At 42.6% G+C, this 57,253-nt stretch carries 59 protein-coding genes, 1 pseudogene and 1 riboswitch (2 of these 61 cut by a window edge); of the genes and pseudogenes, 38 read left to right on the forward strand and 22 right to left on the reverse strand.

Features of this window, described 5'->3' with window-relative positions; all coding sequences use genetic code 11:
- Positions 1-455, forward strand: partial view of a hypothetical protein gene (locus NST24_RS01275; protein WP_024719143.1) — the 3' portion only. 1 nt of this gene lie to the left of the window's left edge; the window shows 455 of its 456 coding nt (coding positions 2-456); the start codon is cut by the window's left edge — 2 of its three bases fall inside, at positions 1-2; its stop codon occupies positions 453-455.
- A 348-nt stretch (positions 456-803) separates the two neighbouring features.
- On the opposite strand, the gene fabF is transcribed toward NST24_RS01275, so the two are convergent.
- The gene (gene fabF / locus NST24_RS01280; protein WP_256688955.1) at positions 804-2,036 is read right to left on the reverse strand and encodes a beta-ketoacyl-ACP synthase II; all 1,233 of its coding nucleotides are present in this window, start codon (positions 2,034-2,036) and stop codon (positions 804-806) included.
- 103 nt (positions 2,037-2,139) lie between these two features.
- Here fabF and NST24_RS01285 point away from each other — a divergent pair, with 103 nt between their 5' ends.
- Positions 2,140-2,976, forward strand: coding sequence for a helix-turn-helix transcriptional regulator (locus tag NST24_RS01285; RefSeq protein ID WP_039169343.1), 837 nt, complete (start codon positions 2,140-2,142; stop codon positions 2,974-2,976).
- Positions 2,977-3,139: 163 nt separating this feature from the next.
- On the opposite strand, the gene NST24_RS01290 is transcribed toward NST24_RS01285, so the two are convergent.
- The gene (locus NST24_RS01290) at positions 3,140-3,280 is read right to left on the reverse strand and encodes a hypothetical protein (RefSeq protein ID WP_342462643.1); all 141 of its coding nucleotides are present in this window, start codon (positions 3,278-3,280) and stop codon (positions 3,140-3,142) included.
- A gap of 118 nt (positions 3,281-3,398) precedes the next feature.
- On the opposite strand from NST24_RS01290, the gene NST24_RS01295 reads away from it, so the two are divergent.
- From NST24_RS01295 to NST24_RS01340, 10 genes and pseudogenes are all read left to right on the forward strand, one after another.
- Positions 3,399-3,713: a metalloregulator ArsR/SmtB family transcription factor gene (locus NST24_RS01295; protein WP_008343888.1), complete on the forward strand. Its 315-nt coding sequence runs from the start codon at positions 3,399-3,401 to the stop codon at positions 3,711-3,713.
- Positions 3,714-3,796: 83 nt separating this feature from the next.
- Positions 3,797-4,225: a DMT family transporter gene (locus NST24_RS01300; RefSeq protein ID WP_096880923.1), complete on the forward strand. Its 429-nt coding sequence runs from the start codon at positions 3,797-3,799 to the stop codon at positions 4,223-4,225.
- 13 nt (positions 4,226-4,238) lie between these two features.
- Positions 4,239-4,703 (forward strand): DMT family transporter, encoded by a 465-nt coding sequence (locus NST24_RS01305; RefSeq protein WP_342462199.1) that lies wholly within the window; start codon positions 4,239-4,241, stop codon positions 4,701-4,703.
- A gap of 122 nt (positions 4,704-4,825) precedes the next feature.
- A complete protein-coding gene (locus NST24_RS01310; RefSeq protein WP_003217059.1) occupies positions 4,826-5,086 on the forward strand; it encodes a metal-sensitive transcriptional regulator in 261 nt (86 codons plus the stop codon).
- 125 nt (positions 5,087-5,211) lie between these two features.
- Entirely contained in the window at positions 5,212-5,694 is a 483-nt protein-coding gene (locus NST24_RS01315; protein WP_008343885.1) for a DsrE/DsrF/DrsH-like family protein, read from the forward strand.
- Between the two features lie 14 nt (positions 5,695-5,708).
- Positions 5,709-6,064, forward strand: a pseudogene (locus NST24_RS01320) (rhodanese-like domain-containing protein).
- A gap of 52 nt (positions 6,065-6,116) precedes the next feature.
- Positions 6,117-6,677 carry a sulfurtransferase TusA family protein gene (locus NST24_RS01325; RefSeq protein WP_327872066.1) on the forward strand — a complete coding sequence of 187 codons (561 nt, stop codon included), beginning with the start codon at positions 6,117-6,119 and terminating at the stop codon, positions 6,675-6,677.
- 15 nt (positions 6,678-6,692) lie between these two features.
- Positions 6,693-7,820 (forward strand): MBL fold metallo-hydrolase, encoded by a 1,128-nt coding sequence (locus tag NST24_RS01330; protein ID WP_024719147.1) that lies wholly within the window; start codon positions 6,693-6,695, stop codon positions 7,818-7,820.
- A 34-nt stretch (positions 7,821-7,854) separates the two neighbouring features.
- Complete coding sequence (locus NST24_RS01335; RefSeq protein ID WP_008343881.1) at positions 7,855-8,085, forward strand: sulfurtransferase TusA family protein; 231 nt, start codon at positions 7,855-7,857, stop codon at positions 8,083-8,085.
- A 58-nt stretch (positions 8,086-8,143) separates the two neighbouring features.
- On the forward strand, positions 8,144-8,920 hold the full coding sequence (locus tag NST24_RS01340) for a sulfite exporter TauE/SafE family protein (protein ID WP_041508161.1): 777 nt from the start codon (positions 8,144-8,146) through the stop codon (positions 8,918-8,920).
- Between the two features lie 52 nt (positions 8,921-8,972).
- Here NST24_RS01340 and NST24_RS01345 read toward each other — a convergent pair whose 3' ends face one another.
- The gene (locus NST24_RS01345) at positions 8,973-9,149 is read right to left on the reverse strand and encodes a hypothetical protein (RefSeq protein WP_164071373.1); all 177 of its coding nucleotides are present in this window, start codon (positions 9,147-9,149) and stop codon (positions 8,973-8,975) included.
- A 291-nt stretch (positions 9,150-9,440) separates the two neighbouring features.
- Entirely contained in the window at positions 9,441-10,874 is a 1,434-nt protein-coding gene (proS, locus tag NST24_RS01350; RefSeq protein ID WP_041091701.1) for a proline--tRNA ligase, read from the reverse strand.
- A gap of 400 nt (positions 10,875-11,274) precedes the next feature.
- Positions 11,275-11,374, forward strand: a riboswitch (purine riboswitch).
- A 77-nt stretch (positions 11,375-11,451) separates the two neighbouring features.
- Here proS and NST24_RS01355 point away from each other — a divergent pair.
- Complete coding sequence (locus NST24_RS01355; protein WP_045034654.1) at positions 11,452-12,624, forward strand: MFS transporter; 1,173 nt, start codon at positions 11,452-11,454, stop codon at positions 12,622-12,624.
- A 53-nt stretch (positions 12,625-12,677) separates the two neighbouring features.
- On the opposite strand, the gene NST24_RS01360 is transcribed toward NST24_RS01355, so the two are convergent.
- Positions 12,678-13,055 carry an enoyl-CoA hydratase gene (locus NST24_RS01360; RefSeq protein ID WP_342462200.1) on the reverse strand — a complete coding sequence of 126 codons (378 nt, stop codon included), beginning with the start codon at positions 13,053-13,055 and terminating at the stop codon, positions 12,678-12,680.
- A 152-nt stretch (positions 13,056-13,207) separates the two neighbouring features.
- Between NST24_RS01360 and NST24_RS01365 the strand changes: the two genes are divergently transcribed.
- Both NST24_RS01365 and NST24_RS01370 read left to right on the forward strand, forming a co-directional pair.
- Positions 13,208-14,572 carry a PepSY domain-containing protein gene (locus NST24_RS01365; protein WP_173407708.1) on the forward strand — a complete coding sequence of 455 codons (1,365 nt, stop codon included), beginning with the start codon at positions 13,208-13,210 and terminating at the stop codon, positions 14,570-14,572.
- An 18-nt stretch (positions 14,573-14,590) separates the two neighbouring features.
- Positions 14,591-15,046 (forward strand): FixH family protein, encoded by a 456-nt coding sequence (locus NST24_RS01370; RefSeq protein WP_173407709.1) that lies wholly within the window; start codon positions 14,591-14,593, stop codon positions 15,044-15,046.
- Between the two features lie 39 nt (positions 15,047-15,085).
- On the opposite strand, the gene NST24_RS01375 is transcribed toward NST24_RS01370, so the two are convergent.
- Positions 15,086-15,853: a GNAT family N-acetyltransferase gene (locus NST24_RS01375; RefSeq protein ID WP_342462201.1), complete on the reverse strand. Its 768-nt coding sequence runs from the start codon at positions 15,851-15,853 to the stop codon at positions 15,086-15,088.
- A gap of 207 nt (positions 15,854-16,060) precedes the next feature.
- Between NST24_RS01375 and NST24_RS01380 the strand changes: the two genes are divergently transcribed.
- The 4 genes from NST24_RS01380 to NST24_RS01395 all read left to right on the forward strand — a co-directional run bounded on the left by NST24_RS01380 (position 16,061) and on the right by NST24_RS01395 (position 18,899).
- Positions 16,061-16,519 (forward strand): MarR family transcriptional regulator, encoded by a 459-nt coding sequence (locus NST24_RS01380; RefSeq protein ID WP_024719151.1) that lies wholly within the window; start codon positions 16,061-16,063, stop codon positions 16,517-16,519.
- Positions 16,520-16,867: 348 nt separating this feature from the next.
- The gene (locus NST24_RS01385) at positions 16,868-17,329 is read left to right on the forward strand and encodes a DUF523 domain-containing protein (RefSeq protein ID WP_342462202.1); all 462 of its coding nucleotides are present in this window, start codon (positions 16,868-16,870) and stop codon (positions 17,327-17,329) included.
- A 29-nt stretch (positions 17,330-17,358) separates the two neighbouring features.
- Positions 17,359-17,775 carry a DUF5301 domain-containing protein gene (locus NST24_RS01390; protein WP_007498466.1) on the forward strand — a complete coding sequence of 139 codons (417 nt, stop codon included), beginning with the start codon at positions 17,359-17,361 and terminating at the stop codon, positions 17,773-17,775.
- A 296-nt stretch (positions 17,776-18,071) separates the two neighbouring features.
- The gene (locus tag NST24_RS01395) at positions 18,072-18,899 is read left to right on the forward strand and encodes an aldo/keto reductase (protein WP_008343867.1); all 828 of its coding nucleotides are present in this window, start codon (positions 18,072-18,074) and stop codon (positions 18,897-18,899) included.
- A gap of 51 nt (positions 18,900-18,950) precedes the next feature.
- Here NST24_RS01395 and NST24_RS01400 read toward each other — a convergent pair whose 3' ends face one another.
- Complete coding sequence (locus NST24_RS01400; protein ID WP_342462203.1) at positions 18,951-20,033, reverse strand: iron-containing alcohol dehydrogenase family protein; 1,083 nt, start codon at positions 20,031-20,033, stop codon at positions 18,951-18,953.
- A gap of 199 nt (positions 20,034-20,232) precedes the next feature.
- Here NST24_RS01400 and NST24_RS01405 point away from each other — a divergent pair, with 199 nt between their 5' ends.
- Together NST24_RS01405 and NST24_RS01410 are read left to right on the forward strand one after the other, a co-directional pair.
- Positions 20,233-21,201 (forward strand): rhodanese-related sulfurtransferase, encoded by a 969-nt coding sequence (locus tag NST24_RS01405; protein WP_007498459.1) that lies wholly within the window; start codon positions 20,233-20,235, stop codon positions 21,199-21,201.
- A gap of 343 nt (positions 21,202-21,544) precedes the next feature.
- Entirely contained in the window at positions 21,545-23,164 is a 1,620-nt protein-coding gene (locus NST24_RS01410; protein WP_024719047.1) for an APC family permease, read from the forward strand.
- Positions 23,165-23,198: 34 nt separating this feature from the next.
- Here NST24_RS01410 and NST24_RS01415 read toward each other — a convergent pair whose 3' ends face one another.
- Positions 23,199-23,399, reverse strand: a complete 201-nt coding sequence (locus tag NST24_RS01415) for a hypothetical protein (protein ID WP_046526618.1) — start codon at positions 23,397-23,399, stop codon at positions 23,199-23,201.
- A 185-nt stretch (positions 23,400-23,584) separates the two neighbouring features.
- Between NST24_RS01415 and NST24_RS01420 the strand changes: the two genes are divergently transcribed.
- The 3 genes from NST24_RS01420 (at position 23,585) to NST24_RS01430 (ending at position 27,957) form a co-directional block, all read left to right on the forward strand.
- Positions 23,585-24,421, forward strand: coding sequence for a PRD domain-containing protein (locus tag NST24_RS01420; RefSeq protein ID WP_008343858.1), 837 nt, complete (start codon positions 23,585-23,587; stop codon positions 24,419-24,421).
- Positions 24,422-24,657: 236 nt separating this feature from the next.
- Positions 24,658-26,517 carry a beta-glucoside-specific PTS transporter subunit IIABC gene (locus tag NST24_RS01425; RefSeq protein WP_008343857.1) on the forward strand — a complete coding sequence of 620 codons (1,860 nt, stop codon included), beginning with the start codon at positions 24,658-24,660 and terminating at the stop codon, positions 26,515-26,517.
- An 18-nt stretch (positions 26,518-26,535) separates the two neighbouring features.
- Complete coding sequence (locus NST24_RS01430) at positions 26,536-27,957, forward strand: glycoside hydrolase family 1 protein (RefSeq protein ID WP_216943106.1); 1,422 nt, start codon at positions 26,536-26,538, stop codon at positions 27,955-27,957.
- A 21-nt stretch (positions 27,958-27,978) separates the two neighbouring features.
- Here NST24_RS01430 and NST24_RS01435 read toward each other — a convergent pair whose 3' ends face one another.
- Positions 27,979-28,245, reverse strand: coding sequence for a hypothetical protein (locus tag NST24_RS01435; protein ID WP_342462204.1), 267 nt, complete (start codon positions 28,243-28,245; stop codon positions 27,979-27,981).
- A gap of 344 nt (positions 28,246-28,589) precedes the next feature.
- Here NST24_RS01435 and arr point away from each other — a divergent pair, with 344 nt between their 5' ends.
- A complete protein-coding gene (gene arr / locus NST24_RS01440; protein WP_342462205.1) occupies positions 28,590-29,006 on the forward strand; it encodes an NAD(+)--rifampin ADP-ribosyltransferase in 417 nt (138 codons plus the stop codon).
- A 61-nt stretch (positions 29,007-29,067) separates the two neighbouring features.
- Here the strand turns inward: arr and NST24_RS01445 are convergent, their stop codons facing one another.
- Genes NST24_RS01445 through NST24_RS01470 form a run of 6 tightly spaced genes read right to left on the reverse strand, consistent with a single transcriptional unit; the run spans position 29,068 to position 36,557 of the window.
- Positions 29,068-30,987, reverse strand: coding sequence for a BglG family transcription antiterminator (locus tag NST24_RS01445; protein ID WP_041091186.1), 1,920 nt, complete (start codon positions 30,985-30,987; stop codon positions 29,068-29,070).
- Complete coding sequence (locus tag NST24_RS01450) at positions 30,984-31,868, reverse strand: ROK family protein (RefSeq protein WP_073415799.1); 885 nt, start codon at positions 31,866-31,868, stop codon at positions 30,984-30,986. Before NST24_RS01450 ends, NST24_RS01445 begins: the two co-directional genes overlap by 4 nt.
- A 57-nt stretch (positions 31,869-31,925) precedes the next feature.
- The gene (mngB, locus tag NST24_RS01455) at positions 31,926-34,589 is read right to left on the reverse strand and encodes a mannosylglycerate hydrolase (RefSeq protein WP_342462206.1); all 2,664 of its coding nucleotides are present in this window, start codon (positions 34,587-34,589) and stop codon (positions 31,926-31,928) included.
- 28 nt (positions 34,590-34,617) lie between these two features.
- Complete coding sequence (locus tag NST24_RS01460; protein ID WP_342462207.1) at positions 34,618-35,736, reverse strand: PTS fructose transporter subunit IIC; 1,119 nt, start codon at positions 35,734-35,736, stop codon at positions 34,618-34,620.
- Between the two features lie 36 nt (positions 35,737-35,772).
- Complete coding sequence (locus NST24_RS01465; protein WP_007498438.1) at positions 35,773-36,102, reverse strand: fructose PTS transporter subunit IIB; 330 nt, start codon at positions 36,100-36,102, stop codon at positions 35,773-35,775.
- Positions 36,099-36,557, reverse strand: a complete 459-nt coding sequence (locus NST24_RS01470) for a PTS sugar transporter subunit IIA (protein ID WP_024719036.1) — start codon at positions 36,555-36,557, stop codon at positions 36,099-36,101. The genes NST24_RS01465 and NST24_RS01470 overlap by 4 nt, the downstream gene beginning before the upstream one ends.
- 242 nt (positions 36,558-36,799) lie before the next feature.
- On the opposite strand from NST24_RS01470, the gene NST24_RS01475 reads away from it, so the two are divergent.
- Both NST24_RS01475 and NST24_RS01480 read left to right on the forward strand, forming a co-directional pair.
- On the forward strand, positions 36,800-39,466 hold the full coding sequence (locus NST24_RS01475; RefSeq protein WP_342462208.1) for a S8 family serine peptidase: 2,667 nt from the start codon (positions 36,800-36,802) through the stop codon (positions 39,464-39,466).
- Positions 39,467-39,574: 108 nt separating this feature from the next.
- Positions 39,575-40,057 (forward strand): hypothetical protein, encoded by a 483-nt coding sequence (locus tag NST24_RS01480; protein ID WP_007498435.1) that lies wholly within the window; start codon positions 39,575-39,577, stop codon positions 40,055-40,057.
- Positions 40,058-40,403: 346 nt separating this feature from the next.
- On the opposite strand, the gene NST24_RS01485 is transcribed toward NST24_RS01480, so the two are convergent.
- From NST24_RS01485 to mmuM, 3 genes are all read right to left on the reverse strand, one after another.
- Entirely contained in the window at positions 40,404-41,024 is a 621-nt protein-coding gene (locus NST24_RS01485; protein WP_017360397.1) for a hypothetical protein, read from the reverse strand.
- Positions 41,025-41,136: 112 nt separating this feature from the next.
- A complete protein-coding gene (mmuP, locus tag NST24_RS01490; protein ID WP_045034642.1) occupies positions 41,137-42,540 on the reverse strand; it encodes an S-methylmethionine permease in 1,404 nt (467 codons plus the stop codon).
- A 46-nt stretch (positions 42,541-42,586) separates the two neighbouring features.
- Entirely contained in the window at positions 42,587-43,525 is a 939-nt protein-coding gene (gene mmuM / locus NST24_RS01495; protein ID WP_046526612.1) for a homocysteine S-methyltransferase, read from the reverse strand.
- Positions 43,526-43,861: 336 nt separating this feature from the next.
- Here mmuM and NST24_RS01500 point away from each other — a divergent pair, with 336 nt between their 5' ends.
- From NST24_RS01500 to NST24_RS01515, 4 genes are all read left to right on the forward strand, one after another.
- Positions 43,862-44,692 (forward strand): YitT family protein, encoded by an 831-nt coding sequence (locus NST24_RS01500; RefSeq protein WP_025206673.1) that lies wholly within the window; start codon positions 43,862-43,864, stop codon positions 44,690-44,692.
- A gap of 691 nt (positions 44,693-45,383) precedes the next feature.
- A complete protein-coding gene (locus NST24_RS01505) occupies positions 45,384-45,701 on the forward strand; it encodes a PadR family transcriptional regulator (protein WP_035703044.1) in 318 nt (105 codons plus the stop codon).
- Positions 45,694-46,281: a DUF1700 domain-containing protein gene (locus NST24_RS01510; protein ID WP_041091193.1), complete on the forward strand. Its 588-nt coding sequence runs from the start codon at positions 45,694-45,696 to the stop codon at positions 46,279-46,281. The genes NST24_RS01505 and NST24_RS01510 overlap by 8 nt, the downstream gene beginning before the upstream one ends.
- A complete protein-coding gene (locus NST24_RS01515) occupies positions 46,278-46,448 on the forward strand; it encodes a hypothetical protein (RefSeq protein ID WP_162835678.1) in 171 nt (56 codons plus the stop codon). Before NST24_RS01510 ends, NST24_RS01515 begins: the two co-directional genes overlap by 4 nt.
- 13 nt (positions 46,449-46,461) lie before the next feature.
- Here the strand turns inward: NST24_RS01515 and NST24_RS01520 are convergent, their stop codons facing one another.
- Entirely contained in the window at positions 46,462-47,679 is a 1,218-nt protein-coding gene (locus NST24_RS01520; protein ID WP_024719029.1) for a multidrug effflux MFS transporter, read from the reverse strand.
- A 211-nt stretch (positions 47,680-47,890) separates the two neighbouring features.
- On the opposite strand from NST24_RS01520, the gene NST24_RS01525 reads away from it, so the two are divergent.
- Positions 47,891-48,427, forward strand: a complete 537-nt coding sequence (locus NST24_RS01525) for a GNAT family N-acetyltransferase (protein WP_008342165.1) — start codon at positions 47,891-47,893, stop codon at positions 48,425-48,427.
- Between the two features lie 57 nt (positions 48,428-48,484).
- Here the strand turns inward: NST24_RS01525 and NST24_RS01530 are convergent, their stop codons facing one another.
- The gene (locus NST24_RS01530) at positions 48,485-48,691 is read right to left on the reverse strand and encodes a hypothetical protein (RefSeq protein WP_008342164.1); all 207 of its coding nucleotides are present in this window, start codon (positions 48,689-48,691) and stop codon (positions 48,485-48,487) included.
- A gap of 114 nt (positions 48,692-48,805) precedes the next feature.
- On the opposite strand from NST24_RS01530, the gene NST24_RS01535 reads away from it, so the two are divergent.
- Positions 48,806-49,342, forward strand: a complete 537-nt coding sequence (locus NST24_RS01535) for a DUF402 domain-containing protein (protein WP_242731469.1) — start codon at positions 48,806-48,808, stop codon at positions 49,340-49,342.
- Between the two features lie 37 nt (positions 49,343-49,379).
- On the opposite strand, the gene NST24_RS01540 is transcribed toward NST24_RS01535, so the two are convergent.
- Complete coding sequence (locus NST24_RS01540; protein WP_342462209.1) at positions 49,380-50,993, reverse strand: S8 family serine peptidase; 1,614 nt, start codon at positions 50,991-50,993, stop codon at positions 49,380-49,382.
- 189 nt (positions 50,994-51,182) lie between these two features.
- Between NST24_RS01540 and NST24_RS01545 the strand changes: the two genes are divergently transcribed.
- From NST24_RS01545 to NST24_RS01560, 4 genes are all read left to right on the forward strand, one after another.
- Positions 51,183-52,667: an amidase gene (locus NST24_RS01545; RefSeq protein ID WP_342462210.1), complete on the forward strand. Its 1,485-nt coding sequence runs from the start codon at positions 51,183-51,185 to the stop codon at positions 52,665-52,667.
- A 45-nt stretch (positions 52,668-52,712) separates the two neighbouring features.
- Positions 52,713-53,276 carry a TetR/AcrR family transcriptional regulator gene (locus NST24_RS01550; protein ID WP_024719023.1) on the forward strand — a complete coding sequence of 188 codons (564 nt, stop codon included), beginning with the start codon at positions 52,713-52,715 and terminating at the stop codon, positions 53,274-53,276.
- Positions 53,277-53,356: 80 nt separating this feature from the next.
- On the forward strand, positions 53,357-54,379 hold the full coding sequence (locus NST24_RS01555; protein WP_159145358.1) for a quercetin 2,3-dioxygenase: 1,023 nt from the start codon (positions 53,357-53,359) through the stop codon (positions 54,377-54,379).
- 161 nt (positions 54,380-54,540) lie between these two features.
- Positions 54,541-55,674: a zinc-dependent alcohol dehydrogenase gene (locus tag NST24_RS01560; RefSeq protein WP_035390568.1), complete on the forward strand. Its 1,134-nt coding sequence runs from the start codon at positions 54,541-54,543 to the stop codon at positions 55,672-55,674.
- Between the two features lie 21 nt (positions 55,675-55,695).
- On the opposite strand, the gene NST24_RS01565 is transcribed toward NST24_RS01560, so the two are convergent.
- Positions 55,696-56,133, reverse strand: a complete 438-nt coding sequence (locus tag NST24_RS01565; protein ID WP_342462211.1) for a MarR family transcriptional regulator — start codon at positions 56,131-56,133, stop codon at positions 55,696-55,698.
- 262 nt (positions 56,134-56,395) lie between these two features.
- Between NST24_RS01565 and NST24_RS01570 the strand changes: the two genes are divergently transcribed.
- On the forward strand, positions 56,396-57,253 hold the 5' portion of the coding sequence (locus tag NST24_RS01570; RefSeq protein ID WP_056703083.1) for an AMP-binding protein. It continues 651 nt past the right edge of the window; only the first 858 of its 1,509 coding nucleotides appear in the window; the start codon lies at positions 56,396-56,398; its stop codon lies beyond the right edge, outside the window.

Consider the following 57,253-nt stretch of genomic DNA (forward strand, 5'->3'; position numbering starts at 1 on the left):
TGTTAGTTATTGATCAAAATCCAAAAGGTGAGCAGTACTCCAAATTAATTGATTTGGCTTTCGAAATTTGTGATGAGTTTCATTTAGTTTTAAGAAAAGATATGGGATCTTTAAAATCTTTTGATCCCTTCCTAAAAAAACTTGAAAGTTCATTGAAAGAGATGAAAGAACAATCAGAATGGGCTAGCACAATGCTATTTAACAATACAGCAAAAGTTTATTACTATTATACAGATGAAAATGCGAAGAGTATTCTAAAAGAATTCGCAAATTCTTTATATGAATGGGAGCAACCAAATTTACCAGAAGACTTGTCCTTCTTCAAAAATGGAGAAGAATGGCTGGTTACATCTTCTCATGAAGAAGAAAGTTATATAGATACGGAAAATGATACAGAGATACAAAGGATATTAAGTATACCAGAATTAAAAGTACATATGGAAAAATGGGATTAAGGCTATTTAGTATTCAATAATAGTGTATTGATATAAAAGGAAGGAGGCTAATAAGATAGTTTCCTTTAAAATGTTACGGGCGTTCTCATTTATTTCTTAATTAAGATGTATTGTTTGTGTTCCAATAGAAGATTTGAACTTTAAATGTTTCCCAAATTGTTGAGTCTTGAAATTAATAACTAAATCCAAACTCTCATCCTTATCTTCATCCTCAAAACCGTCTAAACAGGAATATAATTAATATATCAGATAGCTGAGGTCCGTGATCAAGTGTCTGTGAGGTATTCCCATCATGAAAAATCAAGGGCTATAAACCCTTGATCAATTCATTGTATTCTTTTTACTACTTCAATCGTAATGTTTTAACACGATGGCTGAATTATGTCCTCCAAAACCAAAAGAATTGGATAGCCCATATTTCAATGGAAGCTGTCTCGCTTCTAATACAACATCTAAATTGCAATCTGGATCTTGTTTCTCTACATTAATAGTTGGCGGAATCATTCCTCGTCTCAAACTTTCCACTAAAGCAATCGCTTCTACTCCGCCTGCAGCACCAAACATGTGCCCAGTCATTGACTTGTTCGCAGTTGTTGGAATTTCGCCTGAACGATCACCAAATAATTTCTTAATGGCTAGAACTTCTGAACGATCACCTACTTGTGTACTTGTTGCATGAGCACTAATAACATCGATTTCACTTGTTGATATATCTGCACTTCTCAATGCTTTCTTCATGGCTAAGTAGGCACCCCTACCTTCTGGGTGTGAAGCGACCATATGATGTGCATCTGAACTAGCCCCGTATCCCACTACTTCACATAATATCGGCGCATCTCTAAGAATTGCGTTGTCTAATGATTCTAATACTAAGATACCTGCGCCTTCACTCATAACAAAGCCATCTCTATCTGTATCGAATGGACGGCTGGCTCGACTTGGGTCTTGGTTTCTAGTAGATAGTGCATGTGCGTTTCCAAAACTAGCCAAAGATATCTGGTTGACGGCAGCTTCTGCTCCACCGGCAAATATAATATCTGCTTCATCATTTCGGATCGCATTGAAAGCTTCACCAATAGAAGTGTTACCGATAGAACAAGCTGTGACTGGTGACAATGATGGCCCTTGTGCGCCTAATTTAATGCTGATTTGGGCCGCAGCTGCATTTGAAATCATCATGGGGACAAGGCTAGGGCTTACTCTCGATGGACCTCGTTTATCTAATACATTCACCTGATCAACAAGCGATTGTATGCCCCCGATTCCTGAACCAACATATACGCCTAAACGTTCAAGATCTACTTGATCTAACTGTAATTGCGAATGTTCTAATGCTTGTTCGGCTGCTGCTAAGGCAAACTGACTAAAACGATCTAATCGTTTTGCTTCTTTTCTCCCTAATACTTCATCTGCATCGAAATCACGAACGATTCCAGCTATTTTTGTTTTATAATCAGTCGTATCAAAAGAATCAATGAGAGATATTCCCGATTGTCCTTGAACTAGTTGATTCCAAAAGCTATCTATATCATTTCCAAGTGGAGAAATAACTCCCATTCCAGTAATGACAACTCTTTTCATGATCATTCCCTCCTTGTTTTTATTAACTTTAGCCATTGTGTTATCCTATTACAAGTTGTTGTTTATCCTAGTATAATGAATAATATTTTAAAGGGTGATCATATTGAAACCTGAAACAAGACTTCAAGCATTATCAGAATTTCTAAAAAACCAACGTTCAAAAATCACGCCTCAAATGGTTGGTTTACCTGTAGGAACCCGCAGAAGAACACCAGGGCTCAGAAGAGAAGAAGTAGCTCAACTAGCCGGTGTGAGTCTTACTTGGTATACATGGTTAGAGCAAGGCAGAGATATAAAAGTATCTACTTCGGTATTAGATGCGATTTCTAGTGCATTACAATTAAATAACGATGAAAGGAGATATTTGTACGCTTTAGCGTTAGAGGAAGGTGTGAAACAATCCTATATCATTGAGAATGAGAAGGAAATCAGTCCGGCTTTAGTGAAAATTTTGCAGGAACTTCGTTATTGCCCAACGATTGTATCTGATAGAAGAAGTCAGATTGTTGGGTGGAATCAAGCAGCAGCTAATGTATTTTTGGACTTTGAACAAATCATCCCGGCAGAAAGAAATATCATCCGCTTACTATTCGCAAGAAAGGAATTTAAAAGTTTAGCCGTGAATTGGGAGCATTTTGTAAGAGGATATATCGCCATATTTAGAACGTATTATGGACAGTATGTGGCGGATGACTGGTATGAGCAATTTATAGAAGAAATGGAGCAGGCATATCCTGAGTTTCGTAAAATATGGAATGAAAATGAGATCAGTTATGCACCTGAAGTATTAATTGAATTTCGTCATGCTAAGGTAGGGAAAATGTTGTTTAATCTCACTTCATTACAAGTGTATGGGGATACTGATTTAAGATGCAGTGTCTATACTCCAGTTGAGGATACTGAAACGGAGCTTAAGTTAAAACGTTTAATTGAAGGGTAGGTTTCGTTTGGATGAGGTTATTATGGCCATTAAATATAAAAGAGATCCTATGCTGTCAGTGAGAAGTGGGCATAACCGATGCTGATGAGCACCGGTTTAGTTTCACGTTGAGGCTTCTTGCCCCCAAGCCTATATCTTTTCTGGTAAATGGTGTTTATACATCTCAATAGCATCTGTATGTTCTTTTAAAATACTCATTGTTTTTGGCTGAGGTGAGTTCAGAGAATGGTTTATAGGTAGGATTTTGACCAATGGTACCAAGCGGCAGTTCTTTGTTTGATCCAATATAATGCTGTAAAGTCATGGGTTGCCCTCTTTCCTTGAAATATTCCTTATAGCGTTGATTATTTCCTTTTTACCAATTTAGAGGTGAATATGCAATGGCTTGACATATCGGTATTTCTAGATATACAATGTCTGCCATGGAACCTATTGATGTGTTTAAGGCATTATCGAATGAAACAAGGTTGAATATTTTAAAGTGGCTCAAGGAACCAGAGAAGCATTTTCCTAAGCAAGGCGCTCATTTACCGAAGGAGGTTAGTTATAAGGGGGGCGTTTGTGTTGGGGATATTCAAGAAAAGGCGCAAATTTCTCAATCAACGGTCTCTAGCTACTTACATTTGATGCAAAAGGCTGGTCTGCTTGAATCGGTACGGCATGGACAATGGACATACTATAGACGAAATGAAGAATTTATCCAACAGATCGGACAATATATGAAAACAGAGATCTAAAGGATGTGTGATTTCTGTTTTTTTCTATTCTATATATCTGTTTATCTAGATATATAAATATATGAATCAAAGGAGATTTAATGATGCGTTTAATTTTTTATGTGCTTGCACTATTAGCGGGTGCGGCACTTAGTTTTGAAGGAGCCATCTATGCGGAGCTTGGGAAGTCGATCGGACAGTTAGAAACGAGTTTTTATAACTTTTTTGTCGGTTCAATTATTATGGGGCTATTGTGGCTCTTTTTTGGCAAAGGTGACCTTTCCTATACGTTGAAGGCACCAAAATGGTCGCTACTTGGCGGAGCGATGGGGGTTGTGTATTTAACGTCTATTGTGGTGAGTGTTCCATTCGTTGGTGTGGGGGTAACGATGGTCGCTGTCATTATTGGTCAGCTGCTGATGAGTATGGTGATTGAGCATTTTGGCTGGCTTGGGAGTCAGAGAACGAGAGTAAACAAAGAGAAGATATTTGCGGTCATTTCAATGATCATTGCCCTTATTCTTATTCATTAGGAGGAAAGCCGATATGGCATTATTGTTAATTATATTTACTTTAATCGGAGGCATTACGTTAAGTGCGCAATCTTCCATAAACGGTACGTTTAGCAGGAGAGCGGGTACGATTGAAACGACCTTTTTGACCTTTTTAACGGGTACGATGTTTTTGACCATTCTGATTTTATTCTTTGGGAGCGGCCATCTGTTGAATCTCTTGCATGCACCAAATTGGCAGTTGAGTGCGGCTTTTCTTGGAACGGCTTATTTAATTCTGACAGTGATTGCTGTTCCGAAAATCGGTGTCATTGCTGCGAATATTGCGGGGATTGCTGGGCAGCTTGTCATTGGAATGGTCATTGATCATTTTGGCTGGTTCCATAGCTTGGTGATTTCACTTGATCTCAAACGCTTATTGGCATTGTTCTTTATGCTGATCGCTCTTTATTTTATTTACAAAGGAAATAAGCGCTCTCGAGAGGAAGCGAGTGCTTAAAGAGAACGTGCTGCTGCGACATTTGCTCTCAGCAGCTCTTTTATACTGATTCATCATGTTTGACTAAATACCTATCAGGGTATACTATCTGATCATAGGGAAAAGAGAAAGGAGTGTTAAACGTGGAGTATAATCAGCAGATGAAGAATCGTCTTCGCCGGATTGAAGGGCAGATTAAAGGAGTTCTTGCGATGATGGAGCAGGGAAAGGATTGCCGCGAGGTGGTGACGCAGCTGTCTGCATCACGCAATGCCATTGATCGTGCAATGGGTGTGATTGTGAGTACAAATCTTGAGCAATGTGTCCGTGAAAGTCTTGAGCAGGGCAAGGATACAGAGGGGCTTGTCAAAGAAGCGGTTGAGCTCTTGGTGAAAAGCCGGTAAGAAATTCCTCAGCCTTTGGAGGTTGACGAATTTTTTTACTTGTTATAATATACCCTTACTGGTATGAGTATATATTTTTTGATTTTTATATACCCCCACGGGTAATTTGTATTAGGAGGAGCATGATGGAAGAACAAAAGAAACGAACGACGATTGTTTTATTTAGTGGAGATTATGATAAAGCGATGGCCGCTTACATTATTGCAAATGGCGCAGCAGCTTATGATCACGAGGTGACTATTTTTCATACTTTTTGGGGGCTGAATGCCTTGCGTAAGGAAGAGATGGTGCCACTGAAGAAGGGATTTTTAGAAAAAATGTTTGGCAAAATGATGCCGCGCGGCGCTGATCGAATGGGGCTGTCAAAGATGAATTTTGCAGGAATGGGACCGAAGATGATCAAGCATGTGATCAACAAACACAATGCCATGACCCTGCCGCAGCTTATTGATATGGCAAAGGAACAAGAGATCAACCTCGTGGCATGTACGATGACGATGGATCTTTTAGGGCTACAGGAGAATGAATTACTAGCAGACATTCAATATGCCGGTGTGGCAGCGTATTTAGCAGAGGCAGAAATCGGGAATGTGAACTTATTTATCTAGGGGGGTGTCCATACATGATTCAAATGCTTTTGCTCATTATTGTGATCGCTTTGCTTGTGAGCCGTTTTCTTCCCGTACGGGGTGTGAAACAAATGGACGCAGCTCATCTGAAACCTAAATTGCATAGTCGGCATCAACAGCTGATAGACGTGCGATCACCTTTAGAGTTCAAACAAATCATATAAAAGGATTTCAAAATATCCCCTTATTCCAGTTAAAGGAACGAGCGCATGAGCTTGAGAAAGACAAAGAAGTGTATGTGATCTGCCAGAGCGGGATGAGAAGTATGCAGGCGGCTAAATTGTTAAAAAAACAAGGATTTACCCACATTACGAATATCAAGGGTGGCATGAATGCTTGGCGATTATAGGTATAAATAGGCTTTAAAATATACCCCCACCCCTATAAAAGGAGGAAAAACAATGCAGCAACCAACAGCAATTCTAGATGCAAAAGGATTGGCATGCCCAATGCCCATTGTCAAAACGAAAAAACAAATGAATGAGCTCTTGCCAGGAGATGTGCTTGAAGTGCAAGCAACCGATAAAGGGTCTACAGCGGATTTAGCGGCTTGGTCAAAAAGCGCCGGCCATGAATTTTTAGGAACAAAAATAGAAGGACAGGTGCTTCATCATTTGATTCGTAAAGGCGGAGCGAAACAGGAGGAGGAGCAGTCAATGATTTCGGAAATGTCGTTGAACATGTTTCAACAGAAGGTAAAAGAAGATCAGTCATTGTTTATTTTAGATGTACGAGAGCCAGATGAATACGAAGCGGGTCATATTCCAGGAGCTGTTCACATCCCTCTCGGTGAGGTGGAACAACGTGCTGAAGAATTGAACCGAGAGACGCTCATTTACCTCATCTGTCATTCAGGCAGAAGAAGTGAATTAGCCGCACAAAAGTTAAAAGAAAAAGGATTTCATCAATTGATCAATGTAGTGCCAGGCATGAACAGCTGGACAGGAGAGATTGAAAAATAGGAGCTGAATGAACCAATGACTGTAAAAGCAATGACAGCAGAACAGTTAACAAAAAAGATCATCAACAAAGAGCCGATCTTTTTGTTGGATGTACGAAACGAATCAGATGTGCAGGACTGGAAAATTGAAGGGAAAGCCGTTGAATATTTAAATGTGCCTTACTTTGAGCTTCTTGATGGCGTAGAGGATATGGTGGAGAACATACCGGATGACCTAGATGTACTGGTCGTTTGTGCGAAAGAAGGCTCTTCTATTATGGTGGCAGAGATGCTGTCAGAGGCAGGCAGAACGGTCCATTATTTGCAAGGCGGCATGAAGGCATGGAGTGAGCATTTAGAGCCAGTGAAGATCGGTGATTTAACTGGCGGTGGAGAGTTGTACCAATTTGTGCGAATGGGCAAGGGGTGCTTGTCCTATATGATCATGTCGAATGGGGAAGCTGCGATTATTGATGCGGCTAGAATGACGGAGGTCTATACGCAATTTGCTAAAAAACATCAAGTCACGGTGACGCATGTGTTTGATACGCACCTTCATGCGGACCATATATCTGGCGGGAAAAAGCTGTCTGAACAGACTGGTGCTATCTATTGGCTACCGCCAAAAGACGCCGAAGAGGTGACATTTGATTACAATCACCTTGAAGAAGGACAGCGTGTGACGATTGGAGCGACGGAGATTGAGATTCATGCCCTTTATTCACCGGGCCATACGATTGGTTCAACCTCTTTTATCGTAGACGGCCGTTATCTCCTTTCAGGTGATATTTTGTTCATTGATTCGATCGGAAGACCTGACCTAGCCGGTATGGCGGAGGACTGGGTAGGTGATTTGAGAGAAACCCTTTATACACGATATACGGCGCTTTCGGCAGAATTGATTGTGCTGCCTGCACATTTTATGATCGTGGATGAGCTTAATGAAGACGGAAGCGTTTGGAAGGCGCTAGGCGCTTTGTTTGAAGAAAATCACGGGCTGAACATTGAAGATGAAGACGTATTTAGACAAATGGTCACGCAGCATCTACCTGCACAGCCAAACGCTTATCAAGACATTCGGTCTACCAATATGGGGAAGCTGCATCCAGACGAGGAAGCGCAGCGAGACATGGAAATTGGTCCAAACCGTTGTGCGATTCGATAATGTTCAATAAAATAAAGAAGCGAGGGATGATCAGATGACATCAGATCACATTTTAGACGTAACCGGGCTTGCATGCCCAATGCCGATTATTCGGACGAAGAAAAAAATGAACGACTTGGCAGAAGGCCAAGTATTAGAAATACATGCAACAGATAAAGGGGCCAAAGCTGATTTGGCTGCATGGGCTAAGTCAAGCGGACATGAATTGATCACGCAGACGGATGAAGGGCATGTGCTGAAGTTCTGGGTGAGAAAAGGGTCCTAAAGGGGAGAGGGGTATCTATGAGGGAGCCCCTTTTCCTTTTGCAAAGGAGGAGACCAGCGTGGATTTTGCATTTTTCATTACTTTATTTATCATCGGATTTATTGGTTCCTTCTTATCAGGAATGGTCGGAATAGGAGGATCGGTGATCAACTATCCCATGCTGCTTTATATCCCGCCTCTAGTCGGAGTGATGGCATTATCGGCTCACGAGGTTTCAGGGATTGGTGCCATTCAAGTACTATTTTCGACACTCGGCGGTGTGCTGGCGTATCGAAAAAGCGGATTTTTACATCGACCATTGATTTTATATATGGGGAGCAGTATATTGGCAGGGAGTTTATTAGGCAGCTATTTATCACATTTCCTTCCAGAGAAAGGCATCAATGTAGTCTATGGTCTGCTTGCCATTGTCGCAGTCATTTTAATGCTTGTTCCGAAAAAAGGTCAGCAGGCAGAAGCGGATGGAGAGGTGACCTTTCATAAAGGACTGGCGGCTGGTATTGCCTTTGTGATCGGAAGTGTATCGGGTGTATTAGGTGCAGGCGGTGCCTTTATTTTAGTGCCGGTGATGCTATCGATTCTTAAAATCCCTGTGCGGATGACGATTGCGTCGTCTCTGGCGATTACGTTTCTCTCTGCGATCGGCGCATCGGCTGGGAAAGTGCTGACTGGTCAAGTCATGTTCTTGCCTGCTCTTATCTTAATGGTAGCCAGTTTGATGGCCGCGCCAATTGGGGCGAAAATTGGTCAGAAAATCAATGCCGTTTATTTGCAATGGGCGCTTGCCGTGATGATTACAGCCACAGCGATCAAAATCTGGGTAGATTTATTATAAGAAAAAGACCAACAACTGAGAGCAAGGGCTCTTTTCCATGTGTTGGTCTTTTTTATTTTATGTCATCGTGCTCGATATACGTTTCAAGTGCAGGGTGGTACTCTTTTTGATAATGAAGATTGGGGCATGTTTTCACGACTTTGCCTTGCAAGGCATTGGACTTCGAGACATCTAATGCTGTTTTACATTTTGGACAGCGTTCGTTAAAAATTGAGAGCCAACGCTTCATAGATCACCACTCCAGTTAAAGTCTTAAAAACCGATTATATTAATATGAATTATAGGGGATTGTGTGAATGAGGTCAATGGATATTTGGCTCTTTTTAACAAAAAAGAAGCATCGTATAAGATGCTTCAGCGTATAGACAAATCCTCGCATTCTTTGTCAGCCTTGCATGCTGGCGCTCATGATTTTTAATTTCGCTCCGCAAGAGTCCAAAGGCTTTCCGTCACGCTGAAAAGAAGACAAAGGGCTAAAATAAAGTTCATTTCAGCCCTTTGTCAACAATTTGAAGTATGATTAATAGGCTTTCGCCCAGAACACCATATCAGATGCAGGCTTTCCGCAGCAGACACATGTGTCAGAAACGGATTCTTGTTCAAACGGGATACAGCGTGATGTCGCCCCTGTTCTCTCTTTGATGTCGTTTTCACAGTCTTCATCACCGCACCACATGGCTTTGATCAACCTGTTTTCTTCGGCAAGAAGCTGCTCGATGTCTTCGATTGTGTGGGCGTTTGATGTTTTTTCATGTAATCGTTCTTTTGCTTTTTCGTACATCGTCTGTTGAATGTCTTCAAGCGTGGACGTGATGGTTTGTTCAAGTGCATCTAATGTGACGGCTTGCTTTTCACCAGTGTCTCGTCTTGCGAGCATGACCTGGCCTTTTTCCATATCCTTTGGTCCTACTTCTACGCGTAATGGGATGCCCTGCATTTCGCATTCGTTGAATTTCCAGCCAGGCTGTTTATCACTTGCATCGATGTCAGCGCGTGCGATGCGGGCGAGTCGATCCTTTAATTCATAGGCATGATCGAGGACACCTTCTTTATGGGAAGCAATTGGCACAACACGTACTTGGGTTGGCGCAATGTTTGGCGGCAGGACAAGCCCTCTGTCATCGCCATGCACCATGATCATAGCGCCAATGATTCTTGTGGTGAAGCCCCATGATGTTTGCTGGACATGCTCTAATTTTCCTTCTCGATTTAAAAATTCAATGCCAAACGCCTTGGCAAATCCGTTGCCGAAGAAGTGAGAAGTGGCGGTTTGCAGGGCTTTTCCGTCATGCATCAAGCTTTCAACCGTATAGGTGAAGCGAGCGCCAGCGAATTTTTCTTTCTCTGTTTTTCTTCCTTTAATGACAGGGATCGCTAGAAGCTCTTCACAAATAGACGCATAGACATGTAGCATTTTTTCTGTTTCTTCAATCGCTTCTTGCTCAGTCTCGTGACAAGTGTGCCCTTCCTGCCAGAGGAATTCAAGGGTTCTAAGGAATGGACGTGTTGTCTTTTCCCAGCGGACGACATTGGCCCATTGGTTATATAGCTTCGGTAAATCACGATAGGAGTGAATGATGTTTTTATAATGCTCGGCGAACAGCACTTCAGAGGTTGGTCTGACGCAGAGTCTTTCTTGTAATTCCGAATCACCGCCATGTGTCACCCACGCCACTTCAGGAGCAAAGCCTTCGATATGATCTTTTTCCTGCTGGAGAAGGCTTTCTGGGATAAAGAGCGGCATATAGACATTCTCGTGACCCGTTTCTTTGATTTGACGATCAAGTTCGTCGCGAATATTCTCCCAAATTTTAAAACCGTATGGCTGAATAATCATACTGCCTCTAACGCTTGAATAATCGACGAGACGCGCCTTTGTGACAACATCTGTATACCACTGGGCAAAGTCGTCTTCCATGCTTGTAATTTTCTCAACAAATTGTTTCTTTGACATCGTCTTTTTCCTCCTTTTAAAAAAACAAAAAAGCTGTGCTTTAAGTTAGGGACCATTCCTGGTGGTACCACCCTAATTTAAAGCACAGCTTTACACTCGATCATGATAACGGTATGAACCGCTGTATGAAACAGAACTAAATCGGCAGGTTCACTTGAAGATGTCAGTAGGAACTTCTCAGCACCGTTCCCTCTCTGGTAAAGATCGATTCAAGCTACTATTCCAGATCTACGTTGATTCTTGTTCGTTGATTTTTCATCAGTTTACCTGTAAATGGGGGAGAAAGCAAGTTGGTCCGCAAGTTCATTTCATGCCTTTCTGAGGTCGTTTATGTCGAAGAGCCATTGGCAAACATTTTCTGTTTTTGCAGCTTGCACGTTATGGAAGGCTATGCTAATATATTTGAAGAAAAAAATAGACTTGTATAACCTCAATAATATGGTTTGAGGGTTTCTACCAGGATCCGATAAATCCTGATTACAAAAGCGCGCTTTCCTTTTTTGTAATCAGGGTTTTTTTGTTTGTCTGCACCCTGTATCAAAAGTGAAAGCCATGATATAGAGAAGGGATGTTAGACATGAACTGGAGAGTTTATTTATTAGCTGTTTCTACTTTTGCGGTTGGATTAGTTGAGCTTGTGGTCGGGGGCATTTTGCCAAGTTTAGCAGAGGATCTCAATGTGTCTCTTGCGACAGCTGGGCAGCTGATCACGGTATTTGCGATTGTGTATGCTATTTCAGCACCGGTGCTACTGACCGTCACAGCCAAAATCGAACGAAAGCGTCTTTATTTAATCGCATTATTGGTCTTTACATTAGGCAATGTATTCACATATTTTAGTTCCACCTTTGCCCTTGTCATGATCTCTAGGGTCTTGATTGCCATGAGTACAGCGCTTGTTGTGGTGTTATCATTGACGATTACCGCCAAGCTGGTGGAACCGGCGCATCGAGCGAAAGCATTAGGTCTGATTTTTATTGGGATTAGCTCATCACTTGTTCTCGGTGTACCGATCGGTATTTTTATTACAGAGAGCTTTGGCTGGAGAGTGATGTTTTTAGGAATCAGTATTCTGTCAGCTATATCCATGGTACTCATTTATTTTCTATTGGAGAAAATGCCTGTTGAAAAAGTCACACCGCTTAAAGAACAAATTCGTTCTTTAGGGCATCCGAAAATTTTCAGTGCACATTTGATTAGTTTGTTCATGCTTGCTGGTCATTATATGCTGTATTCTTATTTCACGCCATTTCTGATGGAAGTTCTGCATATGACTCCGTTTTGGATTAGTATTTGTTATTTGGTCTTCGGGCTTGCGTCGATTGGTGGGAATGGATTTGGCGGCTGGCTTAGTGACAAGCTTGGTTCAGGGAAAGCCATTTTGCTGGTGACAATCGCGTTTGCCATTGTGATGTTTATCCTTCCTTATACAGCGGGAGTGTTTATGCTCTTTATGGTGATGGTTGTCCTATGGGGTGCTCTTAGCTGGGCACTGACACCTGCTTTGCAGAGCTATTTGATTCAAACAGACCCTGTGACGTCTGATATTCAGCAGAGTTTGAATACATCCGCTTTGCAAATTGGGATTTCCATTGGATCAGCAGTGGGCGGCGTCATGTTTACAATGACTGGTTCATCCGTTGACTTGGCTAAATTCGGCGCTATTTTTGTGCTGATTGCCTTTAGCTGTGCAGTGATTTCATTAAAGAGACCGCCGCTTTATATGGATCGAGGGCATCACGCTGAGTAGAAGTGAATAAGGTCGTTTTCGTGTTAGTTAGCTGCCTGATCATAGGCAGCTTTTTATTTTTTGAAAACCACACCTTTACTTTTACCAGTGATGACTTCTTCTCCATGCTGATTGATATAACGGGAAAAAAGGTGGACACGATGGTATTTTTCAAGGAGTTCTACCTTGGTGACGGCCATCTGACAGGTAATGGTGTCACCTGTATAAACAGGGCATATGAAGGTACATGTCATCTCTTGACCGATAAAATGAAACTGACCGCCAAGCTTCGTGGCTAGACTTGCTGTGAGAAAGCCGTGTACCATGAGCCTGCCTTGATCATCTAGCTCGGTATGATGTTTGCCAAGATCACCTGTCATCTCGCCAAATTGAATCACATCTTCATGCGTATAGGTTTTGCTTGTTTGAAATTGATCGCCTGGTCGAACCATCTGTTTTTTCAGCTCCTTTTTTTAAATGTACCAAAGGAATGAATGAATGTACATTCATTTTTGTTCGTTCTTACTTCACATCTACTCTTTGCAACCAGCTTGTTTGTCGTACGACTGATCAGTAATCTGAAAAGAGAAAGGTGCAAGGAGGAATGGGATTGAAGAAGACGGGAAAGAATCGTTCAAGAGGTACAGCTTCCTTTTATCAAATAGCGTGGAGATGGCATTTTTATGCGGGGTTGATTTTTATGCCTATCTTCGTGTTGCTTGCTGTAACTGGAGCTATTTATTTGTTTAAGCCGCAGATTGAGGAATCGATGTACGATAAGCTTTACCATGTGAAAGCTGAAGGAGAAAAATTGGCTCCTACAAACCAGATTGAGGCGGTTAAGGAAGCTTATCCGAATGCAGAGCTAACGAGATATCAGCCGGGAGAAGGAAAAACGCGTTCAGCTGAAGTCGGTTTTAGACAAGGTGAGGAGACCTATACAGCCTATGTGAATCCCTATACAGGACAAGTGTTAGGGCGTATGAATGATGAAACGAAGTTTATGAACCGTGTGGAGGAAATACACGGGGAACTGATGGCAGGAACAATTGGTGACCGAATCGTTGAGCTGACAGCCTGCTGGGGCATTGTTCTCATCGTGACAGGCATTTATTTGTGGTGGCCACGAATGCCAAAACGTTTCAGTGGTGTGATCATGCCGCGTTTGACAAAAGGAAAAAGGCTGCTCATACGTGACTTACATGTGGTTCCAGCCTTTTGGGTATCGGCAGGCATGTTATTTCTCATCTTAACGGGTCTGCCATGGTCTGGTTTATGGGGAAATGAATTTCAAAAATTTGCAACAAATACAGGTGAAGGATATCCGCCATCTGTTTGGGTGGGCGATAAACCAACATCACAAGTAAAAACAGAGGAAGTAGCTGACGTCCCTTGGGCGGCTGAGAAGATGGATGTCCCTGCTTCTGACCAGTCCTCTTTTTTAAAGCTATCCATGGATGATGTTGTTCGCATTGCAAATGAACAGAAGGTGCATCCTGCTTATCAAGTGTATATTCCGCAAACGGCAGATGGCGTTTATACATTGTCGGTCTTTCCGCCAAAGGCAAAAGATGAAGCGACCGTCCATCTCGACCAATATACAGGAGCGGTTCTAGCAGACTATCGTTATGCTCAGTATGGCTGGATGGGGAAAACCATTGCCCTTGGTATTACATTACATAAAGGAACAGAGTTTGGTCTAGTCAATCAGCTGGCTGGTTTACTCATATGTGTAGGGATTGTGGGGGTTGTTATTAGTGGATTTTTGCTTTGGTTGAATCGAAAACCAAAAGGTTCGCTAGGCGCACCGAAAGCGCCAGCTAAAGGCAGATTAAAGTGGTTCGTCTTGCTTCTTGTTGGGTTAGGAATTATTTTTCCGCTTGTCGGTCTGTCGCTCATTATTGTGCTGCTGATGGACTTATTCATCATACAGCGACTACCGAGACTGAAGCAATTTTTAGGTGCATAGAATAAGGGGGAATAGCATATGAAAAAAAGTTGGATACTGGGTTTCCTCTTAATGTTCCTAACGGCTTGCCAGCTTAATCCGAATACGGAGGAGCTTTACGAAAAACCATCGGTAATTCATGTAAACACCAATATACCAAGTCACATATCGAGTCCAAAAGAGCAAGCATTTCGTTTTGTAATCAAAGAAAATAGTCAGCCAATTCGTGCATCCTCTGATATCAAAATAAGTGTATGGAAATATGGAGATGACCGTCAAACGCCCGTAAAAGCAAAATGGAAAGGGGAAGGTGTGTATACAGCAAACTACATGTTTCCTGAGGATGGTTTGTATGACATACGGTTAGACGTAACAGTGGCAGATCAGCACATCATGCCAACAAAACGAATCACTGTGGGCCAGCTGACAGAAGATGAGAAAAAAGTATTAAAAGACAAGCAGAAAACAGAGAAACAAACCCATTCTCATCATTAAAAGACATCAAGGAGAGGAACATGACACCTCTCCTTTTAATCATTCAAAAACCACCATTTCTCCAATTGGTTGAAATCCAGCACGCTGATAGATATGTTTGCCGTCATTTGAGGCTTGTAACATCACACACTTTTGTTTGTTATCTGTTTGGGTCAGAAGGTAATGAAACATGTCACTGCCAAGTCCTCTTCCGCGGTGTTCTGCCTTTGTGATGACATCATAAATACCGTAGCTGTCTGCTGTTTCAATCAATAAGCCCGTTGTGACCGGTTTGTTGTGTTCATATCCAACGAACATGCGGGTACTCGGGTGTAATCGTTCAATCGAAAAGCGCTGGAAATAGCTGTTTAAAGTGATTGCCTCAGGTGTTCCTTCGAAAAGTTCGATAAATAAATGTTGATAATCGAGAAAGGTTTGATCGTCAGTCACTTCCTTGATCGTAAGCGATTGAGAGGTCCTTTGATCGATGTCGTTTGTATGTTCAAGCATCATGATGGTATTGCGTTCCACTTCTTGAAGCCCATATTTCTGCATGATATTCGACCAATCGGGGTGAAGCAGGCTTTGAGTGATCCATGTGCTGAATGCTAGCTGCTGTTGCTGCATTTGTTCGATGGCAGCTTCCACTTTTTGTTGATCTTGTATGTGCGCTGAAATGGGTAATAACAAATTGAACGTGTCAGTTGATATATGCGTGTTTGATAGAACGAAATCTTCCGTTGATAGGAACGATCCGTTTACAACAGAAGAAAACAAATTTATTTTTTCTTCTAACTGGCGAATGGCCATTTGCTGCTCTGTTTTCATTCTCTCACCTTCTTTTTTTGATTGAGGGTTACCTATCATAAATAATAGCAAAGAAAAAGAAATTGTGCGGTCTCTTGTAATCTAGTAAAAAAGGTCTCTTATTTATAAGGTCTGATGACCCATTCTTTTCCTCATCCCCACATTTCTTTTGACTCCTTTATTGATTATTAGTACCATTTTATTAACCAGTTAAGAGTGGAGGTTCAGATGGAAACAAACGAGCAGATTGTCTTAAAAGCGATTCAAGATTTGATTATGCATAGGGAAAAGAAACGGAACGATCCAACAGATCCACTGATTACCACGACTGATACACTCAAGCAAGATTGGACACTTACACAGCTTCATATTTTATCTATGATTCAAGCAAACCCTAATGAATCCAATAATACATTTCTTTCACAACAACTAAAACTATCAAAACCAGCCATTACAAAGGCTGTGAAAAAGCTCATCGAAAAAGGCATGGTCGACTATTGCCACCGGCAAGGTGACAAGAAATCCGTCTATTATTCACTGACAGAGGAAGGCACACAGCTTGCGGCACTGCATGATGAGCTTCATGAACAGGCAGTCTCCTCCTATTTAGAATTCCTCCATGAATTTAATGAAGACGAGCTACAGGTTATTGAGCGCTTCTTAAAGGCTTGGAAGGAAAAGATATAAATAACGGACCGAAAGCTTTCTATAAACTAGATGCTTTCGGTTTTTTTATGGTAAAATTAACATATATTGACGTTATTCGTGATGATGATTGAGGGAGGGAGCCGTGTTGGTGAAAGAGATGATGGAGAATTTTAAAAAATCTATTTTTATCATGCCGTTCGTCGGATTGTTTGTCAGCTTGCTATTATTTGTTTATTTTTTTGGAGTGACAGGAGTTGAAGGGTCCATTTGGGCGGCTGTTTTGTATTGTGCTCTGCCCTTTCTGATGTACACGATACTCTGTTTGCCTTTATGGATTTATTTTAAAGTCAGCAAAAAACGTTCAATACATAGAAATGAGGAACATACATGATCGTTGTTAGCGCTTGTCTTGCGGGATTAAAGGTCCGTTATAATGGCAGCCATCGATTAGATCAACGTATCGAGGAGCTTGTGCAGGAAGGAAAGGCGGTAACAGTTTGCCCTGAGCTGCTTGGCGGTTTCTCTACACCAAGACCTCCCGCTGAAATTATTGGTGGAGATGGTCATGATGTCTTACGGGGACAGGCTGCTGTTGTTGATGTTCATGGAACAGATGTGACAGAGATGTATGTAAATGGTGCAAAAGACACGCTTAAGCAGGTTCAGACTCTTGGCGCAACATCCGTCGTGTTAAAAGAGTACAGCCCTTCTTGCGGAAGCCGGATGATCTATCGGGGAGAGTTTAACGGGAAGACAAAGGGTGGGGACGGTGTGACGTCTGCCTTGCTGAAACAGCATGGGATTCAAGTATTCTCTGAGGAGGATGATTGGACCTCGCTGTTTGTATAGGGATGGCGTGAATTGAAGGAGGAGTTAGGTTGAAGAAGTGGATCATTGGTTTAGTAGTCGTTATTTTCATCGGAATAGGTCTTTATTTTATGATCAATGCCAAAACATATGCTTTTGATGATGTGGTCTCGATTGATAAAGATAAAGTGACTTCCATTCAAATTGAGCATGATGATGAGCGCGTTGTGGTGGATAAGAAAGAGGATATTCAAAAGCTGCTGAAGAAATTTTCGGGTATTCAATTAAAGAAAATAAACGAAGCTAAAAAAGCCTCAAAAGAATCTTATTGGATCAGAGTGTACGAGAACGAAAAGCAAATGTATGGTCTGACTTTTTATGACCAAAGCTTTTTAGAGACGTATGATGGTTCTAAAACAAAAAACCGAATCAGTGAATACCAAATCGTTGATGCAAATCAAGTCGATATGGGACAATACATCAAATAAGATCATTCAGTCTATGAATGGTTTCAGCGTGTAGACAAACCCTCGCATTCTTTGTCAGTCCTGCGTGCTGGTGCTCACGAATGTCAAATTCGCTCCGCGCCAGTACTCGTCCTTCCTAGACTGCAAAGGTTTTCTATCACGCTGAAAAGAAGACAAAGGGCTAAAATAAAGTTCATTTTAGCCCTTTGTCAACTATCTGAGATCATTCAGTCTATGAATGGTTTATCTTCATGCATGATCTTTCGCACATTCGGGTATAGTGCATGGTAAGCAAAAATGAAGCGGAGGTTTGTTTGATGAGTGGATTAACAGATACAGTCACATTAGCAAACGGAGTGAAAATGCCGAAGCTTGGCTTTGGTGTATGGCAAGTAAAAGATGGGGATGAGGCTGTGAATGCAGTCAAAGACGCACTAGAAGCGGGCTATCGCAGTATAGATACAGCAGCGGCCTATCAAAATGAAGAAGGTGTTGGCAAAGCCATTCAGCAATCAGGCATCTCTCGCGATGATCTGTTCATTACGACAAAAGTGTGGAATAGTGATCAAGGATATGAGTCAACGCTTGAAGCCTTTGAAACGAGTATGAACAAACTTGGTCTGGATGTATTGGATCTTTATTTAATCCATTGGCCGGTTGAAGGCAAATATAAAGAAACGTGGAAGGCGCTAGAAAAGCTGTATAAGGATGGCCGCGTGAAAGCCATTGGCGTGTGTAACTTCCATCAGCACCATTTAGAAGATTTATTAGAAGAGGCAGAAGTGGTACCAATGGTCAATCAAATTGAGCTGCATCCGAAGCTGACGCAGGAGCCTTTACGTGACTACTGCAAGGCAAAAGGCATTCATGTAGAAGCATGGTCGCCATTAGGCAGCGGGAAACTTCTTAACCATCCGGTGCTTCAAGATATTGCGAAAAAACATGAGAAGTCAGTGGCGCAAGTCATTCTTCGCTGGGACTTGCAGCATGGCATTATCACCATTCCGAAATCTGTGACGAAGAGCCGAATCATCGAAAACACAAACGTATTTGATTTCGAGTTGTCCGCCCATGAAATGAGTGTCATTGATCAGCTCAATGAAGATGAGCGCACGGGTCCAGACCCAGACAACTTCGATTTTTAATAGAAAGAAAGCACGGGCGAGATGCCTGTGCTTTTTTATTTGCCCGTATGTTCAGACCGTTTTTTGAGGCTGATAGGTCTCAATGATTTGAATGGCGTCGACAATTTGCTCTTTCGTATAGTTTCCAATCAAACAAAAGGTTTCATCTTTACGTGCAGCATGGTTTGCCACTGTATGTGCTGCTTCCTCTAGCTGAGCTGTGATGCCAAGCTCACGCATCGTTCTAGGTAATCCGAGTGTTTGATAGAGCTCAAGTAATTCTTCTACTTCCGTCATACGGTTTTCTGCGGCAAGCTGAACGAGAATGCCATAGGCCACTTTTTGTCCATGTAACACATGATGTGTTTCATCAATAAATGTTAATCCATTATGAACGGCATGGGCTCCTGCCATTCTGCCATAACGTCCTCCATAGCCGCCGACTGTTCCGGCTAACGTAATGATCGTATCTGTTACATCTGCAAAGGCTTGAGAAAGCTGACCTGTTTTTAAACTGCTAACGGCTTCTTCACTATGAGTCAGAAGAATGTCACGAACGTACACTGCCTGCTTTAATGCAGCATGTACCATGAGCGGCAAAGTGCTTTTTGTGTTACGAATAATGGCTTCCGCTTCATACCATTTTGCCAGCGTATCCCCAATTCCGCTTTGGAGATAGGAAAGAGGAGATGAAAGCAAAAAAGTATGATCAATTAACGTGAGATAGCTGGACCGCTTATGATAGTCGACCCTCATGAAATTCCCCTTGTCATCATAAATGACGCTGAGCGGTGTAGAAGCCGCACATGTCCCAGGAATCGTCGGCACCATGATCACTTCAATTTGGAGAGCGTCGGCAACAGACTTCGCTGTATCTAAAATCGTGCCGCCACCGATCCCGATGATCACGTCTGAACTCTTGAGTTCTTCCGCAATTCGTGTGATCGCATTTGGTGAACTGTAACCTTTATGCTGAACAACAGGCCACTCGGATGGAAGCTTTGTGTACTGTGAAAAGGCTTGATATGAGTCATATCCTGTCACTATAGCTGGTGACTGAAAGGGAGTAACAAGTGACTCGATTTCATGATAAATCCCCTTTTGAGAAATAAACTGGTTAGGACCGCTTCTGACGATCTCTTCTGGTTGGATCATTGACTTATGCTCCTTTACGAAATCATATAGTTCTTAAATCATCTCATTTTACAGAAAGTTCTGTCAAATAATCGGACAATATGAGACCATAGACCCTTCCGTTTTATGGAATTGAACTACTGACATTGCCTTAAGGTATGTATTTCCTGTATGATATAAAATGGTATGTTTTGATTAAATTTAAGAGGTGTTTATATATATGGAAAAACAATATCGTGTATTACTTTACTATCAATATGTCCCCATTGAGGATCCAGAAACGTTTACAGCAGAGCATCTAGCATTCTGTAAGGAACTTGGTTTGTTAGGTCGTATTCTTGTTTCATCTGAAGGCATAAACGGAACCGTTTCTGGTACCATTGAGCAGACGGACAAGTACATGCAAGCATTGAAAGAAGATCCACGCTTTGCGTCCATGCCAATTAAAATTGACGAAGCAGATGGTCATGCGTTTAAGAAAATGCACGTCCGCCACCGAAATGAATTGGTGAATTTAAGTCTTGAAGATGATGTGAATCCGCTAGAATTAACGGGGAAACATCTCAGCCCAGTTGAATTTTACGAGCAAATGCAATCACCTGATACGGTCGTGATTGATGCACGTAATGATTATGAGTTTGATGTCGGTCACTTCAGAGGTGCTGTGCGCCCTGACATTGAGACATTCCGTGAATTGCCTGAGTGGATTCGTGACAATAAAGAGATTCTTGAAGGGAAAAAAATTCTGACGTATTGCACAGGCGGCGTACGCTGTGAGAAATTCTCAGGATGGTTAAAGCGTGAAGGCTTTGAAGATGTATCCCAGCTTGACGGTGGAATTGTCACGTACGGAAAAGACCCAGAAGTTCAAGGAAAGCTATGGGACGGTCAATGTTATGTGTTTGATAACCGCCTAACGGTTCCAGTCAATCAAACAGAGCACGTCGTGGTAGGAAAAGATTTCTTCACTGGCGAACCTTGCGAGCGTTATGTGAACTGTGCGAACCCTGCATGTAACCGCAAAATGATTGCAACAGAAGAAAGCGAGCATAAATATATGCGCAGCTGCAGCCATGAATGCCGCACAAGCGAACGTAACCTTTATGTGAAACAGCACAATTTATCTGAAGAAGAAGTTCAAGAAAGACTAGCTGTCATTGAAAAAGAACAAGCAATCTCACAAGGATAAGAGGGTCTCCCTTTTATCCTTTTTTCTTTGAATGATACGTGTTCAAAGGGAAGAGGAATTCATTTCCTCTTTCTTTTTTGTTTTGTTTTTTTCAAAATAAGGGTAAAGGTAGTTAATCAGTCTAATAGATTGAACAGTTGAAAAAGCGCTTTCTTTTGAAATAAGCATGTTCGACTATTTCAGAAAATGGAGAATTGAGAGATAATATAACAGGCAAAAAAATGAACAAAGATAAAAGTTCAGATCAGAAAATATTTGCCAATGGAATGAATGGTGAGCTGCTATAAAAGAAAGGCGCTTGCTCGACACATGCTCTGTATTTTAATCGAAAGGTGTTATGAACATGAATCATTTGCATCGTAGGATGGGAACTTTCGCTTTAATGATGGTAGGTCTTGGCTCAATCATTGGTTCAGGATGGCTCTTTGGTGCGTGGCGGGCTGCTCAAATCGCCGGCCCTGCTGCTATTTTGTCATGGTTGATCGGGATGGTTGTTATTTTATTTATCGCATTGTCTTATAGTGAACTCGGATCGATGTTTCCAGAGGCAGGCGGAATGGTCAAATATACGCAATATTCACACGGCTCTTTTATTGGATTTATCGCCGCTTGGGCAAACTGGATCGCCATTGTATCAGTGATTCCTGTTGAGGCAGTGGCCTCCGTTCAATACATGAGCTCATGGCCTTGGGAGTGGGCAAAGTGGACAAGCCATTTGGTCACAAAAGGGGTTTTGACGACCGAGGGGCTCATGGTGGCAAGTGTGCTGCTGGTGATTTATTTTCTGCTCAATTATTGGACAGTTGGGTTGTTTTCAAAGGCGAATACATTCATTACGGTTTTTAAAATCGTCATTCCAGGATTAACAATTGGTGCGCTCTTATTCGTAGGTTTTCATAGTGAGAATTTTACTTCTGGAACAAGTATTGCGCCGAACGGCTGGGCGAGTGTGCTGACAGCTGTGGCAACATCAGGGATTGTGTTTGCTTTTAATGGCTTCCAAAGCCCGATTAATATGGCAGGAGAAGCGAAAAATCCAGGGCGTTCGATTCCAATCGCCATTGTTGGATCGATTTTGATTGCAACGGTCATTTATGTGCTGCTGCAAATCGCTTTTATTGGGGCTGTCGATCCATCAATGATAGTGAATGGCTGGGGGCATTTGAATTTCAACTCGCCATTTGCTGACCTTGCCATTGCGCTAGGGATCAACTGGCTTGTCCTTATTTTATATGCAGATGCGTTCGTTTCTCCTTCTGGAACAGGGATTACGTATACGGCGACGACGTCTCGTATGATTTATGGGATGGAAAAAAACAAGTACATGCCGAGTGTACTTGGCCGTCTGCACCCAATTTACGGTGTGCCTCGTCCAGCGATGTTTTTTAACTTAGGCGTATCGTTTATCTTTCTGTTTTTGTTTAGAGGATGGGGGGTTCTCGCTGAAATTATCTCTGTGGCGACCCTGATTTCCTATTTGACAGGACCTGTGACAGTAATGACGCTGAGAAAGACGGGCACAGATTTATATCGTCCACTGCGAATTAAAGGACTCAGCATCATTGCTCCGCTTGGTTTTGTCTTTGCATCATTGACACTGTACTGGGCGAGATGGCCGCTGACGGGTCAGGTGTTGTTCATTATTCTCATCGGTCTGCCAATCTATTTTTACTATCAAGCAAAAGCGAAGTGGAAGGGTTTTGGCCGTCACTTTAAAGCAGGTGCTTGGATGGTTGTGTATTTGCTTGTGATGATGACGATTTCTTGTCTCGGCAGTGATAAATTTGGCGGGTATAACGTCATTCATTATGGCTGGGATATGGCGCTCATTGCAGTTGTGGCGTTGTTATTTTATATGTGGGCACTCAAAAGTGGTTTTGAAACAGAGTTTTTAGAAGATGCGAAAAAAATCAATGATGAACTGCGTGCTTCTCAGAAAGAAGCCGCCTCATCTAAGGAATAACGGAAGGGCTGCCTGAATAATGAGGGCAGCCTTTTTATTTGGATGGATGATGCATGACATGCTGCTTTAGCCAAGTGGTAACGCCGTGTAGAACGGTGGCTGTCACAAGACAGATAAGCGCATATCTCCATAGCTGATCTAAGCCTTGTCCACTAAGCCAAAAAACAATACCTAGAATAAAGAGAGTCAGAATGAACATGAATAAAAAAGATGCTGACCAGAAAAAAGCCTTCATCGAAGGTCACCTCCTCGGGGTATTGTATGCAGGCCGAGGGAGGATCAGACCAGCAAGAAAGAAGTGGAAATATCGTTAAATCTATTTCAAAAGTCAGATAAAAACGCCAAGTGATTTGACAGTTGTGTTAAGATGAGAGCATATTTTGAGTGTAGATGGCTGGTTATAGACGGAGGTGTTTGGAGATGCAGATTCAAAAGGTTCTAAACAATAATGTCATTAGTGTGATAGATGAACAAGGAAAAGAAATCGTCGTCATGGGCAGAGGCATCGCTTTTCAAAGACGTCCCGGCGACCCGGTGGACGAGGCGTTAATTGATAAAGTGTTCCGCTTAGAGGATCATTCCGTACATGAGCGGATGAAAATGTTGCTTCAAGAGGTTCCGTATGATGTCGTCAAGGTGACCGAGGAAATGATCCAATACGCACATACAAAGCTGAACCGAAGATTAAACGAAAGTCTGCATGTATCGCTGGCAGACCATATTCATTACGCCATTGAACGATTAAAGAAAAACCACTTGATTGAGAATTCGCTGATTTGGGAGATTAAACGTTTATACAAAGATGAGTTTCTCGTGGCGAAGGAATGCCTTGAGATGATTGAAGATCGTCTTCATATTGAACTGCCTGAAGATGAAGCGGGCTTTATTGCCATGCATATCATTAATGCAGAGCTCAATGAAGACATGAATACAACGGTCAATATCACGAAAGAAGTGAATGCCATACTGACCATTGTGAAATATCATCTGAACATGGAATTTGATGAAGACTCGCTCAACTTTTATCGCTTTCTCACACATTTACGCTTTTTCGTACAGCGTCTCATCAACGAAACGCTACTCGTCAGTGAAGATCAAGATTTATATCAGCTGATTAAAGTGAAATATCCGAAGGCGTACGAATGCGCAAAGAAAATCGCGGAATATGTGTATCAAACGTATCATCGCGACCTGACATCAGAGGAGATGCTCTATCTATCGATTCATTTGAATCGACTCATCAAACGAGAAAAATAAAGATAGAATTTTAAAAGAAAGCGTTGACATCATAAAAAGTGAGTGGTACTATTTGCTCATAAACATAAAAGAATACGGTTTCACAATGATCGTCTTAGAGGATTGTGACTGTTCGGCAGGCAAAACCTAAACGTTCACTGAAAAAGCGCAATAGCAAGTTGCGACTATTTTTGGTGCCCGTTTAGGTTTTTATTTTGCCTAAAAACGTATTTTTTTGAAAAAAAGGGGGTTTTTGTATGAGTCATCGTCAATTAGCAGAAGACATTATCAAACATATCGGGACAGAGAAAAATGTTCATTCATTGGTTCACTGTGCCACAAGACTTCGCTTCACATTAAATGACAGATCAAAAGCAGATAAAGCGGCCATTGAAAAATTAAATGGTGTGGTGACTGTCATGGAAAGCGGCGGCCAGTTTCAGGTGGTCATTGGCAACACCGTACCAGAGGTATATCGAGAGATTGGGGAGTTTACGAATCTATTAGAGGATTCCACTTCTTCATCTGCAAGATCAAGTGAAGAAAGTACAAGTCTTTTCGGAAAATTCGTCGACATTGTTTCTGGAATTTTCACACCGCTTCTAGGTGTCATGGCGGGTGCCGGTATTTTAAAAGGGCTTCTAGGCATCTGTATCAATGCAAAATGGTTATCTCCTGAAGATACGTCGTATCAAATTTTATTTGCCGCATCAGACAGCTTGTTCTACTTCCTGCCGCTGCTGCTCGCATTCACTTCTGCTAGGAAGTTTAAAGCGAATCCATTTGTCGCTGTGACGATTGCAGGTGCACTGATCTACCCGACTATTCAAGAGCTCACAAAAGGCGGCGGAGATGTGTCGTTCTTCGGCATTCCGGTTGTCTTAATGTCTTATACATCAACGGTTATCCCGATTATTTTGGCAGTGTTTGTGATGGGATATATCGAACGTTTCTTTAACAAAGTCATTCATGAAAGTGTGAAAAACTTTATTACACCACTGATTTTACTGGTCACGGTCGTTCCACTGACACTGATCGTATTTGGACCATTTGGTGTGTATGCAGGGAACGGAATTGCAGCCGTCCTGCTGAAAGTATTCTCCTTTAGCCCTACACTTGCCGGTGCTTTAATTGCGATGGCATGGCAGGTTCTTGTCATCTTCGGTATCCATTGGGGGCTTGTGCCAGTCATTTTAAATAATATTGCGGTTCATGGAAAAGATCATATTAAGCCGGCCACTGCGCCAGCTGTATTTTCACAAGCCGGTGCTTCCATCGGTGTTATGCTGAAAACAAAGAACAAAAAGCTGAAATCATTAGCTGGATCGACAGCGGTTTCTGCTGTATTTGGAATTACAGAACCTGCTGTATACGGCGTCACACTTCGTTTGAAAAAACCATTTATTGCAGCGGTTATCTCTGCCGGTGTCGGTGGTGCCATTATCGGTTATTCACAAAGTATTGCGATCGCGTCAGGTCTTCCGAGTTTACTGACACTTCCGATCTTCTATGGTCAAGGGTTTACAGGATTCTTAATCGGAATTTCCGTTTCATTTGTCCTTTCAATCGTCTTAACCTATTTGATTGGATTCAAAGACCCTGTGGATGAAGAAGATGCTCCTGCAGCTAGTTCTGCACCAGCATCTGAAAATGAACATGGTGTCAAAGCAGCTCATGTGAAAAGTCCTTTATCTGGCGAAGTCATCAAGCTAGAAGAGGTGCAAGATAAAGCCTTCTCATCTGGCGCATTAGGTAAGGGCGCAGCCATTATTCCATCAGAAGGCAAGCTGTTTGCACCAGTAACTGGAGTCGTGACAACGGTATTCCCAACAGGACATGCATACGGTCTCACCTCTGAAAGCGGAGCAGAAGTACTCATTCATATTGGACTGGATACTGTACAACTTGGGGGCCGTCATTTTACGCCGAAGGTTGAGCAGGGCCAAACCATTACAGAAGGTGAACTGCTTGCGGAGTTTGATATTGAGGCCATTCAAGCAGCGGGTCTTTCTGTCACAACACCTGTGATTATTACCAATTCCGGTGAATTTAGCGATATCATTGAGACAGAAGAAAAACAAGTGACACCAGGACAATCATTTTTACACTTAGTTTAAGAAAGGGAGGACATAATCATGAGATATTCAACACTAGCACCATTTCCAAAAGACTTTTTCTGGGGCGGATCGACTTCCGCCTATCAAGTAGAAGGTGCATGGAACGAGGATGGCAAGGGACCTTCAGTCATTGATATGAGAGAAAGCTATCCTGAAGGAACAACTGATTTTAAGGTAGCCAGCGATCATTATCATCGATATAAAGAGGACGTGAAGATGTTTGCAGAAATGGGCTTGAAGGCTTATCGTTTCTCCATTGCATGGACACGTATCATTCCAAATGGAGATGGGGAGATCAATCAAAAGGGAATTGACTTCTACCATTCTCTCATTGATGAATTGCGCCGCTATGACATTGAACCAATTGTGACGATGTATCACTTTGATTTACCTCATGCGCTTCAAGTGAAAGGCGGCTGGTCAAATCGTTCGACAGTCGATGCGTTTGAACGTTATGCGGAGGTTTTGTTCCAGGAGTATGGCGAGAAGGTAAAATATTGGCTGACGATTAATGAACAAAACATGATGATCTTACATGGATCAGCTTTAGGTACACTGGATCCAAATTTAGAAAATCCGAAAAAAGAATTATATCAGCAGAACCACCATATGCTTGTCGCACAGGCGAAAGCCATGACGCTTTGTCATCGTTTGCTGCCTGAGGCGAAAATCGGACCAGCGCCAAACATCGCCCTTATTTACCCGGCATCTCCAAAACCTGAGGATGTTATTGCTGCGGCTAATTACAATGCGATCCGCAACTGGCTATATCTTGATATGGCGGTATTCGGTCGTTATAACAACCTTGCATGGGCATACATGAAGGAAAAAGACATTCTTCCTGTGATTGAAGAGGGAGATATGGATATTTTGAAAAGTGCAAAACCAGACTTCATTGCCTTTAACTACTACACATCTCAAACGGTTGAAGCGAGTAAAGGAGATGGCAATGATGAATTTGCCCGTGGCGGAGATCAGCATTTAAAATCTGGTGAAGATGGCGTCTACAAAGGCGGCAACAACCCGTTCTTAAGTAAAAATGCATTTGGCTGGGAGATTGACCCTACCGGTTTCCGATCAACGATGCGTGAAATTTACGACCGCTATCAGCTACCTCTTATTATTACGGAAAACGGACTAGGCGCTTTTGACAAGTTAGAAGCGGATGGATCGATTCAGGATGATTATCGAATTGATTATCTAGAAAAACATATTGAACAAATCAAATGGGCGATCACTGACGGTGTTGAGGTATTCGGGTACTGCCCGTGGTCAGCCATCGACTTAATCAGTACACACCAAGGCTGCTCAAAACGCTACGGTTTTATCTACGTCAATCGTGATGAATTTGACCTGAAAGACCTGAAGAGAATTCGGAAAAAGAGCTCCTATTGGTATGAAACATTGATCGAGCAAAATGGAGAGAACATCGGGAAGTAACAATATCACACTAAAAAACCCCTAATTTTTAGGGGTTTTTTTCTCTTCATGACTTGTAACTATATCAACTGGATGTATCAAGTTTTCATCATCATTATCCTCATCAGTGTAAGGCATAATAAGTGAATCCAACTCTTCTTTATCATTGACTAAAGCAACGTAAGTTGTATAATCCTCTAAATCTGATGGAAACAATTCAGCTTGACCAACATTACTTTTCAATGCTTGGTCAATAGCACTCTTTAATTCAATTAAACCCTCACGATTACCAATAATATAAGAATCCATATCCAACTTTTTTGAGCATATATATGACAAATCTTATCTCTATCTTTCATTCTCTCATTACACCCTTCCTGAAGAATTTAATTGATTATGTGCCAACACGCCAACCACATAAAACGTCAAACGTCTCTTTGGCTTTTATGGCGTCTAACAGCTTTTTATCTCTTTCAAGAAGACTGCTTTGTATGTATGCTTGCTGTTTTTTCAACTTGCTGGAGTTTACCGATCACATCTTACTCTCTACTATCATTATACCCCGAATTTAATCTCATTTATAGACTGTTTTCCGCCCGCATCAGCCCGTATACTGTTATACGCAAGTCAAAAACGATAAGGGATGTGGCTGTATGAATGACAAGAAAGATGTTTTAGATTCTGGGCCGTTTTTTCATGGGACGAAAGCGGAATTGAAGATTGGGGACCTGCTTGAACCGTTGCATTTATCCAATTATCAGGATAAACAATCGAACCACATCTATTTCACCGGAACATTAAATGCAGCCAAATGGGGAGCTGAATTAGCCCGGTCTGATGCAAAAGAGAGAATTTATGTTGTAGAACCGACAGGCGAGTTTGAAGATGATCCGAATTTGACTGACAAAAAATTTCCCGGTAACCCGACCCGTTCCTATCGATCGAAATCCCCTTTGAAAATTGTCGCAGAATTAGGCGATTGGGAAAGACATTCCGATGAAGAAATCAACCATATGCTGGCGTCGTTAAAAAAGTTAAGGGAAGAAGGAAAAGATGTCATATACGATTGATTCGTATGTGAGGAATAGATGAATAAAAGGCCGCCCAATTTCACTTGGGCGGCCTTATGTGCTATTGAAACAGGACATGCATCAGCTCATCAAATGTCCTTGCATGTGTCAAGGAGTGAAGGCGGTCAGGACTGTCTAACAAATCGACAGCTTGTTCAAAAAATTGATTCATGCAGGCAGCGTCATCTTTCTGAATGGCTAACAAGAAAATCAGAGATACTTGATCTCCCTGCCAATCAATTGGCTGTTTCAATCGTGCAATTGCCACGCAGGAGGTGCCTTCATTTGTGATGAGCGGGTGAGGCATTGCAATCCCCTTGCCAAGATAGGTCGATGACATTTGCTCCCGTTCCAGCACGGAGGAACGAAAAGAAGATGAAACAAGCTGATGCGCCTCCAACCGGCTGCAAAGCGTATCTAATACCTCTTCTTTGCTTGAAAGGTCCACATCCAACAAGGTCAATCGTTCTTGGAAAAAAGCCATCAGCTCCTGTGAAGGGGCACCGTGTCCGTTTAACAGGTGAATGACCTCACTCACACGCTGGACATCATGATGTTCAAAAAAAGCATTCACTTGAATGATTGGTTTCCCCTTTGGTGCGAGAGGTACGGTTGTAATAATCACATCACATGGCAAAGTGGTGCTAAAAGCGTAATCCTGATAAGAATAAAGCTCAACAATCTCAAGCTCATGTTGAAAGGCCGCCTTCAATTTAATTTCAAGCAGACGTGCCGTTCCTAGTCCAGACCCGCATACAATAATGGCCCTCTTTTTTTGTGAGGTGTCAAGATGACTTCTTTCAAATGAAGCAGCAATATGTAAGGCAACATATGCCGCTTCATCTTCATTTGGCGTCCGTACCAGCTGTAAGGCATTGAGTCCGCTGACGGCCAAATCAAACGGATAAGGGTAAGATGTTTTGATCTCATGCAAAAGCGGATTTTGTAAAGACACGCCGTATTGAATTCGATTTAATAATGGCTTCATATGCAGCATCAAATCTTGACGCAGGATATCGTCATCTACAAAACGATGACCGCTTGTTTTTTCAATGTGCTGGAGAAATCGTGTCACCGCCTGACGTACTTCTTCTGTCGTTTGGTGCTCATCAATTTCTTTCCACGTTTGATTCGCTAAGAGATGCATCACCAAGTAATCTGTTTCATCCTCTGATAAGGTGACATGAAACGTGTCGCTTATTTGATGCGTGATCTTTTGAGCGATTCTTGTTAACACTGGCGGTCTTTGTGTGTGAGTAGTACTGGCGGGTATCCGCTGTTTTTTTTGCGTTTGTTGAATGGCAATCGCTAAGTGAATCACTAAATTCTTTAGGGCAATATCTTTAATGAGCAGTGATTCTTGATATAGATTTGTCAGCACAATGGATCGAATGGTTTCAAGTGAAATGTCAGGGAAATGAAGCTGTTCCCGCTCAGTTATATGAGATAGGGCGGGTTCTTCTTCGAGCAGTAAGTCTGCGTAGCACGTCCTTTTTTGCAATTCGTCTCCGTCTACTTTTAAGCCAAATCCAGGCTTTGAGACAAGGGTCATACCGTAACGGGCTAACAGCTCCCGTCCTTTTTTTAAATCACTGCTGACCGTCATACGGCTGATGAACAATTCTTCTGCTAATTGATCAATTTTTAAGTAGTCTGATTGAAGCAATAATTTTCTCATCATAAATCGTATGCGCTCTTCTGGCATGACGGGTACGAGAGAGCGGGCAGGAAGCTTTTGCTGATGAAGCCAAAGCAGGAAAGCGTCTTGGTCACTTGTTAAGAGCGTATACCCTTTCCCGCGGATGGTCTTGATCATGGCTCCAGCTTGTGTTAACAGTTCGTTTGCTTCTTTGATTAAATTGCGGATGGAGCGGTCAGATAAGCGAAAAGAGGCAGTGAGCTCCTCCAGCTTCACGAACCCTTTCGTTTCAAATAGCCGCTGAATGAGCTGGTAGGTTCGAGTATCTGCCGTCATCATCATTGCGCCGCTCCTTGTTCCTTTAAGGCATCAGCTCCAAGGGCGATGGCTCCCATTAAACCAGATAATCCGTCAAAGGAAGGCTTTGTGACGATTTCATTTAATGGCTTTGGTAGTTGTAAGTAACCATGAAGTCGCTCGTCTGTTTCTTCAAGGATGAGCGGCAGCAAGGCCGGCTGTTTCATGACACCTCCACCAAAAATAATGCGTTCTGGTGAAAGGGTGAGTAATAAATTTGCGGTCATTTGCCCAAGATAATAAGCTTGAAGTGACCAGGCAGGGTGCTCCTCTGGCAGCATTTGTGCCAATGTATGATAGCGGCCTTCTATGGCAGGTCCAGATGCCAATCCCTCTAAACAATCATGATGGATCGGGCAGCAGCCCCCATAGGTGTCATGAGGGTGGCGCTGAACGGTGATATGTCCCATTTCTGGATGAAGCAGTCCGTGAATGAGGCGGTTTTCAATATAGGCACCGCCGCCGATTCCCGTCCCAACCGTGATATAGATCAAGGAATTTGGTCTGTCTGTTTCTGTTGAAAAACGAGCTTCACCGAGCGCCGCACAGTTCACATCCGTATCAAGCTTCATAGGGAGACCGAGTGCTTGTTTTAAGGTTGAGAGTAATGGAAATTGGCGCCAAGCTGTTTTGGGTGTTTCGAGAATCGTTCCATAGCTGGGGCTGTGTTCTTTTACATCGACAGGTCCGAATGCGCCTATGCCAATCGCATCAACTGGATGCTCTGTAAAGTATTCGATCACTTGCCGGCATGTTTCTTCTGGGTTCCCTGTTGCAAAGGAAGTCATATGTTCAATCGTTCCGTCTGTTGTTCCGTAGCCGCAGACAAATTTTGTACCGCCTGCTTCGATGCCTCCAATTCGCATGATCAATGCCCTCCATTAAAGAGGGGCGGAATCCAAATGGATCCCGCCCCTACATGTTCATTTTTTCTTTACAATGTAGGTTTGTACCTGACAAGGTGTGAGCGGTTCAATGTGTAATGATCCATGTTGTGCTTTCAGTATATGTCCTTCAGGTGTTTCGCCTAAATTCGCTGTTTCTCCATGTTGTAGAGATGAACTATTGATTGAAGCGGCTGTTTGACGTGTTAAATATGGATTGAAGAGACGAATGACAATGCCTGTTCCATGCTCTTCTTTTTTCAAAGCGCTTAGAACGGCCCCGTCTGTTTCAATGTCAAGCAGGCTATAAGTAGATTGTAAGTCTTCTTTTTCATCTCGGAAAGAGAAAATTAAACGACCGTTTAAAAAGTCTGCCCGCTCGTAGCACTGAACCGGGGTGGTGTAACGTTTAGCAAGCTGAGCCAAGTGTCCTTCACTTACCGCTTCTTGGCTATAGTGCATGCCAAAGGAGAATGATAGCGATCCTTGAAGCTGGGCATCAGGTGTTTCCACGATTTTTTCTCCAGAAGCCCGGCCGGGACGGTAAAGAAGGTTTTCTTTCCCCATTTTTCCGAAACAGCGGAAGAGTGTGTAAGCAATGGTTGTGTAGCCCGCGCCTGTGATTTGGTATTCTCTGACGCAGTCCGTCAAAAGAGAGATACCATATGCTTCATCGCGAAGTGCAACAAATGATTGCATGGGTTCAATGGTAATCGGTTTTTCTTCCCAATGTTCATTGTTCCACCATTCTAGCTCTTGCGTCAGCTCCGTTGGACGTTCGATGGTGCCAAACTGTTGATCGCTGAGTGATACGTTTGATGCAATACCTGTATCAAAGAGTACCCGTAGACGGTGGTCTAGCGCATGGTTGTCCACATTCACATGAAAACGGATGACCGCTTCATCTTTATTTAAAGCCACCTTCGCTGTGATCGGGAGGGAAGTCGTCCCCTTTTGCTCCGAGCGTTCCTCTAAATCATATGGGACAGTCAATTGAAGCTTGATGGTGAGCTCTTCCTGTAAACTGCTTTTAGATACGGTAATGTCTGCTGATGAGATATCTTTAGATGATACATAAAGATCCTCACGCGGTGGTGAATAGTTATAAGAATCCCCATCATCTCCGTTGTCTTCAAAGATCATTTGCTCAGAGAACGTTCGTCCAGTCTGTTTATCCGTAATTTCTAATGACCCATTGTCATTTGCTGTAATGTGGTAAAACGTATTTTCAATGACACGACCTTCTGTTTTTTCCAAAATGGATTCACTAGATTCATCGAAAACCATGCTGACTTGTGTATAACCAACGGATGGCAAGTCGACTGCTTCAATGAGTAAAACTGCTTTCCATACTTGCTTTGGCATGTACACTTCTTTGCTTGGGTTAAGTGAAATCTGCTGTGCTAAGACATAATCTGTCACATCGGTTTTGTTTTTGACTGTGTAGTGAAGAGTTCGTCCATCAGCGTCTTTTAGTGTAAATGGACGTTCTGTGATAAAGGTTTCGACTTCAATGACTTCAGAGCGCTTTGAAGGCAGTGTGTTAAATAAAGTGAACGTGATTTCTTGCTCAGTTTGCAGCCGGATGGCGATGAGACGCATGTGTAAGTCCACCAGATTCTCGGCGATTTCTTTTGCCTGCTTGTAGCGGAAGAAAACGTCTTGATTTGTCGTGTCACTGTTACAGCCGCCAATGCTGTCATGCGCTGCATTTTCAAACATGAGGTACCAAATATCACGTACCGTGTCATGCGGATAGTCATGTCCGAGTGAATAGCTGATTGTAAGGATCGGCTCCATCACATTGACAAGATAGTTTTCAATTTGGTTGTTTAAGATTTTCAAATCTGCTCTTGTTGAAAAAATGGACTTATGAATTCGCATATGCTTGGCATGAATGAGTTCTCCTTCTAATGTCTCAAAAGAAGTCCGCTCTTTTTTCACTGCTGCAATGTAGTCTTCTAAACTGCTGATTTGATAGTTATGCTCGTCTATTTCATTGGCTTTTTCTAATAAGTCAGGCAGGTTTTTACGAATAGGCGCTTGGTCAAAGCCATTTGGGAAATAGACATTCTTTGTCGTGGCTTTTGCTTGCAGCGCCCCGATTTTTTCAGAAAGAAAGGCTTGCAGGTCTTCATCCTTCTCAGGAATATTTCCTCCGTAGTAGTAGCCGAATGGCAGATTCACTGCAAACACTTCACTGCCATCCGCCCCGCGCCAATTAAATTCTGTGTGATTCGTCATATGATCAGAAACGCCGCGCCAAAAGGCTGTATCGACAATACCAAAGCCTTGATAAATTTGAGGCATTTGTGCAGATTGACCGAAGGAATCAGGGACATAACCGACCTTCATGACATGTCCAAACTGCTGACAGCGCTCAATCCCATATTGCAGGTTTCGTACAATCGATTCCCCAGAAATAACGAGCTGATCCGTTTGTGTATACCACGGACCGATGATGAGGCGTTTTGCTGTGACGAGCTGTTTGATTCGATTTTCATCCTCTGGGCGCCATTTCAAGTAATCATCTAGCAAGGATGCTTGTGCATCGAGCATGAAGTAATGGAACCGTTCATCTGTTTCGAGGGTGTCCAATATGTCCATTACGCTTTTCATTAAGTAGATACGGGAGCGGGAGGTGGTAAAATACCATTCCCGGTCCCAGTGAGTATGTGGAATCACATGTACATTGACAGTCATTGTGTAACGACACCTTTCTTTGTTCAAATTATCCTTCTAGCACAAGGTCAAAATCATCTTCTTCTTTCTGCTTCTGATCATGTTCTGGCTTTTGGGGTTCTTTTTTCTCAGAGAAGTTCACAAGCAAGTTGGCGCCAATTCCAATAACAAGTGCGCCAGTTAGTGCGCCGATTAAATACGCCCACCAGTTTCCTACTGAGAAGAATCCGTATAGTCCACCAATTGGCGGCATGATGTCATGGACACCTAATAAGGCAGCAACCCCGCTTCCTGCAGCACAAGCGACGACATTCAGCGGAATCAATTTCAAAGGATTGACGAGTGTAAAGGGAATGGCTCCTTCTGTAATCCCGATAATCCCCATCACAAGGCCGCCTCGTCCAGCTTCTCTGAAGGTAGGAGAGAAGTTGCGTTTTCGAATCAATGTCGCAAGCCCGTATCCTAGCGGCGGAATGACAATCGCGATATTGACGAGAATGGCAGGAAGATAGACACCTGATAGGAAGAGTGCGTTACCAGCCATCCAAGCTGATTTATTCACTGGGCCGCCAAGGTCAAAGCCAATCATTGCACCTAGAATGAGAGCAAGTGCGAGTGTGCTCGTTCCATCTGCGACCATGCCTTTGATCCATTCAATTAATGCGGTGTTCAAAGCTCCTAATGGACCGCCTAGCAGAACGGACATGAGAAGTCCGGTTAAGCCAACAGTAATGAGCGGTAAGATAAGCAGAGGGACGAGTCCAGCTGCAGAGCCTTGAATTTGAATTTTTCTTTTCACAAAGAGAGCGACATATCCGGCAAAGAAACCTGCAATGACGGCGCCGATAAAACCAGCATTTGTTGAGCTGGCAAGCGCTCCGCCGATAAAGCCGGCCGCAAGACCAGATTTATCCGCAATCGAATAGGCAATAAAGCCAGCGAGCAGTACGTTCATTAAGCCAATGCCTGTCCAGCCAACCTGTTCCATCAAATAGGCACCATGTAAAATGTCGCCTGCATCTTTATAGGCGTTTAAATCTGACACACCAAAACCTAACCCGACTAGTTTGGCTAAACCAACGATAAGTGAAGCTCCGATGATCACCGGAAGAATATAAGAAATACCGGTCATGAGGTGGCCTTCAATGACTTTTAATTTTGCTTTCATTCTGCTTTGCTCCTTTCTATATGGTATTGCTCTTGTTTATTGGGATTCAGATTTTTTCTTTTCAACCAGCGCAACGGCTTTTGTGATGATTTGCTCGGCATTTTTTAGAGCGCGCCCGATTTCGACACGAACAGTAGGAATACCTGAGAAGCGTTCAGCGTCGTTAATGTGCTGATTGGAGGCAATGATGCAAAGGTCTGCCTGCTTGGCTTCCTCTGCTGTAATGCCATTCACCTGTCCCATAATTCCTTGTTGCTCGATTTTAATCTCGTGTCCAAGCTGTTTACCCGCATTCTCTAATGCTTTTGCTGCCATTGGTGTATGAGCTAACCCTGCTGGGCATGAAGTGACACCGACAATTTTCATTGTGTAATCCCCTCTTTCAATTGTTGTTCAATGACTTCGTAATAATAGTCTGCTGTTTGACCGGGTTGAATCTTTTCGATGAAAGCAGGCTCCATTAAACTTGTGGCAATGCCAGACAGTAATTTGAGGTGTGTGACATTGGCCTCTTCAAGTGGAACGAGCAGTGTAAATAAATAGCTTGTTGGCAAATCGTCGAAGCTTCCCCATTCAATGGGTTGTTCAAGTTCTAAAAAGAGAAGTGAAGCCGTTTGAACAGCAGAGCTTTTTGTATGAGGAATCGCAAAACCTTGCTGAAGTCCTGTTGAGACTTCGTCTTCGCGTTTCAACAAATCTGTTAATAACCCTGACTGATCGTTTGTAATGTGAAGGTCTTCAGCTTTCTCGGAAATGTATTGTAAAATCTCATTCTTTGATCGACCGTTTACTTGTGTAAAAACATGATCTTTTTGGAACAAGCTGATCCCTTCTCTCTTGTTTGTTAAGCGCTTACAATTTGATTGTAATGTACTTTTCGACATGGTTAAATAGCATCATTTTCCGTTTGAAATGGCAAAAAGTTTATGAAGCGAACAGACTAGTCATCTGAATATCTCAAATCCTAGCTTAAAACGAGTTTAATTATGTCAAAAATAGATTCTACTAAAAAGGATTCTGTGATATTCTTCCAAGGTATTGTAAAAGATAAGGGGGTCTTTTCATGTTTAAAAAGCAGGTCAAATCCTGTGTGGTTGTACTCATGGCCATCATTCTATGTATGGCTGCATTACCTGGGTACGAGGCATCAGCAGTTAGCAAGGGCACAAGTGTCAATGAAGCCATTGGGTTAAAAAATGGTGAAGTCATTTCAGGTACATTACAGAATGAAAAAGAAGAGTCATGGTACCAAATCACGCCATCTGCAGATGATGTGGCAAAACATACACATATGCAAATTTCTGTCAAAAGCAAACAAGTGTTATCTGTATCGGTCTACCCAAGTAAGGATAGAGCGATAAAAGATGACACTTATTCGAGATATCGTGTGGACACAGCAAGTGGAGAGACAGAAATCAACTTCCCGCATGCATGGTCAGGTCCTTACTATGTCAAAGTGCTGTATTTAGGTTCAGAGGAAGACAGCCGTGATGAGGAAGAGGATGCAGCATATACAATCGGGTATAAAGGTGCGAATCTTCCGCCATCTGAACCGATTTTCCCTGAAGAAGAAGAGCCAACGATCATCATTATTGAGAAAAAGCATGGACGTGAAATTCTTCAATCCATTCGTACGATCGAAGACAAACGATTCAATGAAACAGCCGATGGTCAGAAGCTTACACGTCTGCTACAAAAAACAAAGCCGTTTCTCAAATCTAAACTCATCAACAATCAAAAAAAGCAGCAAACGGTGTACAATCATTTGCTGACATTAAAATCATTGCTGAATGACGTAGAGAAAAATGGTGCATTCAGCGGTCATATCGTCACAGAGAAAGAGCAACAGGCGATCCGTTCCCTTTTTGATATGCTCAAAGAGGCAAGTCCAGCCTATTTAAAAAAGGAATTAGAAACAGTGGGGCAAAAAGTAGGAATCGATCAGCTTGAAGGAAAATCGATCGGTTATGTATTAGAGAAACAAAAGCTTGTTCCAGAAGAAAAGGTCAACACAAACAAAATCATCTTTAAATTAAAGGATGGACAAACGCTTCAATCCGCAAAAAAGAAAATGAAAAGCTACGGAATTCAAGAAAACCGTGTGACATCTCAGTCAGTAAATCCTTTATTTAAAGGAATGTATGTTTATGATGTACCGGCAGGGAAAGAATCAGCTGGCAAAACGCTGAAAGCAGGCAAAGCTGTGATCAAAAGCACGGCGAGAAAGCTTTCTAGTATGCCGAATGTTGAATTTGCAGAGCCTGTACAAACGTATCGTGCGCTCAGCAATGACGCGCAGTATGGTTACCAGTGGCCGCTGAAAAACAGTGCCCAAAACAGTGGGAAAAAAGGCGCTGATGTGAAGTTTGAACAAATGAATACATTGATTGGCACAAGCAAAATGAAGCAAACGTTAATCGCTGTTGTGGATACAGGTGTCGACAGCCGTTTGTCTGATTTAAGCGGAACGGTTCGTACAGACTTAGGTGCCAATCTCATCGGCCGTAATAAAGATGCAATTGATGACAATGGCCACGGTACCCATGTGGCAGGTATCATTGCAGCAAAAGCCGATAATCATTACTCCATGGCGGGGCTGAACCAACATACAGGTATCATCCCAGTCAAAGTACTGGATGCGTATGGAAATGGAGATACAGAGCATATTGCTCTTGGCATTAAACATGCAGTGGACAAAGGTGCAAAGGTCATCAACATGAGCCTTGGCGGCTACTACAGCAAGGTCATTGAATATGCGATGAACTATGCTGCACAAAAAAATGTATTAGTGGTAGTGGCAAGCGGAAACGATGGCATTCCAGAAATGGGTTATCCTGCGACTTCCAAGTACGCCATGGCAGTTGGTGCAAGCAATCGCATGGATATTGCCGCTGAATTCTCAAGCTATGGGAAAGGATTAAGCATGTCCGCACCAGGGTCTGATATCCCAAGCTTAATGCCTGATGGGAATGTTTCATACCTGAGCGGGACATCAATGGCTACACCGTATGTTGCAGCAGCAGCAGGATTACTGCTTTCTAAAAATCCAACCCTGAAACCAAATCAAGTGAGAAATATTTTACAAAATACAGCGGATGATATTTCATTTAAAGCTGTTGATGGAACAGATGACATTTTCTATGATGAATATGACGAGCCTGTTGTTGATCCGAAAATTCCGGGTATCGATTGGATGACAGGACATGGCAGACTCAATGCTTTTGCCGCGTTAAGTGCTGTTGAATTAAACGCATCAGTTAACAAAGTAGAAGATCAGCATCAAAAGGTGACAGGAAAGGCGAAAGCCGGCGCTGCCATTTCTGTGTATAGAGGCAAAACCCTGCTTGGAAAAGGCACGGCAAGCAAAAAAGGAACCTTTAGTGTGAAGATCAAGCATCAAAACAAAAATAAAGTGCTTCACATCAAGGTGTCAAAAGGAAAGGCTGCGACTTCCCTCAAAACGGTCGTGAAAAAGGGCAAAGCGCCAGCTAAGCCAAAGGTGAATCGAGTAACAGTGAAAAGTAAAACGGTCAAAGGAACTGCGGGTGCAGGCTTGACAATCAAGGTGAAGAACAAATCAAAGAAAGTCATTCAAACGGTCAAAACCAATAGCAAAGGCGCATTTACGGCTAAAATCAAGCCGCAAAAAGCCAAAACCGTCTTGTATGTGACGGCTTCAGATGTGAGAAAAAGAGAAAGTAAAGCAGTGAAAGTTGTTGTGAAAAAATAGTCTTGTAGCTTCCCTTTTGAATAAAAAGGGAAGTTTTTTGTTTTTTGCTGGAAAAATGACAATAACTGTCGATAGTAATATAGTAGGAAAAAAAAGGAGGATTTATCGATGAAAAAAATCATGTTTGCTTTCTTTCTATCATTGCTTCTCGTTTTCCCAAGCTTTGCACATGCAGAGGAAACAGGAGCAGTACCAGCATCCGTACAAGTAACAGGCGTCACAGCAGCAGACGGTGGTATGGTCAATTACGGTTCTGGCAGTAAATATCGTGTAGGTTCATATTATCCAGCTACTTTTAAAGGAACATTAAAGGACACAAGTGGTCAACTCATGGCGAATCAGCCAATTCAGCTTTATTTTGAAGCAGCAATCAAATCATATGCTCAAACAGCGACAGGTACAACAGACGAGAATGGACAATTTTCACTAACGATTCAAGTGCCTGCAGGTGCAGGCTACCGTACATACAATAATGCAGGCTGGTCTACACATTACTACGATATCGTTCCAGTGACTTTCACTTCAAACGACATCACGCTATCTTCAAATGTGACAAGTGTGTACCATTTGGCATATACATCACGTTACTAATCTGCTAGAAGATGCGACTTGGCGCAAGCCCTGTCGTTTTCATAGAAAAAAAGGATGTCAGCTAGTGACATCCTTTTCTTTTTGTTAGCAAACCTGCTGGGCGGCAACCGAAAGAGTCGATAAACAAACACTCATGAGCCGTTTCTCCCAGATTCGATCGAGCATTGAGCTTTACATCTTGAGCTTTGATGGATAAGAACTTTGAATACTTGAGCTTTCAGCTTTGAACGTTCAGCTTTGAGCTTTTATCATGGATCATCCTAAGATGATCATCAGATGAGGAGGGAATGACCTTTCCCTCGGAGGTGTTTAGTCCTATCGATTTTCGGCTCACTAACAAAATCGACTAGTCGATCTGTATTTTTGTCAAGGTATTGCTTTCTGATAAGGAGAAATCCACTTCCATTTGGAAATCTTCAATCTCTTTCGAAAGCTGTTCAATCTTCACTCGAAGACGAAGAGGGTCAATGATCGCCGCCTCATTTTCAGCTAGGAATGACTTGACGATCTCTTGGTTGGCAGCGGCTTGTGTTTTTCCGTCTTTCCCAAATAGTGTTTCTAAATGTTGATCCAGTCTCTTTTTCACATCTTCATTGATTTGTTCTGACCGGTCAACCAGCTCTGTGTAGACCTTTTTTAATTTTCGTAAATAACGAATATCGTAATCTATGGATGTCTTGCGTTCAATGGCTTCTGCTACGGTCATGCTAACACCCGCCACCTCAATCGTTGTCGTAGCATTCGACACAACGATGGCTGATTTAATGGCATTTCGGCGTTTGATTAATGCTTGAATCGATTGGTCATCTGCTTTTGCCTTTTTTTCTACTTCTTCTTGATTTTGAAATCCGTTCTGTATATGTTTCCCGATGACCAAGCCACCGAGTACAGCTTCATCAATCGTTCGGTTGATTCTTTTATCTAACATTTTCAGTTCACTTAATGCTCTTGTAATGGTCATTTCCATATTAACGACAGCTCCCTTGATTCATCCTGAAAATCATAGATTCCTATCATATACCAAAATGTCTTTGTTTTGCTAGTGATATCCTTTTTTGGAACAAACAAAAAACCTGGTGCTATACACCAGGTTTTTCTCGTTTTTTCTGAATCCATGTTGTCATGTAATAGGCAGCATAGCAGAGTGCGATAAAAGGGATACCGCATATAAGAGCAATACGCTGATTTGGATCAAAAGCAATGCCGATCACAGATGCAAGGCATAGGAGGAAGGCAGCAATCGGAACCACCGGATAGAGCGGGGTTCGGAAAGATAAATCATGAAGCTGCCCGCCATCCTGTAAGAATTTTTTGCGAAACATGAACTGTGAAGCTGCAATTCCCATCCATACAACAACAACGGCAAGTCCAGAGATTGAAACAAGAACCAGATACACCGTTTCAGGTGCGATGACACTCGATAGCAAAGAGAGAATGCCCCCAATCATACTCAAAATGAGTGCATTCAAAGGAATTCCCTTTGACGTCAATTTTGCCAGCTTTTTAGGTAATGTTCGTTCTTCAGAAAGGGACCATAGCATGCGAGATGAGGCGTATAGCCCTGAGTTTGCAGCAGATAAAATCGCTGTCAGAATGACAAAATTCATGAAATCTGCCGCATAAGGAATACCGATGCGGTCAAAGACCACAACGAAAGGACTTTTGATCACCCCGGCTTCTTCTACTGGAATTAAGCCGGCTAAGACCACGATCGTTCCGACGAAAAACAGGACAAGGCGCAGCACAGTCGTGCGAATCGCCCGGGGAATGGTCTCATCGGGATTGACGCTTTCGCCCGCAGCAATCCCGATCAGCTCAGTACCCGAAAAAGCAAAATTAACAGCCAGCATGGTCATTAAAATCGGTAAAAAGCCGTTTGGGAAGAGACCCCCATCTCCAGTGAAGTTAGAGAAGAACGGAGCGGCCTCACCGCCTTTTAGTGGAATCAATCCAAACATCGCCGCTCCGCCAAGAATAATAAAGAGAATAATAGCCATGACTTTAATGCTAGAAAACCAAAATTCCGATTCTGCAAAAAACTTAACTGTAAAAGCATTGAGTAAAAAGATGAGAAGCGCAAAAACACCGCTCCACATCCAAACCGATGTGTCCGGGAACCAGCGCTGCATTAAAAGACCTGCCGCTGTAAATTCTGAACCAAGTGCCACGGTCCATGTCAGCCAATAAAGCCAAGCCACTGTATAGCCAGTGCCGGGCCCAATGTATTTTGTTGCATATGTGTGAAAAGCGCCTGTAACCGGCATTGCGACAGACAGTTCACCTAAACAGAGCATCACGAGGTACACAATTAATGCCCCAACCAGATAAGCCAAAATCGTTCCCGCAGGTCCGGCCTGATTGATCGTATATCCTGAACTTAAAAAGAGTCCTGTGCCAATCACGCCACCTAAAGAAAGCATGAACAGGTGACGGCTTGTCATTTTTCGTTGATATTGTTGTGACTGATCTTTTGCTTGTTCCATGTCTTCCCGCCCTTTTGCTTAGAAGTATGTGTGTTGAGTCATGATGCTACGATGTTGCCTGTTTTAAGATATCTGTAATATCTTCTGGTGTCGTCCGGCAGCAGCCGCCGATGATTTGTGCACCGTCTTTATACCATTGCTGCGCACATTCACCAAATGTATGGTGAGACGTATCGCCGCTCCAAACCTTTTCCTCAGGATCATATAATTCCCCTGAGTTCGGATACACGACAATCGGTTTGCTCGTCCCTTTTTTCATCTCCTGAATAAGAGAAGACATATATTGCGGCGGTGTACAGTTTACGCCAACAGCAGCGATCTGCTCATATGGCTCAAGTGCTTGTACACAGTCTCTAAGTAAATCTCCTTCACTAATGTGCTGACCATCCTTTGCACTAAATGTAATCCAGGCATATACACCACTGAACTCATCCTGCAGCAGTTTAGCGATAGCGATTGCTTCAATGAGACAAGGGATGGTTTCACAAGCGAGAATATCTGCACCAGCCTCTACCAATGCTTGAATTCTTGGTCTGTGAAAATCAATGAGCGCCTGTTCTGTGAGTCCGTAATTTCCCTTATATTCTGAACCGTCAGACAAATAAGCACCGAAGGGCCCCACAGATCCAGCGACGAATGGTTTTGTCCGCTCTTTACGATGTGTCTCATCCTGCCAAAACTGCTCGCATGCTTCTTTTGCTAACGTGACAGATCGTTTCATTAATTCGATGGCATCTTCTTTTGTGTAGCCTTTTTCAGCAAAGCCATCAATCGTCGTTTGGTAGCTGGCTGTTGTTGCACAGTCAGCACCTGCTTGGAAGTAGTCCAAGTGTACTTGCTGAATCAATTCTGGCTGTTCAATGAGGATTTTGGCTGACCATAAACTGTCGTTTAAATCACAGCCCTTTCGTTCAAGCTCCGTTGCAAGTGCACCATCTAAAATCAAAGGTGTGTGAGCCTGTAAACGGCTTTGAATAGGATTCATATAAATCAAACAGCCTCCTTTGTCGATCGGAAATAATGGATATGATATGAGGCAGTAGTTTAAATGACTAAAGTGTTTTTGTCAAGGAGAGGAATAAGCATCATACGACGGAAAAACCCTGAAAACATGCGGGTTTGAGTGCATAAACATACAGTTGAAATAATAGAAAACCAAGTCATTGACAGCCTCTAAAAAGAGATATATATTATGGAAAGGTTCATTTCAGAAAGCTTCATCAAAAGGCGCCGTCTTTTGATTTTTATTTTGTCCAACGACTGTCTTCTTTCGTGCAGAAAGAGGGTTTTTTATATGCTTAGAAAAGGAGGAAAGAAGAAATTGAAAAAATGTGTAAAAGATATTGCAATGATTCTAGTTGGTTCTTTTTTATTTGCTGCAGCTGTGAACATGTTTGTCATTCCACTTGAGTTTGGTGAAGGCGGCGTAACGGGGCTGTCCATCATTTTCTACTATATGTTTGAGATTGCGCCGTGGCTGACAAACCTTGTGTTGAATGCGATTTTATTACTTGTGGGGTATAAATACTTGGACAAGAAGACCACGATCTACACAGTGGTAGCTGTCGCAAGTAACTCTCTATTTTTACATTTGACCACTACATGGGTGGTGAATGTCCATGAATTGATCATTGGTTCTATTTTCGCAGGGATCATCATTGGTATTGGCATTGGTCTTGTTTTAAGAGCGGGCGGTACAACAGCGGGATCTGCCATTCTTGGGCGAATTGCGAATAAGTATCTAGACTGGAACGTGAGCTACGCCATCTTGTTCTTTGATCTGATTGTTGTTTTTGCTTCTTACTTTATTATTGGTGCGGAAAAATTAATGTTTACGATTGTGATGCTGTATGTGGCGACTAAGGTGATGGATTTCGTCATAGAAGGGCTTAACACGAAAAAAGCAGTGACGATTATTTCTTCATGCAAAGATGATATTGCAGAAGAAATCAATCACACCTTGGATCGAGGCGTGACCATTTTAAACGGTCGCGGTCATTATTCGAAGGAATCGAAGGAAATTCTCTATGCAGTCATTCAAAAACAGGAGCTGATGCGTTTAAAGAAAATCATTAAGAAAATTGATCGAGACGCATTCGTTGTTGTCCATGATGTGCGTGATGTGTTTGGAGAAGGATTTGTGAATATATAAAAAGTAAAAAAAAGACACCTCCACTATAAAGTGGGGGTGTCTTTTCATATGTTGAGTGATCTTATGTTTAAGGGACTATTTTTTCAAGGTATCATCTTTTTTCTCGTTACTTTTCAGAAAGAAAAAACGTATACACTCAGCAATGGCGGCTCCCACCACAAACAGAATGATGGGTGTAATGGTAAAAGGTTGTTTGAAGATGAACAAATACACGATATAACACAAAGTTAGTGTAATGACTAAAGTGAGATAATTACTCCACATTTTTTTCAAGGTCATCAGCTCCTCGTTTTTTAAGGTCTACCATTATTCGGTATTGGTTGGGTTGAAAAGAACTAGCCACTTTCAGCCGTTCTCATCACTTTAATTCGAGTTGAGTGTTCGTAAAACTTAGTATGATGATCATAAGGATAAGCCATTGTGAATGAACTTCTTAATTCCATACAATTCAGCTTATCCCTTTAAAATAAAGAGATTAAATAAGTTGTTTCCTATGATATTCGTTCCTGTGTATGTTTGTTGTCTACAATAGACACACGCTAGATTTATCTTGATCAGGTGAAGCCTTGAAGAAAGAGAAACTTCCTGTATGAAAAATTTATAGGGACGTTGAGTGTGAAAAGTTGCAAAAGATACCTCTTGTCACATCATACTATGTATTGTATAGTATAAATAGTTAGGAGTTGTAAACATGAATGCACAACTAAAAAAAGGATTACTGGAATTCTGTGTACTGGCGGTATTAAAGAAAGGCGATTCCTATGGTTATCAAATGATTAAAGATATGTCCCATTGCATTGAGATTTCAGAATCGACATTATATCCGATATTAAAGCGGTTAGAGCAAAACAATTATGTGGAGACCTATTCACAGGAACATAACAGTCGATTAAGAAAATACTACCGGATGACTGGGAACGGACGGGAGCATATCGCGCAATTTTTAGCGGAATGGGATCAAGTGATGGCGATTTACGACTTTATTTCTGGAGGACAGAGCAATGAATAAAAAAGAATTTTTAGCCAGCTTGGAGAAGCATCTGCATCGTCTGGGCGAAAAAGAAAGTGATCGGTTCATCGAGTATTACGATGAAATGATCGAGGATTATCAGGAAGATGGCTACAGTGAACAGGAAGCAGTTCATCAAGTCGGTCAGCCTGCCATTATTGCTGAAGGGATTTTAAAGGAACAAGGAATCAAAACCATTCAGGTGCCGACGTTTGGAGAAAAAGCCACAAGACTCTCCATCCTCATTTTAGGCTTTCCGTTATGGGGCAGCATTCTAGCAACAGTCTTCCTGCTGATTCTTTCTGTGTATATGGTGATTTGGTGCGTTCCACTCGTGACAGGTACAATGACGCTAGTTGGTTTACTCGGTGGTTTTTGGAGTATCATTGGTTCTCCATTTATTTTTCAGGATGGTTTGCATGTGGTGGTGACGCAGATCGGAGTTGGGATTCTTCTATTAGGTGTCGGATTATTAAGCGGCATAGCCACGGCGTATTTAACAAAGCTATTTGTGCAAGTGACTGTTCAAACCACTAAGGCATTCATGGGAATGTTTAAAAAGAAGGTCGTGAGAGTATGAACGTGAATGATTTAAAAAAGCAATGCATCAAATGGGGGATCATCTTCACCGTTGCCGGAGGAATTGTCATGGCAATTGGTTTTGGACTTTCAGGCTTTGATCTAGATGCATATCAAAACAATGACCAGAACAATGTGTTCCGCACGATCAATTGGAGCAAGCCATAAATGAAAGACCCGCTTATGCGGGTCTTTTTTTCGCTCTGGCAACAAAGAAAAAATAACAGCAAAGTGCGCCAAGGTCACAGAGCATAATAATCAGTCCCATGGGAAAGGCAGTCTGGCTTCCAGCTAAGCCGACAAGGGGTGTCATGCATGCGCCAAGAAGCATTTGTGCCACACCGATGAGGGCAGCGGCACTTCCAGCATGCGCACCGTGATGCTGCATCGCAAGAGAAGGAGCAGACGTGCCGACAATCCCAACGCTTGAGACCACAAAAAAGAGCGGGATGAGGATGCCATAAAGCCCTGCATCAATAGAGATCATCACACACAAGGTGACGCCCCCTAAAGCAGCTGTCAGCAGCCCAATGCGAAGGACTTTCTCCTCACCAATTTTCGCAGCAACGCGGGCAAATACTTGTCCGGCTGTGATGATGCCAAGACTATTCACCGCAAAGGCAGCGCTGAAGCCTTGCGGAGAAAGGTTGAAAATCTCCTGCAATACAAACGGTGATCCAGAGATATACGCAAACATGGCGGCGAAGACAAGTCCTTGTGAGAGAGCATATCCGACAAAGAGTCGATCGCTCGCTAGAATTTTCATCGCACCTAGGATTTGTTTGAAGCCTCCAGTCTGTCTACGTTCCACAGGTAAGCTTTCTTTCAATGAAAACATCGATCTTAGAAGCATGAGCGCCCCGAGGATTCCTAGCAGAACAAACACACCCTGCCACGTCGTGAACCGTAACATTTGTCCGCCCACGATCGGTGCCGCTGCTGGAGCCACTCCGTTGACTAACATGAGCAAAGCAAAGAATTTCGTCATTTCTGAGCCTTCATAATGATCTCGTACGATGGCTCGTGCAATGACAATGCCTGCTGATCCAGCAAGTCCTTGAATCAGCCTTAAAAGAATGAATGTCCAAATTGATGTGACCACTGTACATAAAAGAGAGGCCGCAATAAAAATGATTAATCCAACCATCAGCGGCTTTCTTCTGCCGACTGTATCACTGATTGGACCTGCAATCAGCTGTCCAAGCGCAAGTCCAATCAAACAAGCCATGAGACTTAATTGAGACAGCGCCGTGCTTGCTTCAAAGTCACGGGCGATATTAGGTAAAGCAGGTAAATACATATCCATTGCCAGCGGTGCAAGGGCTGTTAAAGAGCCAAGAAGCGCGGCAAGGAGGAATCGATTTTTTTTCGATTCTTGGGGATAAGATAAAGAATTCATATGATGCCACTCCTCGTATACGTCCTCAAATCAGCATAATGAATCAAGCTTTCCATTTCAATCAAAATTTTCAAAGAAGTTTTCGTGCAAAATAATTGATCTTTAAAAGAAGACTCTTTACATTGAATGAGTAGAGAAAAGAATCAGATCATCGGCATGCAGTGATTGCATGATACGTATATCCATTCATAGACAAACAGGAGGTGCTGGCATGGAGCAGCAAGAGTTGATCATTCGTCAAGCAGTGAGTGAAGATCATGAGGCGATCACACATGTGCTGATCAAATCATACGCACAGTATGAGCCTCAATTTACAGAGGAAGGCTGGCAAAATTATTCTGCAGCCCTGCGAGCGGCTGTAGATAACCCAAACATGGAGTTGATGCTTGTGGCCGAGCTTGAGGGCAAGGTCGTGGGGACCCTTCAAATGTTCCGATCATCAGAACAGGCATATGACAAGCCGGAGATGGGCATTACTTCAGCGATTGTCCGGTTTTTAGGGGTAGATCCTGATGTGAGAGGAAAAGGTATTGCAGAGTCCTTGTTGCGTAAAAGTATAGAACTGACGCAATCGTGGGGCGAGAACGTCCTGTACCTTCATACGTCGGATAAAATGCAGGCCGCCATTCGTTTATATGAAAGAATGGGCTTTGAACGGGCACTTGATAAAGAATTTGTGAATCAAAATGGGACGCATGTGAAGAGCTATCAGTATGTGATCAAAAAAGAACAGCCGGCTGGCTCATAACACGCTGCATAAGAAGAGGAAGAGCATGTCCTGCATGGACGGGGCTCTTCCTCTTTCTCATGATACCCATACGTTCAGTGCCATATATGAAAAGCACCATGAGATTAATCCGAACATGACAAAGAATTTCAACACATGTTCATAAGGGGTCAGCTTTCGATCTCTTTTCGTTTTTACAAGCCGCCAGTAAAGGGCATAGCCACAAAAAACCAAGATGATTTGTCCGAGTTCTGCTACGGTTTCGATGATTGTGATTCCGTTCATTTGTTTTCACCTCACCATATGTCTTCCATACGCAGCAGCAGTGAACCTTTATTTCTTCAAAAGAAAGCAGTGTATACTAGAATAAGAAGTAGATGCAGAAGGGGTTGTGACCGATTGTTTCCGCTATATGCAAATTCTTGGGATGACGTCATTGAGAGAAAAATCAAATACGATGATCAGGTTGTGGAACATACGTGTCAGCTGTTAGATGCACAGGAGCAGCAAGTCGTGTTGTTTCATAAAATTCAAGAACCATTTACAATGGTTGCTGGTGATGGCACTGTCACGATTCCAAAAGGGAGTTATACGACCGCCTATTATTGGATGGACCGGCCTTACAATGTCTATTTTTGGCGGGATGATCAAGGCAATGAACTTGGCTCTTATGTGAATATCGTCAGACATACATGGTTTGAAGAACGGGTGGTGATATTTGAAGATTTATTGATTGATCTACTCGTTCTTCCGAATGGTGATTTCTTTGTTTTGGATGAAGATGAACTGCCGGAGAGTTTAGCTTCCTTTGAACACGGCTCGGTTCATCGAGCACTCCGTGATGTCATCCATTCGTTAGCGCACATCCTCGATCAAGTGAGGCTGGATGCGAAAGGGAAGTATCATCACACCCTCTTTCAGAAGATATTGAAATAGAAAAAACGATTCCTTGCTGAAAGGAATCGTTTTTTTATCAAACCTTGATCCGGTTTAGTCGTTTTTGTAAAGCAGTTTTTGTTTTAGATGCTTTTAGTTGTTTGACCGCACTTTGAGCGGTTGCTTTTGTTTTCTTTGTTCGTTTGGCTTCGGCTTTTTTGACTTTTTGTTTGGCATCTGTCACTTTCTTTTGATAGGCGACTTGTTTTTTGACTTTGTCGAGCCGGTTTTGTAGGCTTGTTTTTTCTTTGCCTTTGGATAGCTTTTTAATAGCCGTTTGGGCACTTTTAATCGAGCCTTGGGTTTTACTTTTTTCAGCTGATTTGACCTTCGCTCGTGCGTCACGAATATCAATGGCTGTTTGGACTTTTTTGACTCGGTCAGTGAGTGCGGTTTTTTGCTTGCTGGCAGTGAGTCTGCCAATTTTCGTTTTGGCTTGATCAACATCTGTCTGTTTTTTAGATGTTTCGGCTGTCTTGACTGCGCTTGTCGCAGCCTTTAAAAAGGTTGACTGCGGCACATATTGCACGCGGCCATAGCCGAATTGTGGATCTTTTCCTTTTGCACCAAGATCCACTGTATAGCTGCGCAATAAAGTGCGGAGCTGAACATTTGTTTTCTTAGGATGTAGCTGTTTTAACAGTGCCAGCATCCCTGTGACATGTGGTGCCGCTTGTGATGTACCCGTGGCATACCAATATTCGTTTTTCAAATAGGTACTGATGACGTTCTCGCCGGGAGCGGAAAATTCAATTCCTTTCCCCGTATTAGAGATGGAGGCGAGTTTGTCTTTGTCAGTCGTTGCGGAAACAGCAATGACGCTATTGTATGCGGCAGGATAACTAATCCCATTCTTCTTTCCATCATTTCCACTTGCAGCAACGACCAGCAGTCCTTTTTTGTATGCTTCATCAACTGCTGAACGTAAAATCGGAATGTTATCTTCAAAACCTAGACTTAGGTTGATGATGTCCATCTTATTGCTAATTGCCCAATCAATGCCTCGGAGCAGACTGTATAAGTCGCCTTCTCCTTTTTTATCTAATACTTTTACAGCATACAGCTTCACACCAGAAGCGACACCGACCGTACCGTAATCATTATTGAGCGCCCCAATTGTACCGGCGACATGTGTTCCATGTCCTTCATCATCTTTGTAAGAAGACGTGTAATCGACGAATGATTTACCACCGGCTACCTTTAAATCTTCGTGTGGGAAAATACCAGTATCGAGAACGGCTACTTTCACATTTTTCCCTGTCACGCCTTCTTTGATTGCTTGCTTTACATTGAGCTTCTGCAAGTTATAAGATTTTTGTACCAAAGCATCCTGACCACTAGCAGCAGCCGTTTTTTTCACGGTAGAAGCAGCGAGTTTGACCCTAACGTTTTTTGAAACATAAGCGATGTTTGGGTCTTTTTTAAGTGAGGTGACAGCTTGCTCATCTGCTGTCACTGCTACAGCTGGAAGATGTATGTATTGAGCGTTCACTTTTTCACTTTCTTGAATAGCCGTTTGTTTTCCTTTTTGATTTTTATAGACGATGATGACATCTGTTTCTTTTGGTGGTGCAGCTGCCTGCGAATGGAAGGGCAAAGCAGTTGTCAAAGCAAGAAGAAACGCGATGACCACGACGATTTTCTTTTTCAAGGCAATGGCTCCTTGCATATGAGGTGACCTCCGTCTTTTTTTTCTTTATTATATCGGAGAAATAAGGTAGATGGTTAGAAGAATCATAGTCTAGAAAGAAAGTTTTTTTCACACGTATCCCGAAATTGAATTTCATAGAATTCTAGTAGACAATAGAGAGATCATAATATGAGAAAGAAGGACATGCCGATGAATGTAAAAGAGTATATGACGTATGATGCGACGGGACTGGCGTCACTTGTGCAGAAAAAGCAGGTCACGCCCGAAGAGCTTGTACAAGCTGCATTTACTAGATTGGAAGAAGTGAATCCAGTACTAAATGCGGTGATTCAGACTAGACGAGATCAAGTGTTCAAAGACATGAAGTCACTAGATGCGGATCAGCCGTTTGCTGGTGTTCCGTTTGTGTTGAAAAATATATCGCAGGGGCTGGAGCATGAACCTTTGACCGCGGGTGCTTTGCTGTTAAAGGATGTAAAGGCGCAAAAAGATTCCCACTTTGTCCGTCGATTGAAGCAGGCTGGGCTCCTCATGATCGGTCATACGAACACACCTGAATTCGGATTGAGAAATGTGACAGAACCCTTTTTATATGGTCCGACGAGAAACCCTTGGAATGCTGACTATTCTCCGGGCGGTTCAAGCGGCGGGACGGCAGCAGCTGTGGCAAGCGGCATCGTACCTGCGGGTGGAGCGAGTGATGGCGGAGGGTCTATTCGGATTCCGGCATCCTTTACTGGTTTATTTGGACTCAAACCAACAAGGGGGAGAACACCGGTCGGCCCGGGTGCAGGAAGGCAGTGGCAAGGAGCTTCCATTGACTTTACGCTCACAAAAACAGTTCGAGACAGTGCAGCCCTGCTTGATTTGCTTCAAGTCATTCAGCCAGAGGCTGCGTTCCAAACGCCATTATATGACGGCAGCTATCAGGAGGATTTGGTGAAACGAACCTCTTCTATGCGAATTGCTTACAGTGTAGACTCTCCAGTAGGCACGAAGGTGAGTGAGGAAGCAAAGCAGGCAGTCTTGAACACTGTGAAATGGCTGAGTGAACAAGGGCATCAAATAGAAGAAGTGAAGCCGGACATTGATGGTGTCCATCTGATGCAGCAATATTACGTCATGAACAGCGGTGAAATGTCTGCCTTATTTACCTCTCTGGCTCGTTCATTCGGGCGTCCGGTGAAGCCGGAGGAGACAGATATTGTGGCATGGGTACTGGCGGAAGCAGGAAAAAATGTGACGGCTGCTGCTTATACAGAAAGTCTTGATGCATGGGATATGGCCGCTGCAAAAATGGCCGCATTTCATCAAACCTACGATCTATATGTGACCCCAGCTACTGCCTATTCGGCTCCAAAGGTTGGCGAGCTGATGCATAACGATCAAGAAATTGATGCATTGTTACGTGTGTCATCCCTTTCAATGCAAGCACAGCAGGATCTGATTTATGAAATGTTCCTCAAGAGTTTGACCTACACACCATTTACACAGCTGGCTAACCTAACCGGCCAGCCATCTATGAGTGTGCCAGTTCATCTCACAGAAGCAGGCATGCCTTTAGGCGTACAGGTGACAGCACCGAAAGGAAAAGAGGACTGGCTGCTCAGACTGGCGTCAGAAATAGAATCATCCTCATTATGGAAAGGAACGCATCCATTACTGAATCAATAATACAATGGCATTGACGTTGGTCTATGGAGGAAAGGAGTGTCACACGTGAGTACGAAGGACAAAATCATTCAAACGGCCGCACTTCTTTTACGTAAACAGGGGTATCATGCGACAGGGTTGAATCAAATCATTAGAGAGAGCGGCACGCCGAAAGGATCTCTTTATTATTACTTTCCAAATGGAAAAGAAGAGCTAGCCATAGCAGCCGTTGAATATATTAGTCAAAGGGTCATCGATCAAATTGAAGAAAGTTTTGCCTATTCTGATGACCCATATGTCGCCGTCGATCATTTTATGACAAATATCATTCGGGGTTTTATGGAGCAAGAAAGTGAAAGAGGGATACCGATTGTCTTACTGGCGGCAGAGTCAAAACCTGAACATACAAAACTTCATGCTGCATGTAAACAAGAAATGATTCGCTGGCAAGAGCTTGTCAAAGAAAAGTTGATGAATAGCGGATATGATGAAACAAAAGCGGATGAGCGGGCATCTCTCCTTCATTCAATGGTCATCGGCGGATTATCAATGACTACTGCATTAAAGCAAACGACACCTTTAGAGCACGTAAAATGTTACCTTAGACACTTATTTATGCGAGAAGAGTAAAATCTCTCGCATATTGCCTATCTATTATATCAATTGGTCTATATAATAAAGATAGTCAATTAGTCATGAGGAGTGATGGGATGTCGGAGCAACCACAATCGATCAAGCAATCCGAAGATACCTCTTTTTATACCGTGTCCGGTTCGGGGGAGCTGTATGGTTTGGAAAATCAGCTTGTACATGTGCTGGCAGAAGCAAATCAAACAAATCAACTGTTTGAGCTTGTCTTAATCACAGGTGGGAAAGGTGCTTACTTTCCGCTGCATTGTCATGAGACGCTATTTGAAACCATCTTTGTGCTGGAAGGGAAGCTGGAAGTGATACTGGACGGTAAAAAGTATATGGTGACGGCCTGTGATTATATTCATATTCCGCCCAAAACAATTCATGGCTATAGAATGCATAGTCACAAAACAAGATTTATTTCTTATGCACTGGGCGGGCAAATGACAGATGTCTATCAGCAAATCGGAAAGAGGCTGTTGCAGAATGAATGGCCGATGACTGATCACCCATTTGATGCAGACAGCTTTCATCAGGCTGAAAAAGAAAGCGATATCATGTTGATGCACGGCATTAGGGAGCTATCCAATACAACCAAGCCAGCTGTTTTGTTTCATAGTCAGCTCCCGCGCGCAGTGCAGCCATATGTGCTGGAGGCTGGTGAAGGAAAGCAATACATGGTCGAAGGTCAGCTTCATGAGCTGATTGCGACAACAGAAACAACAGGAGGCGGATTCAGTTATTTTGTGATTGAAGGGACAAAGGGAAAAGGCTTACGTCCGCATTATCATGAAGTGCATACAGAAGCACTTTATTGTGTTGAAGGCAGAATGAATCTTCAGTTAAACGGAGAAAATATTTGCTTGATGCCGGGGGATTTTGCTTATATTCCTCCGAATACCGTTCACTCGTATGAATTAGTGTCTCATTCAAATAAATTTTTGGTTTTGCTGCTGCCTGGCTATATTGAGCAAGTGTTTGAACAATTTGAAGAAGCACAAAGTCCAGGTATGTGCCCTTATTTTATACAGGAAGGGAACATGATGGAGGGTGGGGAGACCTCTGCTCAGTATGATTTGGTGTTTGTCGAAGAAAAATAGCTGTGTAACGCGTTACACATATTGAAGTAAACAACCTGCTGAATAAATCGGCGGGTTATTTTGTTTTCCCTTATGGAACAGCATCCCTATTCATATGCATGAACCATCCATTCAAGGTGAAGCTATAGAAATGATGACTTGAACTAAAGGAGGAAATGCAGATGAGAGCTGTCACCTATCAAGGGAAAAGCCGCATTGCGGTAAAGGAAGTAGCTGCACCATCTATACAAGATCGTGAAGATGTCATCGTTCGGATAACATCTACAGCAATTTGTGGGTCAGATTTACATTTATATCAAGGGAATTTCCCGCTTCCTATTGGCTATGTGATTGGGCATGAACCGATGGGGGTGGTAGAGGAAGTCGGGCCGGATGTCACTGCGGTGAAAAAGGGAGATCGTGTCGTCATTCCATTTACCGTGGCGTGTGGTCAATGCCAGTATTGCCATCACCATTTAGAAAGTCAATGCGATCACTCAAATCCCCATTATGATTCAGGCGGACTTTTTGGATACAGTGAGAAATATGGGAATTACCCCGGAGGACAGGCTGAATATTTACGTGTGCCCTTTGGAAACTATACACCATTTAAGGTGCCGGATGATTGTGAGTTAGAGGATGAACAATTGCTGTTTTTATCAGATGTTCTGCCAACTGCTTATTGGAGTGTAGAACACGCAGGTGTAAAAAAGGGGGATACGGTCATTGTGCTAGGATGTGGACCTGTTGGGTTAATGGCACAGCAATTTGCTTGGCAAAAGGGCGCAGAGCGGGTCATTGCTGTTGATTACATAGACTATCGCCTTCACCATGCAAAACGAATGAGCGGCGTAGAAGTATTTGATTTTACAGAAGACCCTGACATGGGAGAAACCCTAAAAGAGCTCACAAAAGGTGGGGCGGATGTTGTCATTGATTGTGTGGGGATGGATGGGAAAAAGTCACCGCTTGAAAAGATTGAACAGAAGCTCAAGCTGCAAGGCGGAACGATAGGGCCCATTCAAATTGCCACAAAAGCCGTGAGGAAATGCGGGACTGTTCAGCTGACGGGTGTGTATGGAGGTCTTTACAATATGTTCCCATTGGGTGCTTTTTTCGCAAGAAACGTCACGCTGAAAATGGGACAGGCGCCAGCGAGAGGGTACATGTCAAAGCTTTATCAAAAAGTGACAACCGGGGAAATTGATCCTAGAGCGATCATCACACATCAATTGCCGCTAGATGACGCAGCTCATGCGTATCACATATTCAATGAAAAACAAGATGATTGTATAAAAGTCATCTTAAAGCCATAAAAAGAAGGCTTAGGATATTTCCTAAGCCTTTAATGTGCGCTCGTCCATCATTTTTTCGATTAATTCAAAAAATGTTTTTTTATCTTCTTCTGATAGGTGATTGAACAGTTGATTGACAAGCAGCTGACGATTGTCGATCATTTGTCTGGCGATTTGTTCACCTGATTCAGAGAGTGTAATCCATACCGTACGGCGGTCATTGTTATTTCTAGAGCGGATAATCAGCTCTTCATCTTCTAAGTGATTGAGAGCGGTTGTTGTTGCGGAGGGAGATAATGAAACTTCCTGCAGAATATTTTTCACAGTACATGATTGATGGCGGTAGATGATGCGTAAAATAAACCCTTTTACATTCGTGACGTTTTTCGGGATATTCTCTTCATCTATTCGTTTCGTCGCCTTTAAATACTTTGTCAGTGCATGGTCTAACAAACTTGCCTCTAGCTCGAAATGTTGCATTCTCCATACCTCTTTTCCTATTGCATTCGCATTTTCCGATCAATTACTAGGTCTATCTTATCATAATAAGCATCATCATTTAAACCAAAATGGAAGACGGCTATAAAATTACCTATATTATCAATTAATAAAAGGAACAATTCCAAAATGAAATGATTTTACTTTCACCTCTTTTTATTTTAGAATGTGAATGAGATAAAATCTGCCAATCCAATTCTCTGGAAATTGGCTATTGGACATCAAACGTTTGGAGATGAAGATATTGAATACTTTACAGGCATTACTAAACGACAGAATGGAACGCTCTTCACAAATTGAAGCGGTAACTGGCGGAGGTGTGTCTTATACATTTGAAGAATATGCAAAACGCATTGATCAGCTGGCACATTACTTACACCGTAAAGGAATTCGAAAAGGTGACCGGGTGTGCTTTATTTGTCAAAACCATCATCACTTTTCTACGATTATGCTGGCAGCCATTAAAGCAGGTGCAGTCGCCGTACCGCTTAGCTGGCAGCTTACCTCTTTTGAGCTAGAAGGTATCTTGAAAAAAGCAGAGCCAAAGGCTTTATTTTTTGACCGTGAATTCCGTGACATCATTGCGGCAGTGAATGTGTCTTTAGAAGATTGTCTCATGGTGGAATCTGGTGTCAATGCGAAAACAACACAGCTGTTTGAAGACATATTGGCGTCTAATGATGGAAGTGATCTTGCTGAAGAGGTATCAGAAGAAGATTTGGCCATGATTTTATTCACCTCAGGTACAACAGGCAATCCAAAAGGCTGTATGGTCGGACATGGACGAATCTATCAATTTTTAACACGACGTGGGAATCGAGGATTTGATCTGAAAGGAAAACGGTACTTGGCAAGTCATCCGCTGTATCATATGAGTTCTATTAATCACTTGATTGCAGCTGCAATTGAAGGGTATACGTTAGTCTTCTTACATGATGCAACACCGAAACGCATTTTAGAAACGATTGAGAAAGAAAGAATTACGTTTATGATGGCTTTCCCATCAGCTTATACGTACATGCTAGAAGAAATGAAGCGCGGTTCGTACGATCTCTCATCTTTTGAAATTGCGATTTCTGGTGGTACGAAGGTACCGGTACGC

Source organism: Bacillus sp. FSL R5-0286 (assembly GCF_038593245.1).
GTDB lineage: Bacteria > Bacillota > Bacilli > Bacillales > Bacillaceae > Bacillus > Bacillus altitudinis.

Excerpts from the sequence above, each read along its gene's own strand:
- NST24_RS01345 (WP_164071373.1), bottom strand. The coding sequence starts at position 9,149 with ATGAAGCGTTGGCTCTCAATTTTTAACGAACGCTGTCCAAAATGTAAA.
- NST24_RS01380 (WP_024719151.1), top strand. The coding sequence starts at position 16,061 with ATGGAAACAAACGAGCAGATTGTCTTAAAAGCGATTCAAGATTTGATT.
- NST24_RS01315 (WP_008343885.1), top strand. The coding sequence starts at position 5,212 with ATGGAAGAACAAAAGAAACGAACGACGATTGTTTTATTTAGTGGAGAT.
- NST24_RS01545 (WP_342462210.1), top strand. The coding sequence starts at position 51,183 with ATGAATGTAAAAGAGTATATGACGTATGATGCGACGGGACTGGCGTCA.
- NST24_RS01415 (WP_046526618.1), bottom strand. The coding sequence starts at position 23,399 with ATGAAGGCTTTTTTCTGGTCAGCATCTTTTTTATTCATGTTCATTCTG.
- NST24_RS01290 (WP_342462643.1), bottom strand. The coding sequence starts at position 3,280 with ATGACTTTACAGCATTATATTGGATCAAACAAAGAACTGCCGCTTGGT.
- NST24_RS01560 (WP_035390568.1), top strand. The coding sequence starts at position 54,541 with ATGAGAGCTGTCACCTATCAAGGGAAAAGCCGCATTGCGGTAAAGGAA.
- arr (WP_342462205.1), top strand. The coding sequence starts at position 28,590 with ATGAATGACAAGAAAGATGTTTTAGATTCTGGGCCGTTTTTTCATGGG.
- NST24_RS01530 (WP_008342164.1), bottom strand. The coding sequence starts at position 48,691 with ATGAACGGAATCACAATCATCGAAACCGTAGCAGAACTCGGACAAATC.
- NST24_RS01375 (WP_342462201.1), bottom strand. The coding sequence starts at position 15,853 with ATGAAAACAGAGCAGCAAATGGCCATTCGCCAGTTAGAAGAAAAAATA.
- NST24_RS01565 (WP_342462211.1), bottom strand. The coding sequence starts at position 56,133 with ATGCAACATTTCGAGCTAGAGGCAAGTTTGTTAGACCATGCACTGACA.
- NST24_RS01325 (WP_327872066.1), top strand. The coding sequence starts at position 6,117 with ATGCAGCAACCAACAGCAATTCTAGATGCAAAAGGATTGGCATGCCCA.
- NST24_RS01365 (WP_173407708.1), top strand. The coding sequence starts at position 13,208 with ATGGGATTGAAGAAGACGGGAAAGAATCGTTCAAGAGGTACAGCTTCC.
- NST24_RS01400 (WP_342462203.1), bottom strand. The coding sequence starts at position 20,033 with ATGATCCAACCAGAAGAGATCGTCAGAAGCGGTCCTAACCAGTTTATT.
- NST24_RS01475 (WP_342462208.1), top strand. The coding sequence starts at position 36,800 with ATGTTTAAAAAGCAGGTCAAATCCTGTGTGGTTGTACTCATGGCCATC.
- NST24_RS01385 (WP_342462202.1), top strand. The coding sequence starts at position 16,868 with ATGATCGTTGTTAGCGCTTGTCTTGCGGGATTAAAGGTCCGTTATAAT.
- NST24_RS01305 (WP_342462199.1), top strand. The coding sequence starts at position 4,239 with ATGGCATTATTGTTAATTATATTTACTTTAATCGGAGGCATTACGTTA.
- NST24_RS01410 (WP_024719047.1), top strand. The coding sequence starts at position 21,545 with ATGAATCATTTGCATCGTAGGATGGGAACTTTCGCTTTAATGATGGTA.
- NST24_RS01520 (WP_024719029.1), bottom strand. The coding sequence starts at position 47,679 with ATGAATTCTTTATCTTATCCCCAAGAATCGAAAAAAAATCGATTCCTC.
- NST24_RS01295 (WP_008343888.1), top strand. The coding sequence starts at position 3,399 with ATGGAACCTATTGATGTGTTTAAGGCATTATCGAATGAAACAAGGTTG.
- NST24_RS01480 (WP_007498435.1), top strand. The coding sequence starts at position 39,575 with ATGAAAAAAATCATGTTTGCTTTCTTTCTATCATTGCTTCTCGTTTTC.
- NST24_RS01465 (WP_007498438.1), bottom strand. The coding sequence starts at position 36,102 with ATGAAAATTGTCGGTGTCACTTCATGCCCAGCAGGGTTAGCTCATACA.
- NST24_RS01405 (WP_007498459.1), top strand. The coding sequence starts at position 20,233 with ATGGAAAAACAATATCGTGTATTACTTTACTATCAATATGTCCCCATT.
- mngB (WP_342462206.1), bottom strand. The coding sequence starts at position 34,589 with ATGACTGTCAATGTACATGTGATTCCACATACTCACTGGGACCGGGAA.
- NST24_RS01335 (WP_008343881.1), top strand. The coding sequence starts at position 7,855 with ATGACATCAGATCACATTTTAGACGTAACCGGGCTTGCATGCCCAATG.
- fabF (WP_256688955.1), bottom strand. The coding sequence starts at position 2,036 with ATGAAAAGAGTTGTCATTACTGGAATGGGAGTTATTTCTCCACTTGGA.
- NST24_RS01525 (WP_008342165.1), top strand. The coding sequence starts at position 47,891 with ATGGAGCAGCAAGAGTTGATCATTCGTCAAGCAGTGAGTGAAGATCAT.
- NST24_RS01430 (WP_216943106.1), top strand. The coding sequence starts at position 26,536 with ATGAGATATTCAACACTAGCACCATTTCCAAAAGACTTTTTCTGGGGC.
- NST24_RS01395 (WP_008343867.1), top strand. The coding sequence starts at position 18,072 with ATGAGTGGATTAACAGATACAGTCACATTAGCAAACGGAGTGAAAATG.
- mmuM (WP_046526612.1), bottom strand. The coding sequence starts at position 43,525 with ATGAATCCTATTCAAAGCCGTTTACAGGCTCACACACCTTTGATTTTA.
- mmuP (WP_045034642.1), bottom strand. The coding sequence starts at position 42,540 with ATGGAACAAGCAAAAGATCAGTCACAACAATATCAACGAAAAATGACA.
- NST24_RS01515 (WP_162835678.1), top strand. The coding sequence starts at position 46,278 with ATGAACGTGAATGATTTAAAAAAGCAATGCATCAAATGGGGGATCATC.
- NST24_RS01450 (WP_073415799.1), bottom strand. The coding sequence starts at position 31,868 with ATGCGAATTGGAGGCATCGAAGCAGGCGGTACAAAATTTGTCTGCGGC.
- NST24_RS01485 (WP_017360397.1), bottom strand. The coding sequence starts at position 41,024 with ATGGAAATGACCATTACAAGAGCATTAAGTGAACTGAAAATGTTAGAT.
- NST24_RS01360 (WP_342462200.1), bottom strand. The coding sequence starts at position 13,055 with ATGGTTCGACCAGGCGATCAATTTCAAACAAGCAAAACCTATACGCAT.
- NST24_RS01445 (WP_041091186.1), bottom strand. The coding sequence starts at position 30,987 with ATGATGATGACGGCAGATACTCGAACCTACCAGCTCATTCAGCGGCTA.
- NST24_RS01330 (WP_024719147.1), top strand. The coding sequence starts at position 6,693 with ATGACTGTAAAAGCAATGACAGCAGAACAGTTAACAAAAAAGATCATC.
- NST24_RS01420 (WP_008343858.1), top strand. The coding sequence starts at position 23,585 with ATGCAGATTCAAAAGGTTCTAAACAATAATGTCATTAGTGTGATAGAT.
- NST24_RS01355 (WP_045034654.1), top strand. The coding sequence starts at position 11,452 with ATGAACTGGAGAGTTTATTTATTAGCTGTTTCTACTTTTGCGGTTGGA.
- NST24_RS01505 (WP_035703044.1), top strand. The coding sequence starts at position 45,384 with ATGAATGCACAACTAAAAAAAGGATTACTGGAATTCTGTGTACTGGCG.
- proS (WP_041091701.1), bottom strand. The coding sequence starts at position 10,874 with ATGTCAAAGAAACAATTTGTTGAGAAAATTACAAGCATGGAAGACGAC.
- NST24_RS01370 (WP_173407709.1), top strand. The coding sequence starts at position 14,591 with ATGAAAAAAAGTTGGATACTGGGTTTCCTCTTAATGTTCCTAACGGCT.
- NST24_RS01555 (WP_159145358.1), top strand. The coding sequence starts at position 53,357 with ATGTCGGAGCAACCACAATCGATCAAGCAATCCGAAGATACCTCTTTT.
- NST24_RS01435 (WP_342462204.1), bottom strand. The coding sequence starts at position 28,245 with ATGGATTCTTATATTATTGGTAATCGTGAGGGTTTAATTGAATTAAAG.
- NST24_RS01460 (WP_342462207.1), bottom strand. The coding sequence starts at position 35,736 with ATGAAAGCAAAATTAAAAGTCATTGAAGGCCACCTCATGACCGGTATT.
- NST24_RS01425 (WP_008343857.1), top strand. The coding sequence starts at position 24,658 with ATGAGTCATCGTCAATTAGCAGAAGACATTATCAAACATATCGGGACA.
- NST24_RS01300 (WP_096880923.1), top strand. The coding sequence starts at position 3,797 with ATGCGTTTAATTTTTTATGTGCTTGCACTATTAGCGGGTGCGGCACTT.
- NST24_RS01510 (WP_041091193.1), top strand. The coding sequence starts at position 45,694 with ATGAATAAAAAAGAATTTTTAGCCAGCTTGGAGAAGCATCTGCATCGT.